We start from the raw sequence: 57,671 nt of genomic DNA, 5'->3' as shown, positions 1-57,671 counted from the left end.
AGGCAGTCTAACTACAATGTTGAATCGCCGGTCTCCCTCAAAGACCAAGCCGGCTTCTTTTCCACCGATTGCAATTTCCACTATATCCTGAACATCGGATGCGTTCAGCCCGTATCTGGCCATCTCAGGTCTTTTCATTGTGACAGTAAGTATCGGCAAACCCGTCACAGGCTCTACCCTGACATGTGAGGCTCCCTTGATCTCTTTGAGTTCCTTGGAGGCTTCTTCCGCCTTTTCAAGCATTACGCCCATGTCGTCACCAAAAACCTTGATCGCCACATCGCTCATAACTCCGGCCAACAAGTGGTTAAAGCGCATTCGAATGGGCTGGCTGAACTCCAGATTGCTCCCCGGCAGTCTATTAGTGACCTCTTCCATCTGTTTGACCAGTTCTAATTTGGGAAGCAGGGGATCCGGCCATTGGGAACGAGGTTTAAGAATTATCGTTTTATCCCCAATGCTTGGTGGATGAGGTTCTGTGGCTATTTCCGACGTTCCGGATCGACCGACGATCGTTTCAACCTGCGGGAAATTCTCGATAATGGCTGTGGATATTAACGATTGAAGTTGAATAGCCTGGGACAAACTTGTTTCGGGAACACGAAGACTATGAATGGCGATGTCACCCTCGTCCAGGCTTGGGATAAATTCCCTCCCCATCTGGGTAGCGGCGAGGCCGCTGACAAAAACGAGCGTAAAAGCCGACATGACGACTGTGATACGATATTTGAGGGCGAATTTGATTAATGGAAGATAAATGATCTTTGCCCAACGGCTCAGTATGTTCTCTTTATCAACCTTTTTACCTGAAAGAAATATCGAAACAGCGGCTGGCACATAAGTGAATGAAAGTATTAACGCTCCTGTCAGGGCGAGCAACACTGTCAACGCCATAGGAGTGAACATCTTGCCTTCCACCCCGGTCAAGCTAAGAATCGGCAGATAAACCACCATTATGATGATTTCCCCGAATAACATCGGTTTTCTGACTTCCTGTGACGCTTCCCAGATAATGCTGATTCTTTCTTTGTTGGAAAGAAGGCGAGTCGCATTCTGTTGGGCTTCGGTTAATTTCCGGGCGCAGTTTTCAACTATTACAACTGCTCCGTCAACAATGATTCCAAAATCTATGGCTCCAAGACTCATCAGATTTGCGCTCAATTTGCTTTGAACCATACCGGTTGCGGTGAACAACATTGAAAGCGGTATGACCGATGCCGTGATCAGAGCGGCCCGCACATTTCCCAAAAAAAGAAACAGCACAACAATGACAAGAGCAGCTCCTTCAGTCAGGCTTTTTTTAACGGTGTCTATAGTCTTGTCTACGAGTGTAGTTCGATTATAAACCGGACGCGCATACACACCATCAGGAAGAGTTTTATTTATTTCTTCAAGCTTTTGCTGGACTCGCTGAGCCACGACCCTGCTATTTTCTCCCATCAGCATGAATACAGTCCCTAGAACTGTTTCCTGTCCGTCCTTTGTGGCCGCGCCCGTTCGGAGTTCCTTCCCCAAATGAACTTCGGATACATCCTTAATCAAAATAGGGACGCCCCTGACATTTTTGACTATAATATTACCTATGTCTTCGAGTCCGGACACTTGGCCTGGTACCCTTACCAGCCACTGCCCTGCCTCACTCTCTATGTAACCAGCTCCAATGTTTTCGTTGTTCGACCTCAAAGCCCTGGTAACGTCCGAAAAAGTCAAGCCATTTGAGATTAATTTGTAAGGATCCGGGGTAACATGAAACTGTTTTTCAAAACCGCCTATTGTATTTATTTCAGTTACTCCATGAGTATTTCTTAGCTGGGGACGAATGATCCAGTCCTGAATTGTTCGTAGATCAGTCAGAGTATAAGAACTACCGTCTGCTTTTGTCGCTGATGGGTTGGCCTCAACTGTCCACATAAAGATCTCGCCCAAACCTGTAGAGATTGGGCCCATCATTGGTTCGACACCCGGAGGGAGCTTGCCTCTAACTTCCTGAATCCGTTCACTTACCAGGCGTCTCGCAAAATAGACGTCAGTCCCGTCCTCGAAAATCACGGTGATCAAAGCTATGCCGTATTGAGATAACGAGCGGGTTTTCACCAGGCTAGGCAAACCGGCCATGCCTGTCTCCAAGGGATAGGTTATTCTCTGCTCTATCTCCAGGGCCGAGAGACCCTTACCTTGGGCCGTGACTTGTACTTGTACGTTGGTGATATCCGGAACAGCGTCGATATTTAATCGGAAAAGATTGTATACTCCCACACATGCCATCACAGAAGTAAAGGCAAGCATGATCCAGCGATGTTTGATCGAAAATTTTAGAATTTCTGCAATCATGAAGACGTCCTAGTGTTGATGAGACATACCGGCTTTCCCAAGTTCTGATTTGAGGATGAAGCTATTGCGGAATACGTAATTCTCTCCCGCCGAGAGCCCTTTGATCACTTCCGTGTATTGACCGTCAGTCCGTCCCAGGTCCAACGGTCGGGCCTCAAACTGGGCGCCATATTTGACGAAAACGACGGAGCGATTTTGAAAGCTGTGAATAGCCTCCGCTTTTACTGCGACAGGGACATCAGACTGATCGGTCAGTAACTTTACCTTGACAAACAAACCGGGCCGCCACTTGCCTTCTGTATTTGAAATTACAACTCTTGCTTTTGCGGTGCGACTGTCTTCTCCTACCACTGACCCGACATAGGAAACTTCCCCTGTTGACTCCAAATTGGATGACGCTGATTTGACTACAGCTTTTTGCCCGATGTGGACACGTTCGAGATCATTGGGGTAAACGCTAATTTCCACCCAAACTGTAGAAAGATCTGCAATAACGAATATTTCCGAGTCATCTTTAAGCCATTCGCCTTTTGATAGTCGCTTTTTAACAACCGTCCCTTCAAACGCCGCCCGAATCGGATAATGCGTGAGTTCAGAAAGAGAGCCTTTTTCCAGGTCCAAAATTTCCTGCTCTTTAAGGCCCATAGCGAACAATTTACGTGTCGCCGCTGTGAGTCCTATCTTTTCTTCCAAATAGGTCTTTTTCGCAGTCAAGAACTCTTTTTCCGGCACTGTCTCCTTTTTCCAAAGCTGCTGAGATCTTTCAAAGTTGTATCTTGCGAGTTTTTCACGCTCAAGCGCCACAAGGTATGCGCTTTTGGCCTCGCCAAGCTCTCTGCTGTCTATTATCGCTATGATCTCATCTTTGCTTACGGTGTCTCCGAGGTTTTTTGTTGTGTCGAGAATTAATCCGGAAACTCTGGGAACTATTCTGGACACCTTATCCGTGTTCAGAGCGATTTCTCCTGGAAGCGCCATATAAGTTTCCAGATTCTTGGGGCCCGCTTCCGTAGCCTGGACAGACATCTTGTCGATTATTTCGGAAGGTATTGTCAGACGCCCCTCGTATTGGGCGAATTCCCAATCGAACCTTTCACCGTTCCATTGAGCCGACACTTTGACCTCAAAGGAATGAGGCTCATCCAGTTCCTGTTCACAAATTAGAAAATCCTGTAGAGGTTTGAATTCAAAGTTAGATATTCTGTCACCAATGCGTTTTATTTCTACAGAGGCGGCGATCTGTGTCGGATCCAACGGTTTATGACCGATTGAAGGATAGATCCGGAAATGTGTAGGCCCACCTTTTTCATAAATTACGAGTTCAAGTTCAAAGGGACCTCTGCTCAGTAATTTTCCTCCATGCGGGCCCTTGGGAGATTCCTCGTCATGATCATGTTCATTTTCATGCCCATGTGAATCGATTGAACTCGAAACCCCTCTGCCGGAAAATAATATACCGATAGAGACCAAGACTCCGACCAATACGACTGATCCCAGGGCCCAGAATTGTTTCCTATCCATTGTCAGATCCCTCTACCACTTCATCGGAAAGGATGAAGAACTATGATCATTGCCGGAAAATGCTCCGTAGGGGCTTAATTTAGATCGGTCAAGAACCCGATCACCCTCGGATTTTAGAACACGGGACGCTTCATTCAAAAGCTCCCTATGTTTGAGGTCCTCCGCTTTACGCCATCTTTCGACGTTTCTCCATTTTTGGTCTATTGAAGCCCTATGATCGCCTCCCGCTTCGGCTCGTTCGAATGATGGGATGAATGCGGATATCGCGATCAAAACACACAACAGTGTTTTCATATCGTGTCAAACTCCCCTAAAATGTGATTTGTTGTTGAAACGGTGGAAAAAATCTCAGATCAGGAGAACGACAGAAAGCGTGGATTCTTCAGAAAGATTTGTTTGATATGAGGTATTTAACGAAGAAGATCCTATGGGGCGCGATGCGAATGGGAGACAACTTTGTGTCCAAATAAAGGTAAATTGATTGTTAGGCAATAATCTGAAATTCGTTGGTTGTGATTCGATTACACAGGAATCTTGAGTCGAACCGTCTGGATGTGAAGAGGCGCAACTGCGCATATGGTTTTTTGAGGCGACCTGAGAATCTACCTGTGAGAAATGGGAAAAGAGATGAGCGGCGAAATGTATTCTGGGATGGGCGTGTACATGGCCCGCTGTTTCGTTATCCACGTTGCAGGACTCATGTAAACAGCAACTCGCTAATGATACACCTAGGCAGACCGAGATCTGATAGACTGCAATGATCATCCATACCATTAACGTCTTTTTCAACGATGATCCTCTAAAGATTGAATTTCCGGCTCGAACGATATCAAATATCACAGGTCAGGCAAAAGGAACCTAATGTTTCCTGGAATATTTGTCAACATCAGTAGATTTGACGATAAGTGTCGTTAGCTTTCTTTTGCGCCTCACTTGTCAGCCAATGAATCTGTTCATAGTGACCATCAACGAGGCTGACGATATTCTTATCCAAAAGGTTTTTGGCTCCCCAATCTTTCAATACTGACATGACCCCCTCTTTATTCATGCCTTTTCTGTAAGGGCGGTCTTCAGCGAGAGCTGTGAAAATGTCCGCAACCGCCACTATTCGAGATCCAGTATTAATCTTTTTAGCGTCTAGATGGAAAGGATAACCGGCACCGTCGAGCTTCTCGTGATGGAAAGCCCCCCACTCCGTAATCTGTTGTATTCCGCCTATACTACTGAGGACAGTATGGGTAAGATACGTGTGTTGTCGCATCACTGCAAATTCTTCGTCCGTAAGCTTGTCCGGTTTTTCCAGGATGGCGTTTGGGATGGCCACTTTCCCTAAATCATGCAGATTTCCGGCGACTTTCATTAGCTCAATTTCCAGTTCTGTGAGCCCGAACAAATCAGCAATCGCGGAGGCCGCCGCAGATACGCCTGCGGAATGCGTGATCGTAAATTCAGATCGGAAATCGATCAAGTTTCTTACGAACTCGGATATCACTATAAGCTGATCAAGTTCAATCTCTACCCCTCTACACGGCGCATTGCGCAGTAAAATTGCGTAAAGTCTTGGCGATGCGATATCAAGCCAGAAGTCCTCCCTGACAGCGACGGACTTCAACAAATCAATCACTACGGGGCTGATTTGTTCATTTGAAAGAGACGATATCCTTGAAATAAGATCTTCGTTTTGATGTAAAATGTATATGTCTCGATCGATAAACCGTTCAAGTCTGTCCGCTATACAAAGTATCTGGGATTGTAGAACCAGATCCGTTTCTATTGGCTTATCCCAATCAGGCCACACTCGATGGTGAAATCTGACAATGCCTGCGCATGGCCTGAACATTGGCACAATTTCAAGGAGACGCTGCCCGCGAATGCAATGAGCTTCCAGATCTGCAACCTTATCCTTATGAATGGCTATCTTTTCATCTGGTGATAACGCGCCTATGTCATGGAACAAAGCGGAGATAAACAGTTGTTCCAGGAGTTCAGACCGCATGTTGGCGGTGCGCCCCAGTTCCCAGACGATGAACGCAGTTCGAATCTGATGTTGAGAAATCTCGGGACCAGCAAGGTCCAAGGCATCGGACAAAGACAATACCAAGTTCAACAAATTTACATTTATATCCCGATGCATGTTAAACCCCGAAAGAACGACTCAAATATACTTGATTTTTAGAATATATAAATCTTTTAAATTGATTTGTCGGGATTGGTAAAGAAGGTTGGGAACAGAGTCCTGTCGACCAGTTGCAGGCCGTAACAACCAACCTTCTTTTCGAATGGCTATTCTTCTCATTATGGAACTGGCGGTTCATGATCCTTGCAAAACGGGGCTTCCCCAACAACAGGAACCTGGCAAACCCGACAAAAAGTCTTTCTAACAGGATCTTTTATCTCTGCGCACGGTTTATCACCAATAGCGCTTTTTTTAACTTCACCGCCTGATCCGGCCTCCGATTCTTTTCTATAGATTTCTGCCATTTAACTCACCTCCTCGAAGTCTCATAAATGAGTAAAGCAAATAATTTCCTGCGTACAACACCAAATCCGCCCTATACAAACAAGATGCGTTTCGTAAGATGGAGTTTCGTTTCCAGGTAAAAAAAAGGATGGTCGACATCGACCATCCAGAAACAAGGAAAAAGAGGGTAGGTTTATTTGATCTTAGAGGCGCGATACAAAATATGTTCAGGTCTAATAAGGAATTAACGACATCAAAAAGAAATCAATCAAAGAACCAACAATGTGAACAAATTATCAATATATACAATTCAGAAAATCCTGAACATAGCGCCTCGGGTTTAATAATTTATTAGCCCCCCGATGAAAACCATTCAACCAATCCTAAACCCCATGACAACGCTGGAGTAAACAAACCAACGATTGCGTGGAAGGGGGATCCCCCCCCTTTTTTTCCTCGAGCCAGGAATACACCAGAGCCCCTGTCGTGGAATCCTCGGGTGGCATACTCACGTGTACAAGACCCTCGGTTTCAGGTCTTCTTACGTGAATAAAACCTCGGTAATCAGCTTCCATTGCCTGGTTATTATCCTGGGTTCGCATAACCGACACCAAGCATTAATGGCGCCAGATTTTAACTCTCGGACAAAGTCAGGAGATATGACCAATTAAATCAGGGAAGTAGCCATGAAGACGAAATTGGGATACCGCACGGGGAAGACAGGCCAAGGGTTTGTGGAATTTGAGCGTTATCGCTCGCTGATGATTGGAATGACTGAAGGCCATACAATATCATGTGATTATTGTTGAGCGATAACGCTCGCGATAAAAACATGTTTGAGCGTTATCGCTCAACAATCCACATGGCGTTTGCGGAAAAGACCAATGTGAGGTCATGAGGTTTACAAAATCCCTCTACGGCCCCAAATTTGTAGTCCAAAGAAGCGCGACCGTTTCACAGCAGCGGCCATATATGTAGTGAAGTCTTCGGAAAGAGGAAGCGGAAGATGAAGAGTAATTCTATTACGCCAGAGCTTGTTGAGCCTGTGAGACAATTGGGCCTTGTTGGGCGTGGACCTTTTTCGGCTTGCTTGGCGCCAGAAAGGGGATGACAAATGTGAACACGCTACCCTTGTTTTCACCATCGCTCTCAACCCAAATGTGTCCCCCCTGAAGCTCAACAAGCCGGCGAACCAGAGCCAGGCCGACGCCGGTTCCCTGCGCCCGGCGCGACAGAGTTGAGTCAATCTGCTCAAATTCTTCAAAGACCCGGAATTTGTCGTCACACTTTATCCCGATCCCAGTGTCGAAAACATCAATTTGAATCGCCTCTTCAATTTTTTGGGCTTTGAGCAGAACACGTCCGCCATTTGGAGTAAATTTTACTGCGTTCGAAAGCAGATTCATCAGAATCTGTTTCAATCTGTAGCGGTCCGCCAGTATTTCTTGCTGAAAGAGATCGTCCGATATTTCCAATTCCAGGGAAACGCCTCTCCCAATGGTCCTATTCCTCGTCTCAGTCAGACAACTTTCCATCAATTTATTCAGGTTCACAGATGTGATTGTCAAGTCTATCTGACGTGATCGGACTTTTGCGAGGTCCAGTATGTCATCGACCAATTGAAGCAAATGGAGTCCAGCGACATAAATCTCTCTTACGTAATCTAGCTGCTCCTCGTTTAAATTGCAGCGACACTTCTCTCTTAACAGTTCTGAGAAACCAATGATCACGTTGAGTGGTGTGCGCAACTCGTGACTCATGTTCGAGAGGAATTCACTCCTGGCTATTTTCGCAGATTCTGCGTGGGCTCTCATTTGAGCCACCAGAGCTAAGGCCTTGTTTAGCTCCTCGGCAAGACGCATCGATTCAGCCGATTTTTCATCCATATTCTGTTCCCCAGCAGACAATGCAATGCCCATACATCATCCATATTGTTTCTCTTAGGCGCTCAATCAAAATGCTCCGGCATTTTAATGAAAGTTTCCTGGAAACTAGTCCAAAGGTAAGAATCAGCACAAATGGCGCCACAGGTTGGCGTCAGAGATTTAACGAATTGTAAGTCTTACATAATTTGTTGTTGTAAAGTTGTCCCGTTAGCGGGAATTCATGACTCTGTCACGTGTCCAAAACAGTGAAAAAAGAGCGGTATCGCTCGTAAATTAACAGGCGAGCTAAATTGCAACTAATATTAATATGTTATTTGGTGTGCGATAACGCTCTACAAATAACATCGATGAGCTTTATCGCTCGATCAGGCCTAATTTGATCATGTGTCTAACCAGGGCGAATCTAGATATACCAAGAAGCCGCGCAGCTTCATGTTTTTTGCCGTTAGCGCGAACGAGGGCATCCTCAATAAGGAATCTTTCCGTATCTCCAATAACATCATAAAGTGAGCGTCCCGATAGAACACCAGGTCTTTCCCGAGCCGTAGGCAATGTCGTGTCTGTAATGCCCAAGTGACCGATACGGATAGTATTGCCCCTCGATATGATAAGAGCGCGTTCCAGGACGTTACGCAACTCCCTAACGTTCCCGGGCCAGGAGTACGAGCATAGAACATTCATAGCGTCGAAATTTATTTTGGGGACAGATGGAAACTGCATGTCATTACAGAGACAGACAAGAATCTGATTTGCGATTGTCTGTATATCTTGTTGTCTTTCACGAAGTGACGGCACATTTATACTCAGGACATTAAGCCTATAGAAAAGATCTTTACGGAAACGACCCTCAGCGACTTCATTAGAGAGTTTCCGGTTGGTAGCCGCTATAGGTCTTGTGTTGACGGTGATATTTTTTTCTCCTCCCACCCGGGTGAACGAGAATGTGTCCAAAAAAGTCAGTAATTTAGCTTGCATCAGAGGAGACAACTCTCCTATCTCATTGAGGAGGAGCGTTCCCCCCTCAGCCAATTCAAGCATTCCTCGTTTTTTGCGTACCGCTCCAGTGTATGCGCCCGCCTCATGCCCAAAAAGTTCAGATTCAGCTAATTCTTCGGGGATGGCGGCGCAGTTGACGGAATAAAATGGGCCGCCGCTTCGGGATGATCGATCATGTATGTAGCGGGCGAGGTGGTCTTTGCCACTACCTGTCTCTCCGGTCAAGAGTATTATACTGGATGTTTCTGCGGCGATATCAGCTTTTGCAAGGGTAGAGCGCATAGCTTCAGATTGATATTCTGCGGCGTTTGGAGGTTCGCCGCAGAGAGTCGAAGGGGTATTGCGCAATTCTCTGGCAATTCCGCAAATGCCTGACATTTTTCCAGACGAATCCCGAAGAGGAAATCGGATAAAGTCCAATGTTATAGGCTGCGATTTCCATACGAAACTCTCCTGGCTTTCTATCGTTTGTCCTTGCAGTACTCTGGACTCTCTGTCCTCTGATGACAAACCATAGCCGACCCCGAATAATTCCTCGTCGGTTTTTCCGATGATTTCGGAACGGCTCATCTGTAGGAGATCGACGGAAGCGGCGTTTACATCGATGTATCTAAGATCTTGGTCTTTTATGAATATGCAGTCTTGAGCAGCCTCAAACAATGTTTTGAATCTTCTCTCACTTTCCAGAAGATCAGACGTGCGTCTTTCAACTGTTGCCTCGAGTTCGGCCCTATGGCGCTTGATCTCGTCTTGAGCTTCCTTCATTTTAAGGAGAGATTCCAGGCGGACGCTAAGTTCCAGCCGATCGATAGGCTTGGCGACGAAATCATTGACTCCAGCCTCTACAGCGCGAAGCCGGCTTTCTTTATCATCGAGCACTGTCACCATAAGGATAGGAATGTCGCCGAATTGGTCGTTTTTCCTTATACGGCGGGCCACTTCGAACCCATCTATGCCCGGCATCATGACATCCAAAAGAACGAGATCGAACCCGGATTTCAACTTTTCAAGCGCTTCAAAGCCATCAGCCGCTGATTCCGCAGAATGGCCGATCGCCTCCAGAAAATTGGTGATGAGATTTCTGTTCCTTGGGTCGTCATCAACTATCAGGACGCGTTTTACACGGTCCATCTGTTATCCCTCTTTTGCAATCCAGCAATTATGAATTTGCTCTCTCTTTACCGGGCTGGATTAGAATAACCAGCTTGTGGTAGAAGATTCTCCTTGGTCTGGGTGACCAGGCGATCTCTTCCGATTCTTTTATTTTGCGGATCAACCAGTGTAAACGTGGCTGTAAAGGGTGAACAGTCTGCAATTCTTGGGCCTTTTCGGCCATTATCGATAGCCACTATAAAAGAAATCAAAAGTACGACAAGGGCTCGAAATCACATCTGAGACAACTCATCTGACCAAGCCGATAAACCTAGATTCCAATGCGCTTCAAGGGTTCCCCTCCGACCCGACCAGTTGCGGCATTACTAAAACTAAATGATGTTATGAAGTTTTCCAGGCGATAATCTAACATTATAAAACGTTGTCTAACAACTAAAATGTTCGTCTAAACCTTTCAGAACAGGAAACGGCTTACTAATCAACACGTAGATCAGGAATTTTTCCGAGGTGGATCGGGCCGTCCTCTATGGAGCAGAAGGGTTCGTCAAGATACACGTCAAGGAAGGGGCGGACCTTATCCTGGGCGCTACAATCGTGATCAGTGACGCGGGAGATATGATCAATGAAATTACTTTACAATGGTTGGCAGATTTGGACCAAAAACCCTTTCAGCTCCCATCCACCCTCATTCTACCAAGGCTGAAGCGATCAAACAGGCCGCGGCCGCTTATAATCGCTCTCGATTGACCCCTATCGTGAAAAAAGTCCTTGTGAAATGGTTCAGTCGGGTTCGATAGAGCTAATAAGCCGAACTCATATATTCTTTGGCGCCTTGATTTACGAATTACCACAATCGCATGAACTTTTTGTCCCCCCTCATTTCGGCTCTCACTTTTTCAATGTGGCGTAAGGCCGCAAATTCTCGTTCGACTACTTTGCCGTCTGTTCCTATTTTCTCAACTAGAACTGGAAATTCAACTCCTCCGGTTTCTTCCAAAACACTGAGGATTTTGGTTTGAATTTCATTTAATTGAAGGGGTCCACTGTTTTTTTCCGATATGGATTTAGCTGTGTAGACCGCCCAGGGGTCACAAGTTCTGGTGGGGGAAAGAGCATCCATGTAGCAGTCGTCACAGAGTTTTTGATCGTTAAACTCTCGTTCCTCGCCATCTTCGATATTCTGACTACACTTGTCACATTTCATTACAACCTCCAAAATTATTATAAATTCTAATCGCGAAGAATGCGAGGCGCAAACCGAAATTAATTCACTGGACAGTTCCGGAAGTGACTATTGGGGTTGTGAGCCCGCTGACTCGACCAGGATGTCTTTGCGTCTCTTGTCCAGGTTATCCATGAGTTTATCAAAAGGCTTGATAAATTTATCAACTCCTTCATCTTCCAGTCGCTGGGTAAGTTGGGGCAAGTCGATGCCCAATTCCTCAAGAGTTTTCAAAACATTTTTGGCTTTTTCCGCATCGTCTTCTAGACGAGAAGCGGGATTCCCATGGTCTCGATACGCATTGAGTGTCTCCATTGGAAGTGTATTTACCGTGTCCGGTCCTATTAGAGGCTCTACATACTTCACGTCACTATAGGATGGATCTTTTGAGCTAGTGCTGGCCCAAAGCACACGCTGAGTCTTAGCCCCTTTTTGAGCCAGGCTCCGAAACCGCTTACTGTAAAAAATACCTTTATAAATCTGATATGCGACTTTTGCGCTGGCGATTGCCGTCTCACCCCGTAATGAAGCCGCGGTTGCGGCGCTGGCGCCACCTTTTTTCACGATCATTTCCAGGGCCGGATCCGCCAATACATCTATCCGACTCAGGAAAAAGCTAGCGACCGATGAGACCTTATCCAGAGGTAAACCCATTTCGAGGCGCTTTTCCAGGCCTCGTATATATGCTTCGGCCACCGCGCTGTACCGTTCCAGGCCGAAAAGAAGCGTCACATTGATGTTAATGCCTTCGCTTATAAGCTGTTCAATGGCGACAAGCCCTTCCTTCGTAGCTGGGACCTTGACAAGAACATTTGGCCTGTTCAAAACAGTCCACCAATAACGGGCCTCATTAATCGTTCCGTCAGTGTCTCTTGCCAGATGTGGTGACACCTCTATACTGACAAATCCGTCACGCCCATCGGTTTTCGAAAACACTGTGTGCAGAACATCAGCGGCAAGCCCAATATCATCAATGGCCAGATTCTGATAAATCGCTTCCGTATTTTTTCCCTCAAGGACTAAGCCGCGGATGGCGGAAACATAATCAGGTGTTTCCGTGATGGCTTTTTCGAATATGGCGGGATTCGAGGTCATTCCTCTCAGTCCATCCTCATCGATGAGTCGTTTGAGTTCCCCTGAGACCAGCATGTCCCTGCGGATAAAATCCAGCCAGATACTCTGACCAAATTCCTGAATTTTCACCAGAGGATTGATCTTCATTTTTACAACCTCCTTTCCAGGGTTTCGACCTTAGCCAGGCGTCTGAGATGACGCTGGGCTCCACTAAATTCAGCTTCAAGAAAGCGTTGAATGAGTTCCCGCGCCAAGGATAGCCCTACAACTCGACCACCGAGGCAGATAAGGTTCATGTTGTCGTCCTCAACTCCCTGGTGTGCGGAGAAAGTGTCGTTGATCAACGCCGCTCTAACCCCCGGCGTTTTATTGGCGGCTATACAGGCGCCCACGCCACTACCGCAGATTGCTATGCCCCTATCGACATCTCCGTCGGAGATGGCTTTAGCGAGTGGAATGATGAAATCGGGATAATCGTCATTTTCTTGCAGGGAGAACGCTCCAAAATCCACGACTGTGTGGCCATCGGATTTGAGAGTTTCCATAAGTTCGACCTTAAGCAGGAAGCCGCCATGATCCGCTGCTACACCAATTTTCAACATGTCAAGTCCTTCTTTGCTTAAATACATTTTCTACATGTTTCAATATGTTTTCAACATTGAAGCCATATTCTTTCATAACAATATCTCCCGGCGCAGACGCTCCATAATGATCAACAGAGACAACGTCTATTCCTGTCCCTACATAAGGTTTCCATCCCAGAGACACTCCCGCTTCTACCGCAACAATCGGGATACCGGTAGGGAACAGATGTTCACGGTATGAGGCGGGTTGTTCTTCAAAGAGGTTCCAACTGGGAAGACTTACCACACGAGCCTGGATCCCCTGCTCAATAAGCCTTTCTCGCACAGAGAGGATAAGGTGAACTTCGCTGCCTGTAGCAACCAGAATCACATCTGAAGCCCCCCCGTTGTGTGTTTCCGCAAGGGTGTAGCCCCCGCGATTTACCCCTGTCGCAAGCTGTGGATATATCGTCAGGTCCAGGATAGGCAATTTTTGACGCGTCAGGACCAAAGCGACCGGCCGATTCCGCTGTTGGACAGCGATTTTCCACGCGGCGCGGGCCTCGTTTGCATCGGCAGGTCTTATTGTAATTAGGTTAGGAACGGATCTGAGGCCCAGAAGTTGCTCCACTGGCTGATGGGTAGGCCCATCTTCACCCAGTCCGATACTGTCATGAGTAAACACGTAAATTACATGCAAGTCGCTGAGCGCTGCCAAGCGAATAGGCGGCCGCATATAGTCGCTAAAGATCAGAAAGGTAGCCCCGTAGGGGATAAGACCGCCATGAAGCGCCATTCCGTTGAGTAGGCCTCCCATAGCATGTTCCCTTATCCCAAAGTGCATGTTGCGTCCTCTCAAACTTTCGGCCTCAAAATCACTTGAGCCTTCGATTAAGGTAAACGTGCTTGGTGAGAGATCCGCTGATCCCCCAATAAGTTCTGGAACATGCCGCGCAATTGCGTTAAGAATTTTTCCGGATGCCGACCGAGTCGCTATCGGACCAGTGGTCGAATCAAATGTTGGCAGGCTACTATCCCAATTTTCAGGCAGTCTTCCGTCGATAATCCGTTGGAATTCAGCAGCCAGATTGGGATATTGTCTCGAATAATTTTTAAAAAGATCCTCCCACTCGTTTTGGATGTTTTTACCGTGATCGATTGCAAGCCTAAAATGTTGTAGAGCCTCGGCAGGGATATAAAAGACGGGTTCCACTGGCCAGCCCAAGGCCTGTTTCGTCAGACGGACCTCAGCCTCACCCAATGGCTCTCCATGAGCCGCAGCGGTATCTTGTTTGTTCGGGCTTCCGTATCCGATGTGAGTGACTACTGAAATAAAGGATGGCCGATCATTGGTGTCTTGTGCATTCTGTATGGCCGTCTTAAGGCTTTCGACATCGTTGCCGTCAGCCACTTCCTGGGTATGCCACCCCAGCGCGGCAAAGCGGGCAAGGCGATTTTCACTGAATGTCAGGGATGTTTTTCCCTCTATGGTTATGTGATTGTTATCATATAGCGCTATCAATTTGCCCAGGCGTAAATGCCCAGCGAGAGAAGCCGCTTCATTAGACACCCCTTCCATCAAATCCCCATCGCTTGCCAGCGTATACGTGAAGTGGTTCACGATCTCACGGCCCGGTTTGTTGAAACGGGCAGCAAGTGACGCTTCCGCGACCGCCATCCCAACAGCGTTGGCGAACCCTTGTCCCAATGGTCCGGTAGTGGCCTCGACTCCTGGGGTCTTTCGGTACTCGGGGTGTCCGGGTGTTCGACTACCCCACTGTCGAAAGCGCTTCAGCTCCTCAAGTGGGAGATCGAATCCGGTAAGGTGCAGAACAGAGTACAGGAGAGCGCAACCATGACCGGCGGACAGGACGAATCTGTCACGGTCCGTCCATGAAGGATTTAGAGGGTTGAATTTCAGGAAATGGTTCCAGATGACATAGACAATGGTAGCAGCCCCCAAAGGCAAGCCAGGGTGACCTGAATTAGCTTTTTGAACCGAGTCTACCGAAAGAAAACGAAGCGTGTTGATACAAAGCTTGTCCAATTCCTGCTGTCGCATGGCGCCTCCAGTCAATTCCGTCGTTTTGACGCGATTTCTTAGGTTTTTACCTATTCCGGACCCCAACTCCCGGCTGGGTAAAACAAGAGTGCTTCGCCTCTATCAGGACAGTTCTCACAGTCCTCCAGCAATGGTTCAAGGAAAGACCAGCAAAGCTCTACGCCGTCCTGCCGCCAGAAAAGCATATGGTCCCCTTGAATACAGTCCATGATAGCCTTCTCATAAGCGTCCATAACCGGTCCTGCGTAATTCTGACGATAATCGAAATGCATTCTCACGGACCTGAGACAAACCCTTGCTCCTGGGATCTTGGTCTCAAAGCTCAGATCAATAGTTTCATCCGGATAAATTCCCAGAGTCAGGATGTTTGAGCTTACAGCTTCCCCCAAGATTCCTCTAAACATTGAATGAGGAGCCTTTTTAAACTGTATGACTATTTCCGTCATTTTTTTTGCGAGTCTCTTCCCAGAGATCAGGTAGAAAGGGACCCCATGCCATCGCCAGTTATCTACAAAAACCTTCATTCTGGAAAAAGTCGGTGTTACGGACTCGGGATTTACGCCAGGTTCTTCACGATAACCCGAGACCGGTTGCTCATCAACCGTTCCAGGTCCGTATTGGCCCAGTATGAGGCTGTCTCGGGAGTTGTAGGCAGAGAAAGGTCTGAGGGATCTGAATACCTTACTCTTTTCATCGTGCACAAAGTCCGGTTGCAGACGAGCCGGGGGTTCCATGGCAGTTAAAGCAAGGAGTTGCATCATATGATTCTGAAACATGTCGCGTAGAACACCCGATTCTTCGTAATATTCAGCTCGGTTTTCTACCCCAAGAGACTCGGCAGCGGTGATATGAACATGGTCTATGAACATACGGTTCCATAGAGGTTCAAAAATAGCGTTGGCGAATCGGAACATCAGCACGTTCTGGACTGTTTCCTTGGCAAGGTAATGATCAATTCTGAAAATTTGTTCTTCTTTGAAATGCTTGTGGAGGGTCTTATTAAGATCGGTAGCGGTCTTCAAGTCTCTTCCAAAAGGCTTTTCTACAACGATGCGAACCCACCCTACGTCGTTTTGGTTCTCCACAGAAAGGCCGGCATTACCAAGCATTTCCGACATTCCGGCATCAAGCGACGGTGGAATCGCCAGATAAAAAATCCTGTTACCTGGGAGATCGTGTTCTTTCTCCAATGCGCTCAAAGTGGTGGAGAGCTTGACAAAGGAATCGGGAGAGTCGAAAAGGACCGGTTGGTAAAATAACGAGGCGGAAAACCTGTCCCAAGCCGACATGTCCATCCCTGACAAAGCGGCTCTTATTCTGTCTCGAAATTGATCGTGAGTCATGTCGGATCGCGCCGCCCCAACGATGATGAAGGAATCAGGAACGGCCCCGAGAAGGAAAAGATTGTAGAGCGCGGGAGCAAGTTTTCGGGTAGTTAAATCTCCCGTAACGCCGAAAATCACCATTGCGCATGGTTCTAAAGGTCCTTCCACAAGACAGGCTTCCGCAGAAATATTGACTTCGGATGTTTGTCCTTTAACCACAGTATCGCTGAAAGTGTCCATATTTTCACCAGGGGATTCTATCATGTTCGATTCTCCAAGAGTTCCATCGCACAACAGGCGGCTCCGAGCAGCGCAGCCTTGTCGTTCAGGATAACATTGACAGGGATTGATGAAAGCAGCTCCTCAAACCGACCTTTAGCAGCGAATGCCTTCATGAACGAGCCCTCTTTAAGTTTGGGTAGAATCTTTGGGCATATCCCACCAGCCAGATAAATCCCGCGGGTTGTCATTCCGGTCAGCGCAAGATTGCCCGTGGCTGCCCCCAGGATAGAGACGAACATCTCCAGAGATTCGACGCAGATGGGTTCTTTCTCCACAAGCGCAGCGTCGGAGATTACTTTCGACGAATCTCCAATCAGAAATCGTTCCCGTATCCAGGCGGGCTCTGGTTGGCTGCGGTAATTTTTGAGCCATGAGTAGATTGTGAATAGGCCAGGTCCTGACGCCAGGCGCTCTACGCTCACGTGAGAGGTCATCAAGTGTTGCAACAAAGCAATTTCAGGCTCGTTTCTAGGAGCAAAATCAACATGTCCTCCCTCGGATTGTAGCGGATAGCCTTTTCCGTTTATGAACACCAACAGGGCCATTCCCAAACCGGTACCGGGCGCTACGATACCGATAGGGCCATCGAGATCAGGCTTTCCCTGATTCAGCTCAGCGAGTTCCTGTTTCTCCAGGACAGCGATTGAAGAGGCAGTAGCAGCCAGGTCATTTATAAGCCTCACGTTGCTCCAGCCAAAACGATCTCTCAGATTGCTTGACGACACTAGCCATGGAAGATTGGTCGTTCTAACACACCCTTTAGACACAGGGCCGGCAATCCCGAAACAAGCGGAGACTACATTTGCAAAGTGTTTAGCAAGAAAGCTCTCGACGAGTTCTTCGAGAGATGAAGATTCTCGACTGGAATATGATTCCATCACTAAAGGAATAGGCCTTGACTGGCCGGGATTGAATATCGCAAGGTTTGTCTTGGTCCCTCCGATGTCACCAGCCAGAACAAACTTGGTCTGATCGATCATGTCAATTCCATATCCATGTGAGTTCACGTTTTGGTTATTGGTCTAGTCCTTTTTCTCAGCCGACACGACGGCATGGCCACCGAATTCTCTTCTCATTGCGGCTAAAAGTTTATCCGAAAGCGCATCCTTCTCTCGGGATCGAAAGCGGGCAAAAAGAGACAGCGCTGTCACGTAAGCGGGCACTCCAGTTTCTAACGCCTGTTCCAGAGTCCACCTGCCTTCACCTGAATCCTCGACGTATCCTTTAATGTCCCCGAGTCTAGGATCCTTTGCGAACGCCGACTCAGTGAGTTCAAGGAGCCACGATCGAATGACGCTTCCCCTGTTCCAAAGATGGCAGAGACTCCTGTAATCAAGGGATCCGCTGTAAACAGATTTGTCCAGGATGTCGAAGCCTTCCGCGTATGCCTGCATCATGCCGTATTCGATCCCATTATGGACCATCTTGACGAAATGTCCTGCGCCCGAACCGCCGCAATAAAGATATCCTTCTTCAGGGGCGAGCGATCTGAAGATCGGATCAAGGTGTTGGTAAATATCCGCATTACCACCAACCATGAGGCAATAACCTTCCTTAAGTCCCCATACGCCCCCACTGACCCCTACATCCATAAAGTGAATGCCCTTCTCAGATAATAAGGCTTGCCTGCGGATGTCATCCTTAAAGTGGGTGTTGCCACCGTCAATTACAATGTCTCCTTCACTTAGGACATCCTTGAGCTTTTCCAAATGCTCATCAATGAGGGGGCCTGCGGGTAGCATCAACCAAACGATTCGAGGCGGAGCCATCTTTGCGGAAAGATCATCCAACGTATAAATTCCGCTTGCCCCCTCTTTAACAATTGCCTTTGTCTTTTCGCTGGTCCGATTGTACGCCATTACCTCCTGATTATTGGCCAACAGCCGCCTGGCCATGTTCATTCCCATGCGCCCAAGGCCCAACATCGCTAGCTTCATTTTATTTCTCCCTTACCGAATAACAGGTGTAATTCATAGGTTACTCTCCTGCAGCCTTTGAAAACATCTTTGTTGATGGAAGACAACACTTTACTACAAATGGTTCCAGGGCGCCGGGCTAAAGAGACTCATATCGGGGAAATATAAAGATTGAGTGTCAGAAAACTTTTTTGGAACGTGCACGCTCAGTCTGATGATGGAGATTGATAAACAATGCCAGTAATTTTGTCTCTTGAAAAGTCAAAAAGGGTTTCCACTTCTTGTCCTTGAATTATGTTGATTTTTCGTTCTTCCAGAACTTTTCCGATGACTGACGCTGTTATATTCCTTTCATGAAAAAGAGCGAGCACTTGATCCGATTGCCGGGGCGGGACAGAAAGTACGAAGCCAAAGCTTTGAAAGGAAAATAGCCAATCAGAAAATGCTATTTCCGGCGGAGTGGGGATGGAATCGAGAATGATTTCAGCGCCTGTTCCGGAGTTTTCCATCATGATTGAAGCGGTGCCCACAATTCCTGCGTTACTGACATCTTTTGCCGCATTCGCCCAGTTCCTTTCTGAAATCAGAGGCAGTGTCTCAAGGCGGTCAATTAACTCCTGCGGACTCTTTCCGGAATTAGCGTCCCAACTGGTTACCGAATGACATCCAACCTTGCCGTTGAGGTCTACCGCTAGTATGAGATTGTCACCAGCCTGAGCTGTGTAGCCGTGCAAGACCTTCTCCGCCCACCCCAAAATTGCGACGGCCAAAGCAGGAGCTTCGGGCGCGGCGTCTGGGTGCAAGTGTCCCCCGATCATAGGCACCTGCAATTTTTCACAGCCTCTTCGGATGCCCTGAACTACTCTGCTACGATGGTCTTCATCTCCGCTGGCCAGCACATTGACCATGGCCAGAGGGCGGCCACCCATGGAATAGATGTCATTTACAGTGACCATTACAGAAGCCTTGCCGGCAGCGTACGGTTCGTTAATTAGTAACCTGGGCATGATTCCATCGGCTGCAAACAGCAGGAAACCGTCTTTCCATGGAATTACCGCAGCGTCATCACCAAAATTGGGAGGCGCAAGCCCCGGTTGGCCCCTCAGGACCAATGCGTTAAAAACATCCTCGATCGGTTGTTTGCGAAGAAGCCCGCCATAATTACGAATTCTTTCAGCAAGTGAGGTTATCGATGTCTTCATTATCAGATGTTCCGTTTCCTTTGTAGGTAGGTTGTTCATACCTTGTCGAGATCCGCTTCCATAAGTCGATGGGCCTTGCCATGGTATGTTTCGACAGGTCCAACGGCTCTCCAGCCAAGGAGCGAGAAATAACGCACATTCTGTTCCTGAATATGAGCGGTAAATCGAGTGCAACCACGATTCTTGACATATCGCATCGCTTTCTTCACCAATAGGGCTCCGGCGTGATTATCCCTATGTTTTGTGCGAACTGCAAGTCTGCCTCCTACCCATTGATTTTGAGCGCCTTTCACTGGAAAAACCCGAACTGCGCCAATTATCTCATCATCATATTTTACGATGATGTGGGTACTTGAGGAATCGTTTTCATCCAGGTCCGAGATTTCAAATAGCCCCTGTTCCTTAACAAAAACATCTTCACGAATTTTTAGGGCTAGAGCAAGTTCGTCATCTGTTAAAGTAGGTCGGCAGACGAAATATTTCTTCGGTTCCATTTCATACGCCTGCAACGCCGAACATGCTCCACACCTTACACATCCAGCCAGAGATCTAGCTGACGAAAGACCTGTCTCCTTCAACATTTCAGCTACCGTGATATACAGACGCTTCATGGTCTCCGGGTCCGGTGGTATCCGGTCTTGCATCAATGAGCCAGGTATCGGGCGGAACGGCACTATAAATGGATAAACCCCTCTGTTCGAGAGAAACTCGCTCCCCCTTAATACTGACTCCTCCTGTTCCCCAAGACCCACAAGGATAAAGCTGCTCACCTGGTTGAAGCCAAACACCTCTACTGCACTGTTCCAGGCTTGTTCGTACGTGTCCAGGCCAATAGCCGCTTTTACAGGGGCAAATCTGGCAAGCGCCTCGACGTCGAAACTTTCTATGTGAATGCCAACGGTAGCTATACCGGCTTTTCTGAGTTCATAAAGTTTTTTTACGTTTTCAGTTGGAAGAAATTGAGCGTGTATGGGAAGATCACAAACTGCCTTGATAGCCTTGGCGCATTGGCCAAGATAATCAATTTCTTTTCCTGACGGTAGCGTAGCTCCAGTCGTCAGTACAACGTGAGAAACCGAATCTAGCTCCATTGCTTTGCGGATCACTTCAGCCAGTTGAGATGGCGTCTTAATTCGGGTAGTTTGAGCCCGGGACAGGGACAACTCGATACCGCAGAATTTGCATCTTTTTTCCGAATTCCAGTAAGAGCAGGTTTGACGCACCGTCGAAGCGACGCAGTCCTTTCCGTGAAGAATCGCAATACTGGAATAAGGCGTTTGGTCTTTTGTGACATAGTTATAGAATTTGGGCCTTGGCGCCATTTTCGCGGGCAGGATGAATTTTCCATCCTTGACGAGCCAAGATTCACCCTCAAGTTGACGCAAGGCATACGGAGATCTTGATACAAAGGTACCGCTGAAAGGCACATGAGCCGGTATCCCTTCAATTATGATAGTGCCCCCTTCAGCTGGTCCCGCTCCAACCTTTCTGTTTGGCGAGTCCACATCAACCTGAACGCCTAGGCTTTGTAACTCGGTTATTGTGTGGGCAAGCATACTTCTATACCTTCGGTCTATAAGAAATCCTTAGGGTCAAGAGCTTGGTTATTCACCGCAGAGGGGCTAATTCTCTCCTGCCTCAGGATTCCTATCACCTCTCGTCTAATATCGTTTGCTACTTTACTGGTTCGGTCCCTAGGATGAGGAGTGTTGAGTTCGAATACACGCAAAATCCGTGCGGGTCTCTTGGATAGAACAACTATCCTGTCACTCAAAAAGACCGACTCATCAACATTATGAGTAACAAAAAGAATGGTGTCATTTCTTTTCTGCCGTAGGTCCATGAGAAATTCCTGCATATCATTGCGAGTCTGGCTGTCCAGAGAGCCAAAGGGTTCATCCATAAGTACTAATTTAGGATTCATGATCAGAGTACGCGCTATCGCAACACGCTGCTGCATCCCTCCGGACAACTGGCTTGGATATCGATCTTCGAACCCTTCCATACCGAATAACTGTACGTATTTTTCTGCAATGACCCGCCTTTCATGCTTGCTCATTCCCATGATCTCAAGTCCCAACTCAATGTTCTCACACATGGTTCTCCAGGGAAATAAAGCGTACTGCTGGAATACCATTCCAACGTCTTGAGCTGGTTTCAATATCTGTTTTCCGTCCAACAAAACCTTGCCTTCAAAGGATTGCTCCAAGCCCGAAATAATCCTCAGCAGGGTGGATTTTCCGCATCCACTGGGACCAACTATGGAAACGAACTCACCTTGCTTTATCCGTAGATCGATATGAGAAATGGCCTGGATTTCTCCATCTTGAGTTTCATTGATGAACGTTTTCCCAAGTCCTATTAGTTCAAGATGCACTATGCTAAACTGCCTTTATATACATGGTCTGATCCTGGATTCCCACGCTCTGAACAACCAATCGATAATAACGCCAATCAAGCCGATAACCAACATTCCCGCCAATATCTGGTCCGGTTTTTGTATGTCACGCGCTGTCATGATCATAAAACCTAGACCATATCCATCTTTGACCCCCGAGAATTCGGCAGCCACCAGAGTCATCCATGCGACTCCCATACCAACACGCATGCCTACAAAAATTGATGGTAAGGCGCCGGGTACCAGGACCTTAAAGAAAATGTCCTTTTGGGAAGCGTTAAGTGTCCTGGCTGCGTCTATAAGGATAGGACTGACCGAGAAGACGCCGGACGCCGTATTCAGAAGTATAGGGAAGAATGCGCCCAGAAAAATTATGAACGCTGCTGATCCCATCCCGATACCAAACCACACTATGGCGATTGGAATCCATGCGAGAGGTGGAATAGGGCGGATAATCTCGACTATCGGGCTAAATGAACGATTAAATCGTGGAAACCATCCCATCAACAAACCTAAAGGGACACCCAAAACGCAGGCAAGTGAGAAACCCAGGCTAACGCGGTAAAGGCTGTAGATAATATGATAATAGAGCAGATGACCAGGTGGCATCCCAACAGTAAGGAGGCTCCAGAATCCAGCGGCTATCTCAAGCGGCGCCGGTAGGACATAATTTGAAACGATTCCAAAAGTACATAAGCCTTGCCAAAGGCACAATAGAATCAGAAGCGAGAGATAACGCCCCATCTTATGTCTCAGTTTCTTTTTGCGTTTCTAAGCCTCAATAGATCAGATTTTCTATAAAGGAGTGGGCATTGTTCAGCTTGATGTAGCCCAACTCTCTAAGGTAGTTGACATACTCTTGAAGACCTTGAACATTAATATTTGAAACGTATTTTACTCTGTCTATCGCTTGTTTGGCGGTCTGCTCATCCAGGCCTGTATGCTTTGTCGCTATACGCAGGGCTTCGTCAGGGTTGTCTCGAATAAAATCGATCGCTTTTCTATGGACCTTCAATACACTTTTCATTCTTTCGGGGTTCTCTTGAGCAAATTGTTTGTCAGCTACAAGAACACAACAAGGATGATCTTTCCAAATCTGAGAAGAATATGTGAGAATCTTGCCTGCGTCTTTGCAAACAGCCTGCGCCGGATAGGGTTCCCAGGCGATGAAGGCGTCAATTTGGTTCGTTCTTACGGCGCTGATCATCTCTGGCGGTTTGATCACCGTTATTTTTATATGTTTTGGGTCAATGCCCGATTCTGTTAAAGCCTTTCGCAAGAGCAAATCCTGAACGGTAGAATAACCAGGAATAGCTACCTGTTTACCTTCGAGGTCCGAAATCGTTTTTATGTGCGAATTTTTTCCAACCACAATAGCTGATCCTTCTGTATTGACCTGTGCCAGAATAACTACTTTGGCCGTGCCATTCGCGCTGGCGGTAACTGTGGGGGCTTCGCCCACATAGGCCATGTCGAGGGATCCCGCCGAGAAAGCGCTCATTATCTCCGGCCCTGCTCGAAAAATCCCGGCGATCTCAACGTCAACACCCTGTTCTTTGAAAAAACCCTTGTCCAATGCCACCCAAAGAGGAAGATGGTGAACATCATTTTGTAAAACGGCTATTCGGATAGGCTTGCTAGAAAGGTTTTGGGAATAAACCGTCCCACTTAAGACCAAACAAGACAAAGAAACAGTTAGGAATAATACGATTCGTTTCATGAAAGTCCTTTTATTATTCATTGCATACAGCGTTTCACCATTTTTCGCAATTGACTGAGTTTTGGTTTAATCGATCACCATGGGCCTTGGAATCGCAGTTAATAACCTCATAATAGCGATTAGCGCCAAGGCCTGCGAACAGAACCGCTCCAGGGCACGGCACAACGAGTTTCTTGCGGAATGAACCTCCGATGATGTTGTACCATTCCATGCACGCCGAACAAACGTGCGAGGTTTTAGAGATCGAGTAGGGGACCAACTCATCCCTCTCCGTAACAAAATAAGCCGGTTCTATAAAGTTCGCATGGTTTGCGCAGTGAGACACGAACAACTCTGCAAATTTCACTCCTCTCAATCCCATAACATTTAACCAGCGTTCTTTCTCTTTTATGTCGCTCGAATCAATTTTGTCCCATTCCTCCGGCCTAGCATTCTTGTAACTGCGTCTTTCTATGAGTCTGGCTTTTTCCTCTGAGGATGGGAGCGAGGTAGGTTTGAAATCACTGTGGCGTATCAGGACATCAGGGCGTATTTGGAACTCATTGAGATCAAATGAACTCACTAACAGAATTTTACCGAAATAACCAGATGATCGGTACCAGGACAACTGCCTCTTGCAAAGTTCGAAACTCCCCCATGTTTCAGGTAAAATGTAACCAGCTTCCACGCGTTTTGATAGAGGCGTACAAACGGCCTTCCTGGTTTCCATTATGGAAATTCCACTGGCCGCGATCTGTGCCTTCAAATCATCAAAGAGTGAGACTTCAAGCCAGTAGACAAATTTCTGGTAATTATACCCGTTACTCATCTTAGCGCCTCGGCCAAAAAAACGATCATGGTCTTGTGAAATCATTCCTCTTTTTTCAAAGCGCATCTAACGAGATGTGTCATGTCTCTCATTACCAAGTGTGAATTCAATGCGCCGATACCCACTTGAAGCCCTGCATAGCAGAAAGGGCACGCGCTCACCAATTCACTGGCTCCTGTCTGCTCGGCCTCTCTGATTCTTGCCTGAGCCATTTTATTCTGCAGGTCAGGGAATCCGGCCTTTACCCCTCCACCGGCGCCGCAGCATCTGGAGTAAGGACCATGTCTGGGCATTTCTACAAGTTCGAGGCCAGGGATGGCCTTAATTACGGCCCTGGGCTCATCAAAAATTCCTGAAGCCCTACCTAAATGGCAGGGGTCATGATAGGTTATAACCTTTTCAACGGGAATTTCGAACCTGAGTATTTTTTGCTCAATCAAACGATGTAAAAATTCAACAGTGTGCAAGACTTCAAAATTTAATCTGCCGACCTTCGGGTAATCTTCCTTTATGGTCTTGAAACATCCTGCGCACGAGGTGACAAGGGTGTCAATCGCGAGTCCATTCAACAGTTTAATGTTGTCTGACGCAATTCGTTCATACTCCGGATCACCCATTCTCAACAGAACGCTTCCGCAGCATTTCTCGTTTTCTCCAAGGCAGCCATAGTCAATACCCAGTATATTGAGGACATTGACTGTATCAATGGCGATCTGACGGATGTTCAGATCGTAAACAGCCGTACAACCAAAAAACAGGAGCATCTTACTTTTGTTTTTCTTTATGTCGGGTGGCAGTTCAGGAATTAGGTTATCCTTTTTGGCCCGGCGAGCCCACTTAACCCTTCCCTGGCGGGGTTGCTGCCAAGGGTTGTCGTAAGATTTGACACTCTTGGCCAACGCCTTTTGTGGCTCCAGAGGGCCATAACCGGCTGAAACCATAAGTTCACGGATGTTCTCCCAAAGATTTACCGTGTCAATGTTAGCGGGGCAGACAACCTGGCATTGGCCGCAGGTCGAACATTCATACAAATTAATGGCAAAGCGTTGGACATCCTCTTCACTAATCTCTTGAAGTCGGAACATTTTTCGGACCAGCCACTTGGCCGCTTCCGGCGTTTTTTCACTCTTGAGTATGCCGTTCAGAAGACTTTGCTGATTTTTCACAATGTGAAGAAAATCGAGAATTTTTTGACGAGGGAGAATGTCTTCCCGGCCATCCTGGTCAAAAACCGGACACCAGTTCAAACACTCCCCACAGCGGGTGCACGCGTCCAATTGGACCAATCGTCTCATCTCCAATCTGTCCAATGAGATGACACGGGCCGGTTGGATTGAAACGTCCGGGGGAGTTTGAGAGGGGTTTGTTTCGTCCATCTTATATTTTCTTTCTGTCCACCTACTCTTTTTTGTAATTGAGCAAAAGACTCAATGGAGTGGTGAAAATGTGCTTGAGTTTTCCGAATGGCAGATAAGCTATAAATAGAGCCCATAGCAAGGCGTGGATGTACCAGAAATATCCGTAAATAGACTGCCAGCTAACGTTCGCAATGGAAAACAGTCTTGACATGAGATAACCAGCGAAGGCTGACATTGCAACCTGTTCCGGGATCTGCGCAATCAAGATCCTTATCCCTTCGACAACAAAACCAGAGAATGCCACAAGCCCGATAATCACAAGAGCGATCGTGTCTTCTTCCTGTGTCGCAACATATTCCGGCTTGGTAACAAAGCGTCTAACCATGGCCCAGATCACCCCCGCCAGGATAAAAACTCCCGTCAAATCGTTGAAAGTGGCCATGAATGGGCTGTCCTTGTTCACCAGTGTCAGAGTCAATGCAGCCTCTGGCGCCATTTTCTGAAATAGGATAGTGGCAAAACTAACGACAAAACGGGCGAAAAAGGAGTAGAAGATCAGAGAATGGATAAACCAGCGACTGACGCCGTTTGCAAGTATCCTGCGCTGCAAAAGTATGTCGAAAAATACGGTCTTGAGTATCGAAAAAATTTCTCTGGAGAATACCTTGCTCCAGACAACTTCCGAGCCCAACTGGAACTTTCTGTGCACAGAAGATGTCTCGCCCTGCACACCAGCCCTGAACCAGAAAATCAGAGTCCCGACAATCCCAATCATTGCTATGGCGATAGCAATCAAAAATACAGGATTCCCCATCTTCAATGGGGAGTAATGACACGCGACGCATACAAAACTTTTGGAAGGCAAAACCGACACCGGCGCCCCAATATGATTGTTAGGCGCATGGCATCTTGTGCAAAATTCCTCCCGATACACATCCGTTGTTTTATGTTCAGCCAGGCTTATAGGAACGAACTTGGAATTCGTGTGTGAAAGTTTCACTTCATTATTGGCCGCGTCGAGCGTAACGAACGGGGAATCGGTGTGGCACGCTTCGCATCGTACACGCTGATGTTCGGAATGAGTCCCTGCAGCCCCGCAAAATCCGGGGTGGCAATTTACACATTGTACGCCGGATAAAGATCGATGCGGAGATTGAGACACACTAGTGTGACACTGGATACACGCCACATACCTGTGGGGAGATTTCAAAAAATACTCGGGTTTCACCTGGAGTGAAACTTTGGAAGAACGAAAATCTCCATGAGACGCGGGATCCTGGTGGCAATTGTAACAGAACAACTGGGATGAGACGATGCCCTCGTTAGTGTTCAGGTTTCGTTGACGATGGCAGTTCAAGCACTCTGACGACTGCTCTTCGGCTCTCGAGGTTCCGACCGTCCATCCGGCCAAAAGACAACACACTATAGCGCACACAACCAGCGCTGAAGTTTTCAACCTTGGTTTCATAAGACTCTTGACTCGTTTTTCTCTTTCAAATCGTTTATTGGTCTCCAACAGGGGAACCTTGCTGTTCATCTTTCAATAACGCCCACTCTCCGGGATGGGCTCTCATAATGGTTTCTCCGGTCGTTTTCCCGGTAAAGATAGTCCAGTCGCCCGGATAAACTTCAGGCCGCAGATGACGAACTGTTGTATGTATGAAAAATTTGTAGAGCACTGCAAGAATGGCCTCGTCAAAATGGAGGACTTGAGCAAGGTTAATGAAAACCCCAGGAACGAAACGGGAGAAAAATTCCGGAAACCACAGAAGAAGTCCCGTGAGCCCCATGGTTTGCATGCCTATGAAAAGCGTCCAGTAATCCAGTTTTTCCCAATAGGCGAAGCGGTCAAAAGGTGGAGGCGTTGTGCGCCTGCCCAAGAGATATTCGATATGCTCCCGGAAAAACTTGAGATCTTTGAATCGGAAACAGATAGAATTCGGCCCCAGGAGTTTTCCACGCAAAAGAAATTTGAAGTACAACATCCAAAGGACTTCCGCTACCACGCACAAATAAAGGATCACAGCAAAACAGCGATGGAGGTATCGGACGCTGTCGATACCCCCGAGAAACCAAACAAAAGATCGAGCCGGCGCTGCAGAACTGAAGGCCATGGAAAATCCTGTCAGACCTACTCCTATGAATGCAAACATTACAACGATATGGACTAGCCTTTGGAGGACGCTAAAGCGCCAGTAAATTTGCTGTTCGACTTTTTGGTCACTCATTTCAACGTCCTCTCAACTTTTTGTGAAGCTCTCGAAGAATCCATACAAAAGTTTGCAGAGAAAAGAACGCCAGGATGATTATAGTGCCAATTTGAGCAATCCTTTTAACTGTCCCGACAAGAGCCACATTGGCCTGCTTCTCAGGATCCTTCTTTGAGATGTCTTCTGGACCGGCGTGAATGACTATGCCGGCAAACTGTATCGTGGCGTCTCTATGGCATCTCCGGCACGCCTCAAGAGCTTTTTGCTTATCCTTGAGAGACTCGCACCTATGGGCTCCGTGGCAATCCGTGCAGTACGCCGACGCCTGTTTACCTAGGAAAACTGCCATTCTACCATGAATGTCTTTAAGGTAGCTGGCCTCTTGAGCTTTATGGCACTTACCGCAAGTCTCTGTCATTTGCGTTCCGATTTGAACTCTTGAACGTTTGGACTGGGCATAGTGAGACGAATGGCAATCGCCGCATGTTGGGGCTAAACGTTCAGGATTCGGTTCCTTTAGGCCTGCCTCTCGATTCTGTCTTTCCTTTGTCAGGGCTTTGGCGTGCTCTCCCAGTAAAAAGCGCTTGTGGGCCTCGGGATGACAGGAAGCGCAACGTTTGTAATCGTATGATTGAACGACATTTTTTTTCATGGCGGAGGGATCTTCACGGTTCGGATGAACTTTGCCCGGCTCCTTCATCTCCGGGTGGCATCGTTCACATGTCAAGGATCCATGAGCTGATTTTGAGAACGTGTTCATGTCGACGAACCAGGGCGAGGTAGTGTCTGGTTCCTGGGACCATGCCGGCAAGACATGTATCGAAAGAATCAAAAAGGCGATGACCATCAAATATTTGGAAGCATGGAAGACTTTAGCTCCTCGTGTTGTGCCAGGCCGCCCAAAAAATACTCGTAATCGGTCCAACGTTTACTCCTGCTGAGGACTTTGGAGAAAAATTTATTTTCAAGAAAAAAGGTTCATTTACAGAAACTTCAAATCAGGATCAAAATTGCGATCGAATGAGTCAAAATAAATCTGTAGGAAGATCATCGTCAACCTTCGCAGAGAGTCAAAAAGATCTCCTGCGAGATCCTGGGTATCAGCGTGATCGTCCACCATGGACTTAATTCGACGTAAAAGCGCGGTCACTCTAGACGCTAAGTCCACAATATCCCCGCTTTTCCCACATCGAACGCGAATCAAGCCTGAGCGTTCCAAGAACCCAATTCGCTTCCATATCGCCTCGAGGAACACTCTGATTTTTTCCGGCTCATAAATTTTGCAACCTATAATCCATTGAACAGGCGCCGTCTCAAGTCCTACCGCCACGATACGCGAATTGCTGATCTCTCTCTTAATATCGCGGACCAGTTTCTCCTTTGCAGTTGCCACAATAGTTGAACAGTCCTCAATGGAACTCCCTGTCTTCTTCTCTTTTCTCATGTCCCAGAATATTGCTTTAGCCACGAGGTGATTAGCGACCGGGAAAAGCGGATGTTCGAAATGAGGGCCAAAGAGGTAAAGATGTCCCTCTCCCATTTTTGCTCGCGCTGCGGCTATTTTGCCTAACAGGGTCCGCTCCGCGAGAGACTCATCAACTAGAAAAAGTGTTTTATCAGTGAAGCCGGTGTAGTAGGCCAAGACGTCAGAATCAATGGGCGCTATCATTGCTGGGCCACCGTACAAAGGAGCCAGGAAACTATCCAATCCAGAGAAAGGTTCCTTTCCTGTCATTCGTAAACGAACAGCCTCCCGAACCGGGTGGTAAACAAAATCGCACCCATAGCTTGTAGTCGTCTTTCTGCCCATTCGTTTGGCGTCCGGCCGGGTTTTGGAAAGATTGGCGATCTTAATGTCAACAAAGTTGAAGCGGTCGAGATGCTGCTTGGAAGATTTTAGTGGAAGATATGCGCCTGCGCAGGATCCAATATAAAGCCCTCCTCGTCGAATGAATGACTCGAGGGCCAAAGCCCCGTCTCGACCGAGTTCTTCGGCTATCCTGATAGTGTCTCCGCCCGACATAGCGAAAATGTCAAGGCACTCCAGCGCGCCGTCTCGCACCATGTTTTCATTTATGAAAACAATTTCATGGAATGACATACGGTCGAACAGGTCAACAAACCAAAGCCACGAGTGGGAAGTCCCCAATCCGGCGTAGACTCCGATGCGGGGAATACTTAGTGGGCGAGGATCTGGCGGCAATATGCTCGCTTCGGCTTCTCCGAAATGGAGATCGATCCCCCGCGCCAATTTTTGGTTGATGGACGCACATGACTGGTAATAATCCATTTTTGCGTTCTCAGACCCTGCTATGCAATTTTACCGAGATCTCCAATTTGAATCGGAGTCCAGTCGTCCAAACCGCTAACCGCAAACATCCGAAATGACTTGATCCAGAGTCTCCTGCGAGAGGTCTAGTCCAGCGCCAGTGTTGGCCATTTCTAGAATGAGTTCTTCCGACAATTCAGGCGACATATTTGCAAAAACAGGGTGAATACCGAAAATGTAGGCCAAAGCCTGTCTTCTAACCCACCAGTCCCTTTCGGAGCTACCTCCTGATAGACCAAAATCGCCAAAAATAGGTTGTGGTGGGGCCCATGAGCTAAATCTCGCGCCTTCCGGAAGGGTGGCCGGACCTTGTAGCCTCGCTAGGGATTGTTCGATGGTTTTGGGATCTTTTTGGTTTGATTTTCCAACTATTTCGGCTACAGCGACCGGATCCAGCCCACGTCGAGCGCAGGCTCTTAATACCTGGCCGGCGTCCATTGCGGAAAACCCCAGTTTTTTCAGCGCCAACAGGGCCACTATGTCCGTGATCATGAATCCGGGTTCCGGCTCTTCGGGTTCTGTGAGCGTTTTTGGGTCTTCATTCAGGTATATGAACGTATTGGTCGGGTAGGGAGTGTTGTAGCAAGCGCTGTGTCGATGTATGACAGGGGCCAGCCAATCGCGGGCGTCGCTCTCTCCCATTGCTATGAGAATGTCTTCAACACCAGCCTTGCCTTGAATCTTGCTTCCTTTGATTGTCTCAAAGATTTCGAAACACTGGTCAACAAAATCTTCAGCGTTGGAAATTTCCAGTAATCCCATACCTCGAAGAGCCACGGCTTTAAGATTCTTTTCACCAAATACTTTACCAAAGCCCCAGCAATCACCGTTTGCCCAGTAATTCACACATATTTGAGCCAAGTCAGAGCCCTCTTCACCTGCCGGGCCGATAACTAGGGTCTGGATGAGGTCGTCTCCCATATTTTTTCTAATTACGTCAGTGGTGTTCCAGGTATCCTTCCCCCAGAGTTCAGACGCATCCTGGATGTCGGCGATTCCGTCATGAAGCCAAAGGAAGACCGGTTTTTCCGACTTTCCGACTATGACGACATAATCGAAACCGGTGTACTTCAATTCCATACCGGCTTTTAAGGTGAAAGGGGAATGGGTCAGGCGCCCTGATCTGGGGCTCTTGGCCGAAATTATTGACAAGGCCGTGGCAGGGAATAGCGTTCCAGTAAGCAAGCCTGTTCCCAGTATGATTGGATCTCTGTCTTTGTATGTCTCATACAGCGAACTGGTGATGCCTACTCCACCAATTCTTGAACTCACAAGATCATCATCAAGACCATCTTCGGTAATTTGGCCAGTTTTTAGATCAACGACCAGGATTTTATTTGATGACAAGTAGTCCATTTCTATTCTCCTCCCTCTACCAACGAAATAGCGTTGACCGGGCAAATCTTGACGCACATAGGACCATATTTCATGCCACTACACTGGTCACAGGCCTCGCGCAAAAGCATAGGTTTTGCGGATGCGTCGGCTTCCTTTTTCTGACCAGAATCACTTGCTTCTTCCGCCACACCGATTCTTTTGATCTCGAGCCCCTCGGGTCGCGCTATTGTCAGACTCTCTTCTTCCTTTACAACTACCCCAAAATAATCCTTTTTTTCTCTGGCCCTATAAACGACTATACACGATGCAAGCAAAGCGAAGGCGTCATCCCTGTGATAACCGCACGCCATCTCGCAAGCCATGCACCCAATACATTTGAGAGCGTCCACATCAATTCTCATTACGATTCTCCTTGCAGGTCTGGTTGTTCTGAGCCCAACTTAATCAAGTGAATGGCTTTCCGCCACGTCCTGGAAACCTGAAAACGTTTTGAGGGACAAGACGAGTCGAGTTACCCGGTTTTCCCCTCAGTCGATGCCCCCTAGGCGGCAGCTCATATTTCTTCGCCGCTATGTAAACGATGTTTCTAATTGGCTCCGTTGGAGTTCATTACCGGCTTCCAGCCCGAATCCAAACGCAACGACTCGGCCGCGTTCTTTAATCTGTGTATATTTGTCTGGTAGCCAGTCTTACAGAAGTTATGTGACTTCTTTTCGTACCGCAGCAGCCTACTTCCAGTGACCAACTCTGTCAAGTAAAATATCATAAAGGTATAATCTTATAATATTTGATTATAGCCGCGTTTTGGACAAGAAAACCTTTGAGTCAACAAGGATTATACCAGGGATACCCTCAATACAAGCTCTTAATATGACATCAAAACCACTTGTTATTGTTAAGAATATTCAGCAGATTATGAACTATCATAATATTATGCGATTGTTCTTGACAGCTATCTCGCTTGTATTCTATAAAATAGCTGAATCAAGTAGACAGGGTGAAATGAATCTCGCTGACGCTGCATATGTCTGTCTGCTTGCTGCGCACTAAAAAAGCTGCTTTTCCCAATTTAAGAATTGCCTGATTGCGCTCCGGATTTGTGGACATACGATTGTCGCTTATATCCGGTATATCAGGCGTCTCTCCGCCATGGCTACTCTCCGGAGGTAGACCGGATTATGTTTAAACCTACCCAAAAGGGTCATAAAGTATCGCACTACGTTGTTGAGCAAATCCGTGACGCAATTTTGAGGGGGGAATTCAAGCCCGGTGACAGGCTGGCGTCCGAAAGAGAACTGATCGATCAGTTTCAGGTCAGCAAGGCCAGCATGCGTGAAGCTCTCAGAGTGCTGGAAGGCATGGGTCTTATAGAGACCAGAAAAGGCACCGGAGGAGGAATTTTTGCCGCCGAAGTGAATATGAACACTACCGTTCATAGTCTAACCAATTTCCTCCATTTCAAGAATGTGTCAGTCGGGGATATCACTATGCTTCGCTACTTTCTTGAACCACGCCTCGCGCAGATTGCAGTCTCCAAAATCACCGAAAACGACATACGTGTATTGGAGACCATGACAAATGACGAGGTAAGCGCAACCTCATTAAAAGATCAACGAGGCATCGGATTTCACTATTATATTGCCAGGTTCTCAGAAAATCCGCTGCTTATTCTGCTCATGGACTTCATAGAGAGTCTTCTGGCGGACCTGAAAGTCAAGCTCAATCCGGGGTCGGAATTCTATGATGAAGTGGAACACGACCACTTCAAAATCATCGAATGTTTCAGAAGAAGAGATGGCGCTGGTGTCAGAACTGAGATGGCGTCCCATGTGCTCCGCGTCGGGCGACATCTGGCCAATTTGGCTGGCAGCGCCCCCTTTGGCGCTTTAGAATTCCAGAGCGTGGGGCCGGTCGGTTCCTCGATGGATGTGGAAGAGCAACTAAGTGAATCCAACCATGAACATTTTTTGCCATCGCCAGCGCAAAAATCTCTCGAGGACCTAGGGCTTCTTCTCAGGCACGTGGGCAACGGGGACCTGTACCTCATTCAAGTCAAGAGTGAGTCGTAAGCTGAATAATCACAGCGCCCCAAAAGGACCATGAGGCTTTCATGACTTAATTCATCTTGCGAGTTCGCTTCTTTTCCACAAGAGAAATCGCATATCCTTTAAGTGATGGAAAGATTATCAATATTTAACGCATTGTTTTGTCCCTTTGAAGCCTGAATATAAATGCCGGGACATTTGATGGGGGCGAAAATATTGGCCAACAAAACAATTGTAGTTATGTGGACGTGACGATGGAACTATCAAAGGAGAATGAAATGCATCCAATGGAAACAGCCCTTAAAGACGTTAAGTATCGGAAGGAGCTTGGGGACAAGCCTTCCAGACTAAAATACTGTGTGAATGGAGAGTGGCTGGAATCAACAACAACTAAATACATGGATTGTTACAATCCTTCCACCGGCCACGTCATTGCGCAGGCGCCACAGTGCACGGTGAATGAAGTAGAATCCGCTATTGCCGCCGCAAAAGCGGCCTTTCCAGCTTGGGCCAATACTCCTCCAAACAAGCGAGCGCAGGTACTCTTTCACATGAAGGCGCTTTTGGACGAACACTTGCATGAACTCACGTATCTCCTTTGCAAGGAGGAGGGCAAGTCATGGACCGAGTCAATGGGCGATATCCTGAAGGTAAATGAAGTTGTGGAATTCGCTTGTGGAATCCCCCACTTAATGAAGGGTGAGTCCATCATGAATGTCTCATCCGGATACGATACGGTCTTATACCATCATCCGTTGGGAGTGTTTGCCGGTATTCCCCCGTGGAATTTTCCAGCGATGATACCTCACGGCTGGATGGCCCCTCTCTGCATCGCAACGGGAAACACTATGGTCATCAAAGCTGCTAGTTTTGTTCCGCAGTCGGCGATGCGTATCCTGGAACTCTGGCATGAAGCTGGGCTGCCAAAAGGTGTCATCAATATCGTGACCGCTGGCAGGACCGAAGCGGAAATCCTTTTGAGACATCCCGACATAGTGGGCGTGTCATTTGTTGGTTCCACAAAAGTCGGTCGTCATATATACGCTACTGCCGCAGGCAACGGGAAACGGGTGCAAGCGTTGACTGAAGCGAAAAATCACGCTCTTGTTCTGAGTGACTGCAAACTTGACCGAACCGCCAATGGGATTATCAACGCATTCTGTGGCTGCGCCGGAGAGCGTTGTATGGCGTTGCCAGTTATCTGCGTAGAAGAGGCGATAGCGGACGAACTAGTCACGGAACTCAAGAATCTTGCTTTACAGAAAAAGATAGGAGCCGCGTATGACAAATCTACGGAGTTGGGACCTGTTGTAAACCCAGGTCATCTGAGGTTTGTCACTGACTGGATAGAGAAAGGAATTCAAGAGGGAGCTGAACTTACACTTGACGGACGAGAGCCGAGTGTTCCGCCGGAGTGCAAGGAGGGATTCTTTGTTGGCCCCACGATTCTTGACCACGTCAAACCAGGCATGACATGCGGTGATCGGGAAATATTCGGCCCTGTGCTCTGCGTCAAGCGAGTGAAGAACTACGAAGAAGGTCTGGCCATCATGAACGCCAGCGAATTTGCCAACGGATCCGTAATTTATACGCAGAACGGATACTATGCCAGAGATTTTGCCTATCGAACTCATGCGGGAATGGTAGGAGTCAACGTCGGCATTCCCGTGCCTGTAGGAATCTTCGGTTTTACCGGGCACAAAAACTCTTTCTTCGGAGATCTTCACGTTATGGGAAAAGATGGGGTCCGTTTCTATACGGAAGTTAAAAACGTCACTTCCACGTGGTTCAAAGAGGGCTCACAAACCTCCCAAAAGGTCGACACGTGGGACGGCACTATCACCTCGCTACCCTCGGAAGATGAGAAGAAATAACTCGGCATGGCGCCGAGCGTCTACAATAGTTGTGACAGCCTCCGCCGAAGAATCCGCAGCTGGTGGTTAGTCTTTAGAGTTGAGGGTCTTTGTAGGAAGGGGATAACGCTCCCCTTTCCAGAGAATCAATGAGCGGCGTCATTAACGGCCCCGCTCACAGGCTTGGCTGTTCCCCTTTTTTAAAGCTCAGGAAGGAGGTCCAGATGTCTGAGTTGAGCAGTCCACAGAAAGATCAAGTTTTCACCGCGACGGATGTCGGAAATGTCGACTCTGTGCTCAAGGAACTGAGAAAGATCGTAGGTGAGACAAACTGCACCGCGTCGAGACACATTCGTTACGCATACTCGTATGATCTAAGCTTTGTAAAACCCAAGGCGCCAGACTATGTGGTCATGGCTGAAACGGTTGAACAGGTCCAGGGGCTTCTCCGGTTTGCCAATAAGGAAAAGATCCCTGTTGTCCCCTACACTGCCGGCACAAATATCGGCGGTCTTACGATTCCCGAACGTGGGGGCATTCTTCTGGATCTGAAGAAAATGAACAAGATTGTTGACATAGATTCCGAAGCGCATGTTGCGGTTATAGAACCGGGAGTCTCTCACGCCAAACTAGCGGACGCTTTGTACAAGCACAAATTGAGGTTCGGTTGGCCAGTCGGGCCTCCATCGGCTTCGGTACTGGCATGCGCTATTTCACATGGTATTGGAGGGCTTAACGCCAAGTATGGATTGAACAGCCAGGAGATTACCAGTATGGAAGTTGTTCTTCCTACCGGTGAGTTAGTGCGGGTAGGGTCGTGCGCCATCAGGCACGACGCCTGGCACAGTTGTCTCCCAATGCCTCAGCTTGACGGTCTCTTCAAGGGATGGTTGGGGTCGACCGGTGTTGTCACCAAGATCGGTATCAGCGTTCATCCGATTCCGCCACTTCTCAAAGTCTTTACAGTATCATGTGACAATGTGGAGGACATGTACTCCTACATGTTGAATTTAAGCAACTATGAGATGTGTGACGACCTAACGGCGGTTTCCTGGTGGCTTGCACAGGTCCCTATTCCCTATCCTTTCAAGACCAAGCCCGATGACGCTCCCGAGTGGTTCAGCTTTGCGACTACGACCTCGTGGACTGAAAAAGAAAGAGAGGCCAGGACAGAAATCTGGGAGACAGTCTTTGAGGAAGAGCAGAAGAAGAATACATCCATCAAACGAACGGTTTATCCGGAAGAGGCTTTGAAGGGAAGAACACAACTACCGAGCCAGGTAGTGGGTTCTACCAAGAATTACTGCAAACAGGGTGGCGCTGGAATATCCTGGCCGGGGACCTTTACACCCGCCAAGGTCTGGGCGCCTGTCTATAATAAGTGGAAAGAGATCCTCATTGGACATAACCTTTCACCATCGGTCCGCATGAGCATGTATCGGGGTGTTCACTACGGCATGCTCAGAGCGATGATTCCATTTAACAAACAGAGCGCTGAAGAGACTGAAAACGCAAGACACGCGATTGTTGAGTGCCTCAAAGTCGATTTGGACTCTGGTGGAATTCCTTACAAACCGCCGATAGATTTTGCTACCGAGATCAATAAACGAGCCAATCCAGGATATCTGGATCTTTTAAGGAGAATGAAAAAATTCCTGGATCCGAACGATATCATGAATCCCGGCAAACTCGGCATATAAGCAATCAAAAAAAAACAGATTCAAACTGGAGGAACAATGGATTGGAAGATTGCAGAGCTGAAAGAGCTTGAGGATAAAATCTGGAGGTGCACTGCATGCGGTACTTGTAAAATAGCGTATGACTATGGTCCACCACCAACGTTTGGCGAAATTTGTCCTGCAGGGACCGAATTTGGATTCGAAGGCATGATGGCTTCCAAGGGGAAAATTGCTTTCGCTCGTGGAATTCTGAGCGGAGAGCTTCCTTGGGACGACGAACTGCTGGAAGCCATTTACAAATGTACCGTTTGCGCTGGTTGTCAAAACCAGTGCCAGCTTGATCACAAGCCTTTCATTCCGGAAATCATTGAAGCGATGAGACGCAAGGCGGTGGAGGACGGCGTGGGCCCCATGCCTCTGCATAAGAACCTCCTGCAGTCGATGAAAAATTACAATAATCCATACCAAGGGCCGAGACGAGTGAGAACGGATTGGACTCGTCCATTCAAGAAGGCCGGTAAGCCCATTAAAGATATAAATAAAGAACCAGCGCCAGTACTTTTCTTTGTTGGATGCACTGGGGCGTTTAACACAGCGGCGCGGGCAGTTCCCACCGCTACGGCTTCCATTTTTCAGAAACTCGGGATGGACTTCGGAATCTTGGGTGAGAATGAAATTTGCTGCGGTTCTACTGCCATGCGGGTGGGAGACTCTGAAGAATTCAAACGGGTTGCCACGAAGAACCTAGAGACCTTCAAATGGGCGCATGACGAGCGTGGTGTCAAAACAATCGTTAGTTCCTGCGCCGGTTGTTACCGTGCGATCAAAAAAGACTATTCTCTTTCCTCGGAATACGACAAGATAATGGAAGGAATTGAAGTCATACACACGGCGGACTACCTCAATCGTCTCTACAAAGAGGGAAAGCTCAAATTCAAGGGTGAACTCCCCTGGAAAGTCACATACCATGATCCGTGTCACACAGGCAGGCATTTGAACAAGTTTATTATTGACCACGAAGGCAAGCAACTATGGAAAGGGGCCTATCTGGATGTTGACCAGAGCGAGTGTCTTTACGAGCAGCCCAGAGATCTTTTGAAAGCCATTCCAGGGGTCGAATTTGTAGAAATGCCGCGGAATAGGGCCAACGCCTTCTGCTGCGGAGGCGGAGGAGGAGTAATGACCGGGTTTGGGGAATGGGCGACCAAGAATGCCAGTCTGCGAGTACAGGAGGGAATGGACACAGGAGCGGATAGGATGGTATCGATTTGCCCCTTCTGTCACTTCAACCTGAATGAAGGCTCAAAAAGAATCGGTGGCCAAGTCAAGGTCCATGACCTTACTGAGTTGATTGACAAGGTTCTCGTTGGAAGCAACGACGACTGACACAAAAAAACCAATATTGATCAGATTTGGTTCCATCTACTTTGGAGCCAAATCTGAATTTCAGGATCGAAACGGATCTAGAAAGGAGAAGAGCCTAAAACATCTGACAGAGTTAACCCAGCAGAGTTGGTCGGTGCCTAAGACGCTTGAAAACTATGAGCCGGACCAATCTGCAAGGTAGCATCGCAGGTTGATTGGGTGACGTATAGCGTAAGCCAATCACATCAGGCTCTCGGGCAGTCACCGTTTAAAAAGTGGTTAAAGGTTGCACAGATAGAAAGGTATTAATGGCCGGAGAGGGTTTACGGCCATGACCCCGGGAGATTACAAATTCACGTATTTTATCGTGTTTTGGTCTGGTCAAAGAGAGGTGATACTATGAGTCAATCAGGTGTTGGAACTAGTACTGGCAATTTACAATTTTCAAACTTGGCGAAGCAGATGCTCCGCTACAGGTGGGTCTGTTATGGAATGATGTTGCTGACTTACATCTTCGTTTATTTCGACCGTGTGGCCCCTGCAGTTATAGCGCCCGAATTGATGAAGGAGTTCGGCCTGTCGGCTACAAGCCTTGGGATTTTGTCTTCAATGTATTTCTATCCTTATGCTGCTATGCAGATTCCTTCCGGTATTTTATCAGACCGTATGGGGCCAAGGATTTCGGTCACCATCTTTTTCATTATTGCGGCGATCGGAACAGCGCTCTTTGGTATCGCACACAGTTTTGGAATGATCGTCTTTGGTCGTTTCCTGATGGGAGTTGGGGTAGCGGTAGTCTGGATCCCCTGTATGAGAATTCTGGCCAACTGGTTTCGACCCAAGGAGTTTGCCACCCTCACCGGCGTGATGCTTACGGTGGGTAACGCAGGGGCAGTGCTCGCTGCGGCCCCACTGGCTTTCCTGGTAGGCATCGTAGGTTGGCGAGCGTCTTTCTACTGGTTAGGCGCTTTCATGGCTATTGTGGCTATATTGAATTTCCTTGTCCTCAGAAACAAGCCGAGTGATAAGAGTCTGCCCACTGTCTCAGAGATAGATGGTATCGATTACTATTCCGTCCAGAGTACTCAAAAGGTCAGTTTTGGCGAAAACGTAAAAAGACTGTTCGGGATGAAGAACTATTGGCTAATCGCCATTTATGCATTTGTGATCTACGGCACGGTCATGGGATTCCAGGGCCTATGGTGTATTCCGTTCCTGCAGCAGACGTACGGCCTTCCAAAACAAGAAGCGGCTAACATTCTCATGTTATGGCCGATCGGTATGGCGGTAGGTTGCTTCGCATTTGGGTATCTTTCCGACCGGATTTTGAAATCCCGCAGGAACGCTTCATTTTATGGAATCATTATTTATGCCCTGACATGGTTACCTTTGGTGCTGTGGCCGGATAAGATTCCTGTAGGCATGTTCTATCCTTTACTGTTCGTCATGGGGTTCTTTTCTGGAGCCTACGTTCCGAACTATGCCCACATTGCTGAGGGACAACCGCACAGCTTCATTGCTACCGCGAATGGCATGCTCAACGTCTGGTATTTCATCGGAGGCGCTTTATTCCAGTCGGTCATGGGAATAGTTCTGGATTATTACGGTAAGGTCGGAGACAAATTCCCGGTCGGAGCGTATAAGTCAACTTTTCTAGCATGCATTATTGCCTTGGTGATTGGTGCAATTGCGATGTTTTTTACGACTGACAGCAAAGTGCTGAAGCAGAAATCAGCGTAATAAAACGAGAGCGGATAAACGCTCCAGGTTTTGAATTCTTTCTATGTGAACGCTGTGCTATTCATGTAGCTCATGGGCAGGAATTGACCTGATCGGGATCCTCCCATTAAGATGTGAAGGTTGTCGCTTAATGCAGATCTTTACCTGGGCTTTTGGTTGATTACGGCGAGAGGAGTTGGGTTCGCATTTTTGAGAATTGGCGACCCTTGCGTACACAACTCTCTTGCCCTGCACGCTAGACACCGTATCCGCGTTTTGATTACTAATCTCATATTATTGGGAGGAGACCATGATGACACTAAAACAACAATTCATGGATCGGCTTTTGGGTAAGAGCGCCGGACCGATCCTCTGTGGATGCACTACCACATATGGAGTGGTAGATATTATGAAAAAATGTGGCTACGAGAGGCCACTTGCGGATAACGACCCTGTAGCAATGACGGAACTTGCTTTAGCGGGACCCAAATATGCCGGATTCGAGTGGGTCAAGGCAATGGGATGGGATATCACTGCCATCAGTGAAGCTCTCGGTTGTACTCTCGGCCCGGCCGAGATTGACCGACAATACTCTATCAAAGCACACCCATTCACAGAGAGTCTTGAAGGGCTTGATTTCCCCTCCGATTTTTTGCAAAGGGGTCGTTTCCCCATGTATAAGCAACATTTCCAGATGCTCAAAGAGAAGGTCGAAGGAAAACTCGCTATATTTGGAGAAACTGAGGGCCCTTTCACCGCTGCTGCGAATTTGGTGGGAGCGGAACTGTTTATGAGATGGACTATAAAAAACCCCGAGAATGTCTTTAAGGTCCTTGAGGTTACAACACGGGCTGCAATTGAAGCTATCAACTTTGCCTTCGACAATGGGGCCGATTACTACGTGTTGGCCGAACCGACTTCGGGACCGGCAGTTATGAGCGGGAAATCATGGGCAAAATACATGCTCCCCCTCATGAAAGAGGTTGTAAGTAAGTCCAAGGGACCTCTAGTGCTTCATATTTGCGGAAATACTGATTCTATTATAGGCTTAATGTGCGATTCGGGTGTCGCAGGCATCAGCATCGAGGAAAAAGCCGACATGAAAAAGGCGGTAGAAATCGCCGGTCCCAAGGGTGTAAAGGTGTTTGGAAACGTTGCGACAGCCACAACACTTTTCATGGGTAAACCGGAAGAATGTTACCAGGAGTCAATTGCTGCGCTGAACAATGGCACCGATTTCCTTACACCCGGGTGCGGTATCGCCCCTAATTCGCCGCTGGAAAACCTGCTCCAAATCAAAAAGGCAAGAGACGATTTTTCTAAGAACTAACCGAGCCATATTATTCCAATCCTTCCTCATTTTCCATTGGAAGGATTGGAACTATTCTCAACCAGCATGAATGGTACGTGATAATGGAAGAGGTCATTAGAAGACGCCCATTCTTTTTTGGTTGCCCGCTGGATCCTGACGAACGGGATGAATCCATTCGTGAGAAGACGCGCTTGATTGGATACGGCGAGAAGATCGACGACCCGTACGCCGCCGTGATGCAAATCATTCGTCAGGAAGTGGACCCGAGCCTGTGGAAAGAAGGAGGGTCGCTCGATGTGCCTCCATGGCTCCGACCAATGCCCTCATCAACGGAAAGAAAAAACGTTGCCCTGGAAAACTTCGTGTATTTTATTGATAGTAACGGATGTCAGGATTTTGCTCAGGCGGCGGGAAAATTTGTAGAGGAGTCTATTTTCCCTGAGATTCCTTGTATGATTGCCGTTGATCATTCTCTTACCGGTGGCGTGTTTGCCTCTCTGGCTTCCCTTTACAAACCCGAGGAAATCTCACTGATCGTCATCGACAGCCATGTAGACGCATTACCTGCGTCGGCAATGTCGGGGGCTATTCAATATGATATAGCGACAAACCCTAGTTCCATTCACGATCCGAGTGACCCTTTCCTGAGAAATCGCCCCGATTCATACAACGCGAGTTCTTTCCTGCACTATCTTCTTGAAGACGGCGTAATTGATCCCGAAAATCTTTATCTCATCGGTGTCAGTGACTACCCTCCAAAGCGTGCTTTTCGGATCAAAGATGACAGGATAAAGCGCTACGTAAACTGTTATTCCTCCCTTAAAAGAAGTGGTGTTAAGATATTAACAAAAAAGGACTTGTCTCTTGGATCCTCTGTACTGAGTAATCTTATTCGTCGAATAAAAACGCCTTACATCTACATATCCATAGACATGGACATCGGAGCGCGGAATGCTCTTGGAGGTGTCAGGTTTCAAAATTACCAAGGGATAAATGAAAGTCAAATATACAAAATAGCAAAATGTATTAGAGAGATCCTGGATCGCGGCATCACTCTTGCGGGTTTGGATGTTTCAGAATTTAACCCGCGTCGAGCCGGGTCCGGCGAGAAAATGGGCGCCGATCGAACCTACCTGATAGCTTCCCACCTTATAAAAGAAATTTGTTTCTGACAATTATTTGGGCTTGAGAAAATGACTTCACGGTCTCCATAGGGGCGCTATGTCAATTCTTCCGGATCGACACCGTATTTTCTGAGCTTCTTGTACAGGAGAGTGCGGTGAATACCCAGCAAGCGGGCAGCCTTAGCCTTATTATTATTGGTCGCGGCCAAAACTGACAGGATAGCGTCTCTTTCAGCGTTTCCCTGGACATCCTTTAAGGATAGACCAGTCAATGTAACTGATTTCTTCTCACCTGAGTATAGCTGCATAGGTAAATCAGTTGGCCGGATTATGTTCCCCTCTAAAGACGAAACAGTGCGTTCCAAGACATTGTACAGTTCCCTGCAGTTGCCTGGCCAATCGTGTTTTGCCAAAACAGCCTCTGTTTGGGGATCTGTCTTTATTGTTGGAAGAGAGTAATCTACCGCAAACTGTTCCAACATGTGTCTGGAAAGTGGAACAATGTCGTCCGGTCTTTCCCTGAGCGGTCTTATATTAAGTGATACAACATTCAATCGATAATAAAGGTCCTTGCGGAAACGCCCGGCGGTCATCATGGACTCAAGATTTTGGTTGCTTGCCGCGATGAGCCTGAAGTCGACACGAATGAGTGAAGTTCCTCCTACTCTTTCGACCTCTTTCTCTTCTAAAACCCTCAGGAGCTTGGGCTGCATCTCCAGAGGCAGGTCACCAATTTCATCAAGAAATAAAGTTCCTCGATGAGCAAGTTCAAACTTGCCGGGTTTGCCTTTGTATGTTGCGCCTGTAAAAGCCCCCCGATCATAACCGAATAACTCGGATTCCATCAATTCACGAGGGATTGCGGCACAGTTGATCCGGACAAAAGGGTTGAGTCTCCTTGGACTAGCGTTATGAATGGCTTGAGCGAACAGCTCCTTGCCTGTTCCTGATTCGCCTGTTATCAGTACGGGCAAGTTAGTGGCCGAAGCTTTCAAAGCCTCTTTCTTGAGGAATCGGATGGTTTCGCTGTCACCGGCTATACTGTCAAAAGTGTAACGAGTGGATCTGAGCGAGATGAGCGCTTGCTCATATAGTTCTACCTTTGATTCCAGTAGGGAGAGTTTTTTTGCCAGCCTTCCGACATCCCTGACGTCTTTAAACATCACCTGACCAAAAACGGCTATTACTTTACCGTTTTTCTTAATGGGAATGCGTTGAACCACCATGTTCTGCCCATTAATGGAGTGACTTTGATTGATCTCAGCTTTCCCTGTATCCGCTACAATGTGCATCCGGGTGTTTTCAATGACCTCAGTGCAATGTTTTCCAATCTGTTTTTTTGGATCTACTCCAAGGAATTGGCCATACGGTCTATTGAAATGAGTCACGTAGCCTTTTGAGTCTGTCACCATGACCCCATTGTAGATGCTCTCAAAGATCAATTCGAACATCTCGACCTGTTTTCGCAGATAGGGCGCGTCGTTTGGAGATTCCTTGGTTTCAAAATCGTTAACGGGGGGTTGCGCCATGGGGGAGCCTATTTGTGTATCCTTTTAAATACATGTATCACTATTGATACTTATATCGCAACACCTTTGCAGCTCTCATGTCCCAAAAAAATATACGGACAAATCTAATACAAGACGGGAACAAACCGGTAGCAGGCTCTCTGGACACACAAACCACACATTCTTTTCGAGATGAGAATAGTCGGCACGGAAATTGCCCTCTTCAAGACTGATAAGTCCATATAAGATGGAGGTTGCATGGCCAGAGTGGACATTAGTGAACCAAAAATCCGGAAAGAAGAAGTGCTCGTGCTGGTTGACGAAGACTTCAATCCTAGAAACGTTTGTATAGTTACTGGCGCCGCAGGTGGCATTGGTAGAGCCACAGCAGTCGCTGCCGCCGCAAACAATCTTACGACTGTGGGACTCGATATCGATGAGAAAGAGGGTAAAAAGACAGAGCAAATGGCCCGTGAAATGGGCGGGCAAATGGTGTTCATTCGGACTGATTTGACCAGTGATTCCGATATCGAATCTGCGGTCACAGAATCCGCTAAACTCGGGCAAATCAAATATGTATCCAACGTAGCGGGTATCCAGCATATTGATTCGGTAGACAAATTTCCGATGGAAAAATATGACCTGATGCTAAGGCTCATGTTGAGAGCGCCATTCTATCTTTCTCAGCTCACTATCCCGTATATGAAAGAAAGCGCCTCAGGCTCTGGAGTCATAGGTAATATGTCCTCCGTTCACGGTCACATATGTACTATGAACAAACCGGCGTACAACATTACGAAATTTGGTTTGAGGGCCCTGTCTCAGTCTATTTCAGCGGAAGGGGAAGGCAGGATAAGGTCTTTCACCGTCAGTACAGGTTTTGTGAAAACAAACTTAACCCTGAACCAGGTACCGGCTCAATCTGAGCAGCGAGGAATATCGCCTGAGGAAGTCGTTAAAGATATCATGAAAGGGAAATCCCGTATCAAGGAAATGATGTCTCCAATCGAAGTCGGCAATCTCTTTATTTTTGGGTTCTCTCGATTTGCGAAATACTTGGTTGGGGGAGATCTTCTCTTTGACGGCGGTATGGTCCTTACATACTAAGAGAGCGTTTTCAATGAATGGGGATGCTCCCAAAAATAATGGAATGCGCTGACTGGGTTTAAGGGCGAATCAGGAAAATTGGTTTCCTGATTTGGTAAAGGAAACTGAATTCTTCGGGAAACTCCACATCAATGGGCCAGGGCCCAAAAATCTTTCAAGTTTGGAGGGGTATTAATGGAACACGCTAAATGGAGAGTTTTGTTAACGTTTACGATGGCAATGTTTTCAATGATTTTTTTCATCAGTTCCGTCGCATCGGCCTCGGATGTTATTAAACTCGGTTTTATCGCAGACGCTTCTGGAATTGGCGCGCCGATGTACAAATCCCAGAAGGCTGCTATGGACATGTTTATTGAAGAGATCAATGCGGCTGGTGGTGTACTCGGAAAGAAGCTGGAACTTGTAGTCCGTGACGCTCAATTAAAGCCGGACGTCGGTGCGAACCAGGCTAGGGAACTGATTCTTAGTGAAAAATGTGAATTCCTACTTGGGCCTACCAGCAGCGCGGTCGCATTAGCCGCATCCAAAGTGGCGCATGAGTTTAAGAAGATCATCGTCTTCCACACATCGAATGCGGAAGCGCTTACTACAACGGGTTTCCAGCCGTACATGTTCCAGGTTGTCCCTAATACTGGAATCGAGAGTCGAGGTATAGCTCTGGTGTTGTCCAAAAAGCCGTACAAAAAATATAGCCTTATTGGGCCGGATTACGCATACGGACACGACCACCTGACAAATTTTAAGAAGGAAATGGCCAAACGCCGCCCAGATGTTGAAATTCTCGATACTATTTGGGTGAAATTGGGCGAGTCAAATTTTTCCACTTTTATCCCAACGCTCATGGCCAAAAAACCGGAAGCCATCTATGCTGCCTTCTGGGGGGGCCAGTTGAGCGCGTTCATAAAGCAAGCCAAACCCTATGGGGTTTTTAAACAAGCGTCGGTAAGCTCCCTATACGATGTTGACACGCTCCGCTCCATGGGTAATGAAATGCCGGAGGGACAGTTGGGATATGCCCGAGCTCCGTTTTATGCCATAGACACCCCTCAAATGAAGGCGTTCGTCAAAAAATTCTACGACAAGTTCAAAGAATGGCCCGCAGACTGGGCAGTCACTTCATATGACGGAATGATAGCATTGACCGAGGCTATGAAGAAGGCTAACAGCACAGAGTCCGAACAGGTCGTAAAGGTCCTCGGTGGATTAAAGTTCAACTCATTAAGAGGTGAACGCTATATCCGCGATGTAGACCACATGGCTAACGTGGGTATATACGCCGGTGTGACGGCAAAATCGCCTGAATTCAAGGAATTTCTGGTCCTTAAAGATGTTCACGAAGTACCGGCCGAAGAAGTCTGGTTATCCGTGGAAGAGGTCAAGAAGCTCCAGGCTGAGCAGAAATAACACGCATTACAGGAGTGACTCTTGAATCAAATTGATTTCATTGGGTCTTAGAGAGTCACTTCTCCATTAACATGACCAATCCTATTTCGTTGCGTGGACAAGAACCATGACGTGGCAACTATTTGTTTTTATGTTGATAAATGGTCTCTGCCAGGGGATGCTCCTTTTCATAATTGCCTCTGGACTATCTCTTGTGTTTGGTGTCTTAAGAGTAATCAACTTCGCCCATGGCTCTATTTATATGATAGGCGCTTTTATGGCGTACTCTCTGTCTACCATCTTGGCTGGAGAGTCTCTTTTAGGTTTTCTTGCCCTCTTATTGGTAGTGCCCCCAGCAATCGCAATTATTGGATTTGTCCTTGAAGTGTCTCTTTTTCGTCGGGTTTATCGTGAAGAACATCTTCTTCAATTGCTATTAACCTATGCGCTTGTCCTCATTTTAGACGATTTGGTCAGGGTAATCTGGGGGGGTGAGCCTCGAAGTGTTCCACGACCAGATCTGCTTGCGGGATCGGTTGACGTCCTGGGTATGGCTTTGCCGTCGTATAATGTCTTCATCTTAGTGGTTGGCCCCCTAATAGCTCTTGGGATGTGGTTTCTGCTATACAGGACACGGACAGGCAACATAATAAGGGCCGCTGTTTCGTTCCCGGACACGTTGGGCGCCTTGGGAGTCAACGTCTCGTGGGTTATGACTTCTACCTTCATGTTGGGGTGCTGGCTCGCCGGTTTCGGCGGTGTACTAACTGCCGCTCTCTCGGATATCGATCTAGGCATGGGCATGTCGACGATTATAGAGTGCTTTGCAGTCGTTGTGATCGGAGGACTGGGTAGCGTAGGTGGGGCCCTTTTGGGATCGCTAATAATTGGGACGGGCCTGACCTTTTTCCAATTTCCTTTCGGCCGGTGGGCCCTCGTCTTCCCCTACGCATTGATGGCTCTGGTACTAATCGTCAGACCTTGGGGTTTTTTTGGAAAACCTGAACGATAGATCAGGAAAAGGCTGAATTACACAATGGATTATATGAAGTCCTCCTCTCGCACAGGATGGTGCATGGGAATCACGGTAATCATCGTCCTTTTCGTCCTTCCAATTGTTTTGGGTCGGCTCGGTAAGACTGGTGAATACTGGATCTGGGTGTCTACCGAAATGATTATCATGGCCCTGTTCGCCATGAGCTTGAACCTCATCTTAGGGTTTGGTGGTATGGTCAGCTTTGGCCATGCGGCTTTTTTCGGTGTTGGAGCTTATACTGTGGCATTACTAATGAAGAAGGCTGATTTCCCGCTGTATCTAGCTCTCGCCGCCGCTCCATTTGTGGCTGCAATCACGGCCGCAATTGTGGGGTGGTTTTGTGTGCGGCTTCTAGGGTTATACTTTTCAATTCTCACCCTTGCCTTCGGTCAACTCCTGTACATGGTTGTTTTTCAATGGTACACGTTTACAGGTGGAGATGATGGTCTTCACGGGGTCCCAAGGCCAGAAATACTGGGGCCAATAAACTATTATTGGCTTTGCCTCGTTCTTTTCGTGATATGCTTTTTTGTTATGAGGATGATAGTTAATTCTTCATTCGGTCTCAGCATCAGGACCATCCGAGAAAATATGGAACGAGCGAAGTTCATCGGAATCAACGTTAGACGATACCAACTGCTCAGTTTCATTATCGCTGGAGCGTTTGCGGGTCTGGCCGGTGGGATGCTGACAGAACTGAACCGTTTTGCTCAGACTGAATTTCTTTATTGGAGTAAATCGGCCGAACCCATACTGGCGAGCCTAGTTGGAGGTATGTACTCACTGGTGGGTCCGGCTATAGGATCTTCTGTTTTGATTTTCCTCAAGATTTTCCTACAACAGGTTCATAGGAGTATGGTAGAGGTCTGGGCGATTGTTCTGGGCAGCCTGCTATTAGTTGTTGTTCTCTTTGCGCCTCATGGGTTGGTGGGGCTTTATCGACAACTGTTTACTAGATCTTCGTCATGAATCGTTCCCTGAATGGAGTGTGAATCTCAAATGGCTGAAGCGGTCCTGAGTATCGAAAATCTTTCTAAGTCATTCGATGGGAATCAGGTCTTCAACAATGTCAGTTTCTCTGTGGAGCAAGGTGAACTGAGCGCGATTATCGGACCTAATGGGGCTGGCAAGACAACCCTTTTCAATTTAATTACTGGCGCTCTTGTTCCAGATGAAGGGAAGATCATTTTTCAAGGCCGGAACATTGTTGGAATGGAACCTTTCGACATTGTGAAACTGGGAATGGCCCGGGCTTTCCAAAGGACGAACATTTTCCCCAAAATGAGTGTGTTGGAAAATATTGTGATTACAATAATCACTAGGCTCAAGGGAAATCTTAGTTTTGTCAAACACTGGAACAGTTCTACCCGGATAAGACAGAGAGCTTTTGAAATTCTAGAAAGTGTCGGATTGGCTGATAAGGCTCATCACCTAAGCGGGACTCTTGCTCATGGCAATCAAAAACGCCTGGATATCGGGGTAGCGTTGGCTTTGGAACCCCAATTGCTTCTTCTTGATGAACCGGTGGCTGGAATGAGTCCCGAGGAAAGGTGGGAAACGGTCGAATTAGTCAAGGAACTATGGAACCGGATGAACGTTACCATGGTTTACATCGAGCACGACATGGATATAGTATTCGGGATTTCTCAGAAGGTTCGGGTCTTATGCTACAAAACCCTGCTGGCCGAAGGATCCCCTAGCGAGATTTCAGCGAATAAGCAGGTAATCGAAGCTTACCTCGGGGAAGAGGTGTAGCCATGCTTCTGGAAGTCCACGATATAAATACATATTACGGGTTGAGTCACATCCTGTTTGATGTTTCCCTGGAGGTTGACAAGGGAGAAGTAGTCGTGTTGCTCGGGAGAAACGGAGCAGGTAAGACTACAACCATGCGTAGCGTCATGGGGCTTACTCCTCCCAAAAGTGGAGCAGTAATCTTTAATGGCCGCGATGTCACCGGCATGGCGCCGTATAAAGTAGCCAGACTGGGCGTCGGGTTTGTCCCTGAAGATCGTAGGATATTCCCGGATCTCACCGTTCGCGCCAATCTTGAAGTAGGTTTACGGAAGGCTAAAGGCAATACTAATTGGACCATTGAACGGATTTATGAACTTTTTCCGAGATTGCAAGAACTAGCCAACCGTGGTGGGGGAAATTTGAGTGGAGGCGAACAGCAGATGCTGACTATTTCGCGTACTTTGATGGGCAATCCTGATCTTATACTACTTGATGAACCATCTGAAGGACTTGCTCCCATAATAGTAAAAGTACTCGGTGATTTTATTGATCTTCTAAAACGAGAGGGAACAACAGTTCTTTTATCTGAACAAAACGTCAAGTTTTCCCTCAAACATTCGGACAGGGCCTATATAGTGGATAACGGCCACATAAAATATCAGGGTACCATTGAAGAATTGGCCAGGGATGCCGAAGTGACAAAACGTTATCTCGCAGTGTGATCTACAAGTTTGGCCTCAAATTTCAAAAAAATAATACGCAGTATATTTAAAAGATGGACGAAATGACCGTCCCGGAAGTAATATGCCCTGGAATAAGGGAGTATTAGACTGGATTTCGTCCAAATTTCGAATTTTCTGGTTTTTTGAAATCCCTCCCCTGATTGTGAGACATAGGAGGGTCAATTTTTGTAAGCCTTGATTAACGGTCAGGTTTAAGCTTCATGGTTCAGGAAAACCCCTCAAGAAGTCAGAAAAAGAAAATACTTTTCATTGCGGCTATTGTATCGGTCGGTCTTATTTCACTTTTCTCCTATCATTCTATCCTGGGCTACTTTTTTACTGGCACTGACACCATCACTCTGATTGAAACCAGCCGGATCGAGTCATTAAAAGACTTCGCAAAACTGTTTGCCGAACCTCTCATGGCGGGATCCAAATTTATTGACGTAGCCAAATTTTTTCGTCCAATCTCCTCGCTTTCTTATTCACTGGATTATGCTATTTGGGGCCTGAGTCCTTTCGGTTTCCAACTGACCAACCTGTTATTAAACACTTTTGTGGCTATTCTCGTAATTACGGTGATGCTTCGTTTGTCGTCCGGAGATCTTCTGTTCGCTTGGCTCAGCGGGTTGATATTTGCGTTACACCCTATTCTCATTGAAAGTGTTCCTGCCACCGATAGACGTCATGACCTCATTGCGGCCGTGTTTCTGTTACTTTCGCTGTGGTTTTTTTTAAAGAGCCGTAAGTCTAATCTGGACTACAAGTGGTCTATATTCTTATCGCTCATTTTTTATATCTTGGCCTTGGGCGGTAAAGAGATCGCTGTTATTCTGCCGGCCATTATTTTCTGCCAGGTTTTATTTTTTTCCAAAGAGAGTAGTTGGCCGGGAAAATTGATCTCTTCGCTCAAAATAACCTCCCCGTTCATCGTGATAACATCGGCCTATCTATCATGGCGTACAGTAGTCCTGGGCGGGTTGGGCGGCTATACCAGGACGGATCCTTGGGAATATGCGGACATATATCATTATCTCATAAATCTTTTTCACAATTACTTCATAGACCTGCTTTATCCCAGCGATCCGTGGGGTGTGCTGGACTGTTGTTACGCCAACTGGTGGACACTTGTGATGCTTTCGTTTTTTACTTTTTATTTGGGTCTTTACCTGGTGGGATCCTTGTCCGGCCAGGATTCATCGCACAGACGAAAATCGGGCCGACTGCTTTGCTTTCTGGCCTCCTGGATTTTAGCTCCTTTGCTACTATTCATGGTCACCCTGACTTTTGCGCACAGGAGCATGTACATTCCCGTGATTCCTTTTAGCGCCCTCCTAGCTTACCCTTTGGCCGAAAGTATCAGAGCTTTCTGGAGGGCTGGTCTAGAATATCAAAATACCGGATTTCGATCTTCAGGGCTGTTGGCTACACTAAAACCTCAAGGATTGGTCCTGACGATCGGAATGCTTCTCCTTTCCTATTTGTTCATATACTCCCCCGTAGTGAGAAGTTATGATCAATGGGAAATGAGCGGGCGAATGGGAAGACTCATACTGACCAAGTTGGCTACAGGAACCACACAATTCACCCAAGACTGTCGAGTCAACCTCTACAATGTTCCAGAGTGTTTAAGATCTTATGAGAAAAAAGAACCAAAAGCCAAGGACGTAACATATCTGAGCGATTACAGTATCAAATCCTGGTTGAATCTTTGTGGTTTCCACAGAAAGCTCGAAGTAGTTATCCATAGCAGATCGAGACCCTGGGATTTTACCGGGGATCTGAGCGTAGCAATGTTGAAACTCGGAAAAGAGAACCTTCGGGCAATAGTTAGAATGAAAACCGTTCGAAGAACAAGTTACCTATGGTAAAGAGGAATCTTGGAGGTGGAAGTGGTTCATTTTGTAAAACCTCCAAGGAGCCGGAAAGTTGACGCGAACCAGACTAAGAACATATTTAATTGTCCTTGCCGTTGTCGTAAACATAATCAATTTGCTGCCGGTCCTACAAAGCCCTTTTCTAGGGGATGACGCATGGCGAGAATCCTGTATAAGGGGAATCTCTTCACTGACCCGCGCTGATCTTGGCCAAATCTGCTGGAGCACAGTTCAGGATTACATTAGGGATGGGCGATGGTATCCTCTTGTGGTCTACTATTATCCGGCGTTCTATTATCTTGACAGGCTCTTTTATAAAATTGGCGAGATCGTATTTGTTCTAATCAATGTCTTATTGTTCGGTTATCTTGTACAACTTATAACCCGAAATAAGAATTTGTTTGTACTTGTCTTGCTGGTTGCCCCGTTATTCTTCCAGTTTAGATTCTACCATGATCCCATCCTCTCTTATTATTATTTGATGCAGATAGAATTTGCGCTTGCGGAAGCATCCCTAATTTTCTTTATATGGTACATTCGGAAGCCGCAGCTTATAAAGCTTGTGGCCAGTGTGTTCCTATTTGCTATCCTGTTGCTGGTTTATGAGGCGTTTTACTCTTTTTGCGCAATTTATGCTCTCGTAGGTTATCTGGAGCTTGGTGTCTCTGAAAAGAAAAAGATTTTCAAGCTTTCAAGTCCCTTTTTTGTCCTGGTTGCTGTGAACCTCACCGTAGCGCTTGTCATAAGAACCATGTTTCACACGAGCTATGAAGGGACGACACTGAGCCTCGAATTTTGGCCCTGGTTTACCGCTTTTCTAAAACAGGTTTTCGCGGCTGTTCCACTAAGTTATTTCTTCTCATTCGGACATTTGGCGCAAGCCTGGGATTATGCAGGCGCCTATTTTCTTAATCAACTTGTGGCAATTACTGTCCTGTGGGTTGTTCTATGGATCTTTAACTGGGACTATCTATCTGGTGAAGATTCAGATGTCTCTATGAAGGGAATAAAGGCTCTTGGTGTTTTGGGACTTGGTTTTTGGATTTTTCCGGCCTTTTTAGTGACTTTGTCGGCCAAGTACCAGAGGGAACTGAAATGGGGATTGGGGTACCTGCCGGTTTACGTTTCATGTTTCGGTCTTATGATGATAGCGTTGATGTTCCTTACTTGGGTAAATAATACGCTGCGAAACACGAGAAAAATGTTTCGGGGATCAGCGATGATAGCAACTGCGTTGATTGGGGCCGCTGTGGTGGGACTTAATTTTACGAACAACAACATTGTAGTCCAGTGTTACAATGATGCGGAACATTATCATCGGAGTCTGATGGAGAAGGCCTTGACAGATGGTCTGATGAACGGAGTGCAAGAGGGGTCGTTCCTGACCTTTGGACTACCGGTTCGCAGTTGGGATGAGCCTGCCTTTTACCGCATGCATTCCGGCCTTGAGCTACAGGTAGTCAAGCCGCCAGGTTTTGAAATGGACCCTCAATTGGGAACAATCTCCTACAGACAGGCGTTTAAGGATTATTCTGTTCCATCGAGCAGTGGAGACGTATACGACTTTGATCTCCCTAGAATTCCCAGGCGCGACTTTACAGGGTATTCGGCTGAATTTCAAAGAGCGCAAGGGGTAATAGTACACAGGAAGTCGGCTCCAAACAGAGATCTGAAGAGGCCCCTGGTATATTTTGTCAAGTACGAAGCTGAAGCTAAAGACCTGGGATACGCTGTCCTCGCTCACGTGACAAAGCTGGAAACTCGAAGTGATCTGCTTCAAACAGCCGTCGCGGACTCCCTGCGTGTCTACGTTCGTATTCCAGTCGGGAAATCCTACAATGACATCTTGTTGACAGGAAACCGAATGGACCCTCATTCCATGAAAATAACGGAAGCGTTCCTTCTGAAAGAGAATGATCTCAATTTATTGTCATCTGATGATCGCGGAAAAATGTTCGAGGTCCCTCTCGGTTTCATTGAAGGGGGAGTTGATCCAAAATCTGTAGTCGCTACTTTAACGATGGTTGAAAACTAATCCGGCTATTGGAGATGTATCGATATTATTTCGAACATGATAACGGGCTCTACACCTTCAAAATAAACAGTGTGATTCTATTTGTGATCTGCCGCAAATTTGACAATGTTAATCCAGGCTTTCTCGCTGCTATTGCTGCCGGCCACTTGCTCAACGAAATCTTGGTTTCTTGCCAGACGACTTAGCATTCCAAGAATTCGAACCTGGACACTGGGGTCTGATGCAGGCGCCAGTATGAGGAACACCAATCTTGTCGGAGTCTCAGTCGGAACGTCCAATACTCCTCGGGAAGGTATTCCAAGAGCTACTAAAGGCTCCTTTATTGTAGCAACGCGAACATGTGGGAAAGCGATCCCTTCGTTAAAGAATGTCGATGATTCATTTTCCCGATTCAACAATTTGGTAACAATATCCTCTGAAGAACCACCGGATTCGCGAGCGACCTTTTCGGTAAGTTCCCGAAGCAATTTTTCCCTCGTGATAGGTTCATTCCACAAGATTATCCTGTTCGGCGCAAGAAGAGTAGTCACGCTGATAGTAGTAGGGTTTGGGCCCGACGCATGGCGGCGATCTTCGACTATTCCGGTCTTCGAGGTTTCATTGTCTCCTTGAGATACGACAGGTTCGTGTGTATCTAGCACTACTATTGTAATTCCCCGTGCCTCTTCGATGAGAAGTTCAACCAGACTTCGTTTGCCGAGAAATCTCTTCCAAAATGGAATTTTTCCGGGGCTGCCAATAACAACATGTCCGACTCTGTATTCTTTCACGAAGCGCAGTATCGTCTTTGGCACATCTTCCCCATTGTACGTGAAAACTATGGCCCCCAATTGCTTTGCAAGAGTCAATGTCTCAGACAGGATAGTCTGTGTTCTCGGATCGATCACGGTTGGCGCTTCTGAGGGCGTTTGGACATATAGAGCATACCAGTTCCGGTTCAATCTTCCGGCCAAACGAGAGGCGTAACGAAGTAACTTTGCGCTGTTAGGTCCTCTCGAACTCAGGCAGACCATGACTTGATCAGGCGCTATCTGGTTTTCGTCTTCAAGATTTTCCCTTCTTTTTAGATCAATCTGAGAAACAAGTTCACGAAGAGTTAGCTCCCTTAAAGTTTCAAGGTTGTCGCTTGTGAAGAAATTGGAAAGGGCCGTCTGAATTCGTTCCGCTGGATATATTTTACCTTCCTGGAGACGTTTTTGTAGGTCTTCCGGTGACAGATCAACATTGACTATTTCATCAGCTTCTCCCAATATCCAGTCGGGTAGACGCTCCCTGACTTTAACGTGGACGGTTTTTTCAACAGTGTCGTAAAGGCTTTCCAGATGCTGAACGTTCAAAGTCGTTATGACGTGTACGCCTGCCGCCAGGATTTCCTGAACATCTTGATATCTTTTCTGATTCTTGCTACCCGGCATATTGGTATGAGCGAGTTCGTCAATTAAAGCTACTTGAGGTTTTCTGGATAGGACAGCGTCGACATCCATCTCTTCAAGTGTAATTCCTCGGTATTCCTCCTTGCGTTTTGGGATGACCTCCAATCCTTCTATCAGACTTTGTGTCTCAGAACGGCCGTGTGTCTCCACCAATCCGATAGCGACATCTATACCATCGGCTTTCAACCTGTGGCCTTCGAGCAGCATCTGGTAGGTCTTTCCTACTCCGGCGCCATAGCCCAGGTAAATCTTAAACCGCCCCCTACGGGCCCGACGGATCATCCTCAGAAAACTACCCGCTCTATCTTCGGCTAGAGTCTTCAAAATTACCTCGCGTCGAGTGATAAATTCAAAGCCAGCACATTGACTCTGGGCTCTCCCAATATATAGAAATCCCTACCCTGAGTGTTGGCTTCGATTTTTTCGACTACAGTTTTTTCTTCTATGCCTCTAGCCTTCGCGACTCGCGGCACCTGTAATAAGGCGTTCCTGACGGTGATGTGGGGATCAAGACCGCTGGCTGAGGCGGTTACGGCGTCCGCGGGCGCTTGAACGTTCAACGGCAAGTTGTTTTCCGCTCGATACGCCTCAACACGCTCCTTAACTGAATCTATTAATTTCTTTGATATTGGCCCCAAGTTGCTGCCCCCCGAACTCGTAGCGTCATATCCTCCATCTCCCGCCGCTGAAGGCCTTGGATGAAAATACTTTGAGTCGGTAAAATTTTGACCAATGAGTTTGGAGCCGACAGTCCTGCCATTTTGTATGATTAGCGAGCCATTTGCTTTCTCTGGGAACAGCGCCTGAGCTACGCCCCATATCAACGCTGGATATAAGCCACATAAGATTATAGCCAAAACGATAGTTGCAACCAGGGATATTCGAAGCTGGGAAATTAAATAGTTCATTGAGAATCCTCCAATTCTACGCTAGTCGCAGCGCCGAGACAAACAAGTCGATCAGTTTTATTCCTATAAATGGCGCCACAAGTCCTCCAAGCCCATAAACAAGTAGATTACGGCGTAACAACTTGGCCGCGCTCAAAGGTCGAAAGCGAACCCCACGCAAAGCAAGCGGAATGAGTGCCACAATGATGAGCGCATTAAAAATTACTGCGCTCAAGATGGCGCTTTGCGGCGATTGAAGCTGCATGATGTTCAGTGGACTTATGACCGGGAATGTGGCGACGAGCATCGCTGGGATAATAGCAAAATATTTTGCGGCGTCGTTTGCGACGCTGAATGTAGTTAAAGCGCCCCGTGTCATGAGCATTTGTTTTCCTATTTCCACTATCTCAATAAGCTTGGTAGGGTTTGAATCAAGATCTACCATGTTGCCGGCTTCTTTGGCTGCTTGTGTCCCCGTATTCATCGCTACTCCAACGTCGGCCTGCGCCAGCGCAGGGGCGTCGTTTGTCCCGTCACCCGTCATGGCGACAAGATGCCCGGCGGCCTGCTCCTTACGAATAAGGGCCAGTTTGTCTTCAGGTCGGGCCTCTGCTAGAAAGTCATCTACTCCTGCTTCCTTTGCGATCGCTGCCGCAGTTAACCTGTTGTCACCAGTGATCATGACGGTTTTGATCCCCATCGAACGGAATCGTTCAAACCGGTCTTTCAATCCG

Annotated in this window: 47 protein-coding genes (2 of these 47 cut by a window edge); 16 read left to right on the top strand and 31 right to left on the bottom strand. The window is 47.3% G+C overall.

The genetic code is table 11. The features are described from left to right. From WC647_00460 to WC647_00430, 7 genes are all read right to left on the bottom strand, one after another. Positions 1–2,331 carry the 5' portion of a CusA/CzcA family heavy metal efflux RND transporter gene (locus tag WC647_00460; protein MFA6220762.1) on the bottom strand. Its footprint begins 870 nt before the window's first position, so only the first 2,331 of its 3,201 coding nucleotides appear in the window; the start codon lies at positions 2,329–2,331; its stop codon lies beyond the left edge, outside the window. Positions 2,332–2,340: 9 nt separating this feature from the next. Beyond that, entirely contained in the window at positions 2,341–3,852 is a 1,512-nt protein-coding gene (locus WC647_00455; protein MFA6220761.1) for an efflux RND transporter periplasmic adaptor subunit, read from the bottom strand. Between the two features lie 12 nt (positions 3,853–3,864). Then, a complete protein-coding gene (locus WC647_00450; GenBank protein MFA6220760.1) occupies positions 3,865–4,146 on the bottom strand; it encodes a hypothetical protein in 282 nt (93 codons plus the stop codon). Positions 4,147–4,738: 592 nt separating this feature from the next. Beyond that, entirely contained in the window at positions 4,739–5,986 is a 1,248-nt protein-coding gene (locus WC647_00445) for an HD domain-containing phosphohydrolase (protein ID MFA6220759.1), read from the bottom strand. 161 nt (positions 5,987–6,147) lie between these two features. Next, the gene (locus WC647_00440) at positions 6,148–6,333 is read right to left on the bottom strand and encodes a hypothetical protein (GenBank protein ID MFA6220758.1); all 186 of its coding nucleotides are present in this window, start codon (positions 6,331–6,333) and stop codon (positions 6,148–6,150) included. 1,002 nt (positions 6,334–7,335) lie between these two features. Next, a complete protein-coding gene (locus tag WC647_00435; protein ID MFA6220757.1) occupies positions 7,336–8,232 on the bottom strand; it encodes a HAMP domain-containing sensor histidine kinase in 897 nt (298 codons plus the stop codon). A gap of 321 nt (positions 8,233–8,553) precedes the next feature. Then, positions 8,554–10,326 carry a sigma 54-interacting transcriptional regulator gene (locus WC647_00430; GenBank protein MFA6220756.1) on the bottom strand — a complete coding sequence of 591 codons (1,773 nt, stop codon included), beginning with the start codon at positions 10,324–10,326 and terminating at the stop codon, positions 8,554–8,556. 489 nt (positions 10,327–10,815) lie between these two features. On the opposite strand from WC647_00430, the gene WC647_00425 reads away from it, so the two are divergent. Then, a complete protein-coding gene (locus WC647_00425) occupies positions 10,816–11,055 on the top strand; it encodes a hypothetical protein (protein MFA6220755.1) in 240 nt (79 codons plus the stop codon). A 97-nt stretch (positions 11,056–11,152) separates the two neighbouring features. Here WC647_00425 and WC647_00420 read toward each other — a convergent pair whose 3' ends face one another. The 20 genes from WC647_00420 to WC647_00325 all read right to left on the bottom strand — a co-directional run bounded on the left by WC647_00420 (position 11,153) and on the right by WC647_00325 (position 32,516). Next, positions 11,153–11,512 carry a hypothetical protein gene (locus WC647_00420; GenBank protein MFA6220754.1) on the bottom strand — a complete coding sequence of 120 codons (360 nt, stop codon included), beginning with the start codon at positions 11,510–11,512 and terminating at the stop codon, positions 11,153–11,155. 87 nt (positions 11,513–11,599) lie between these two features. Then, complete coding sequence (gene tal / locus WC647_00415) at positions 11,600–12,751, bottom strand: transaldolase (protein MFA6220753.1); 1,152 nt, start codon at positions 12,749–12,751, stop codon at positions 11,600–11,602. 2 nt (positions 12,752–12,753) lie between these two features. Further along, positions 12,754–13,206, bottom strand: coding sequence for an RpiB/LacA/LacB family sugar-phosphate isomerase (locus tag WC647_00410; protein MFA6220752.1), 453 nt, complete (start codon positions 13,204–13,206; stop codon positions 12,754–12,756). A gap of 1 nt (position 13,207) precedes the next feature. Then, positions 13,208–15,229, bottom strand: coding sequence for a transketolase (tkt, locus tag WC647_00405; protein ID MFA6220751.1), 2,022 nt, complete (start codon positions 15,227–15,229; stop codon positions 13,208–13,210). 50 nt (positions 15,230–15,279) lie between these two features. Next, complete coding sequence (gene zwf / locus WC647_00400; GenBank protein MFA6220750.1) at positions 15,280–16,818, bottom strand: glucose-6-phosphate dehydrogenase; 1,539 nt, start codon at positions 16,816–16,818, stop codon at positions 15,280–15,282. Beyond that, on the bottom strand, positions 16,815–17,816 hold the full coding sequence (gene glk / locus WC647_00395; GenBank protein ID MFA6220749.1) for a glucokinase: 1,002 nt from the start codon (positions 17,814–17,816) through the stop codon (positions 16,815–16,817). The genes zwf and glk overlap by 4 nt, the downstream gene beginning before the upstream one ends. 42 nt (positions 17,817–17,858) lie before the next feature. Next, positions 17,859–18,773 carry a decarboxylating 6-phosphogluconate dehydrogenase gene (gnd, locus tag WC647_00390; protein ID MFA6220748.1) on the bottom strand — a complete coding sequence of 305 codons (915 nt, stop codon included), beginning with the start codon at positions 18,771–18,773 and terminating at the stop codon, positions 17,859–17,861. 185 nt (positions 18,774–18,958) lie between these two features. Then, a complete protein-coding gene (locus WC647_00385; GenBank protein ID MFA6220747.1) occupies positions 18,959–19,954 on the bottom strand; it encodes an AIR synthase related protein in 996 nt (331 codons plus the stop codon). Positions 19,955–19,989: 35 nt separating this feature from the next. After that, a complete protein-coding gene (locus tag WC647_00380; protein MFA6220746.1) occupies positions 19,990–21,510 on the bottom strand; it encodes an MSMEG_0568 family radical SAM protein in 1,521 nt (506 codons plus the stop codon). Positions 21,511–21,527: 17 nt separating this feature from the next. After that, positions 21,528–22,331 (bottom strand): ABC transporter ATP-binding protein, encoded by an 804-nt coding sequence (locus WC647_00375; protein MFA6220745.1) that lies wholly within the window; start codon positions 22,329–22,331, stop codon positions 21,528–21,530. A gap of 15 nt (positions 22,332–22,346) precedes the next feature. After that, complete coding sequence (locus tag WC647_00370) at positions 22,347–23,096, bottom strand: ABC transporter permease (protein ID MFA6220744.1); 750 nt, start codon at positions 23,094–23,096, stop codon at positions 22,347–22,349. A gap of 34 nt (positions 23,097–23,130) precedes the next feature. Next, complete coding sequence (locus WC647_00365; protein ID MFA6220743.1) at positions 23,131–24,072, bottom strand: ABC transporter substrate-binding protein; 942 nt, start codon at positions 24,070–24,072, stop codon at positions 23,131–23,133. Positions 24,073–24,106: 34 nt separating this feature from the next. Further along, entirely contained in the window at positions 24,107–24,880 is a 774-nt protein-coding gene (locus tag WC647_00360) for a hypothetical protein (protein ID MFA6220742.1), read from the bottom strand. A gap of 41 nt (positions 24,881–24,921) precedes the next feature. Continuing rightward, the gene (locus tag WC647_00355) at positions 24,922–26,175 is read right to left on the bottom strand and encodes a (Fe-S)-binding protein (GenBank protein ID MFA6220741.1); all 1,254 of its coding nucleotides are present in this window, start codon (positions 26,173–26,175) and stop codon (positions 24,922–24,924) included. 103 nt (positions 26,176–26,278) lie between these two features. Beyond that, complete coding sequence (locus tag WC647_00350) at positions 26,279–27,775, bottom strand: respiratory nitrate reductase subunit gamma (protein ID MFA6220740.1); 1,497 nt, start codon at positions 27,773–27,775, stop codon at positions 26,279–26,281. Next, positions 27,741–28,466, bottom strand: coding sequence for a cytochrome b/b6 domain-containing protein (locus WC647_00345; GenBank protein MFA6220739.1), 726 nt, complete (start codon positions 28,464–28,466; stop codon positions 27,741–27,743). Before WC647_00345 ends, WC647_00350 begins: the two co-directional genes overlap by 35 nt. 1 nt (position 28,467) lies before the next feature. After that, a complete protein-coding gene (locus WC647_00340; protein ID MFA6220738.1) occupies positions 28,468–29,373 on the bottom strand; it encodes a multiheme c-type cytochrome in 906 nt (301 codons plus the stop codon). A gap of 57 nt (positions 29,374–29,430) precedes the next feature. Then, complete coding sequence (locus tag WC647_00335) at positions 29,431–30,738, bottom strand: BPL-N domain-containing protein (GenBank protein MFA6220737.1); 1,308 nt, start codon at positions 30,736–30,738, stop codon at positions 29,431–29,433. 75 nt (positions 30,739–30,813) lie between these two features. Then, positions 30,814–32,133 (bottom strand): aldehyde ferredoxin oxidoreductase N-terminal domain-containing protein, encoded by a 1,320-nt coding sequence (locus tag WC647_00330; protein MFA6220736.1) that lies wholly within the window; start codon positions 32,131–32,133, stop codon positions 30,814–30,816. 2 nt (positions 32,134–32,135) lie between these two features. Then, positions 32,136–32,516 (bottom strand): 4Fe-4S binding protein, encoded by a 381-nt coding sequence (locus WC647_00325; GenBank protein ID MFA6220735.1) that lies wholly within the window; start codon positions 32,514–32,516, stop codon positions 32,136–32,138. A gap of 777 nt (positions 32,517–33,293) precedes the next feature. Here WC647_00325 and WC647_00320 point away from each other — a divergent pair. The 7 genes from WC647_00320 to WC647_00290 all read left to right on the top strand — a co-directional run bounded on the left by WC647_00320 (position 33,294) and on the right by WC647_00290 (position 43,260). Then, the gene (locus tag WC647_00320) at positions 33,294–34,184 is read left to right on the top strand and encodes a FadR/GntR family transcriptional regulator (GenBank protein ID MFA6220734.1); all 891 of its coding nucleotides are present in this window, start codon (positions 33,294–33,296) and stop codon (positions 34,182–34,184) included. Positions 34,185–34,438: 254 nt separating this feature from the next. Then, positions 34,439–36,034: a CoA-acylating methylmalonate-semialdehyde dehydrogenase gene (locus WC647_00315; protein ID MFA6220733.1), complete on the top strand. Its 1,596-nt coding sequence runs from the start codon at positions 34,439–34,441 to the stop codon at positions 36,032–36,034. A 203-nt stretch (positions 36,035–36,237) separates the two neighbouring features. After that, positions 36,238–37,713, top strand: a complete 1,476-nt coding sequence (locus WC647_00310) for an FAD-binding oxidoreductase (protein MFA6220732.1) — start codon at positions 36,238–36,240, stop codon at positions 37,711–37,713. A gap of 36 nt (positions 37,714–37,749) precedes the next feature. Further along, positions 37,750–39,078, top strand: coding sequence for a (Fe-S)-binding protein (locus WC647_00305; GenBank protein MFA6220731.1), 1,329 nt, complete (start codon positions 37,750–37,752; stop codon positions 39,076–39,078). Between the two features lie 378 nt (positions 39,079–39,456). Beyond that, positions 39,457–40,797 (top strand): MFS transporter, encoded by a 1,341-nt coding sequence (locus WC647_00300; protein ID MFA6220730.1) that lies wholly within the window; start codon positions 39,457–39,459, stop codon positions 40,795–40,797. A 289-nt stretch (positions 40,798–41,086) separates the two neighbouring features. Then, a complete protein-coding gene (locus tag WC647_00295; protein MFA6220729.1) occupies positions 41,087–42,106 on the top strand; it encodes a uroporphyrinogen decarboxylase family protein in 1,020 nt (339 codons plus the stop codon). Between the two features lie 83 nt (positions 42,107–42,189). Continuing rightward, complete coding sequence (locus WC647_00290) at positions 42,190–43,260, top strand: arginase family protein (GenBank protein MFA6220728.1); 1,071 nt, start codon at positions 42,190–42,192, stop codon at positions 43,258–43,260. 47 nt (positions 43,261–43,307) lie between these two features. Here WC647_00290 and WC647_00285 read toward each other — a convergent pair whose 3' ends face one another. Continuing rightward, entirely contained in the window at positions 43,308–44,741 is a 1,434-nt protein-coding gene (locus tag WC647_00285) for a sigma 54-interacting transcriptional regulator (protein ID MFA6220727.1), read from the bottom strand. A 237-nt stretch (positions 44,742–44,978) separates the two neighbouring features. Here WC647_00285 and WC647_00280 point away from each other — a divergent pair, with 237 nt between their 5' ends. The 8 genes from WC647_00280 to WC647_00245 all read left to right on the top strand — a co-directional run bounded on the left by WC647_00280 (position 44,979) and on the right by WC647_00245 (position 54,617). Beyond that, on the top strand, positions 44,979–45,827 hold the full coding sequence (locus tag WC647_00280) for an SDR family oxidoreductase (GenBank protein MFA6220726.1): 849 nt from the start codon (positions 44,979–44,981) through the stop codon (positions 45,825–45,827). A gap of 174 nt (positions 45,828–46,001) precedes the next feature. Beyond that, on the top strand, positions 46,002–47,231 hold the full coding sequence (locus tag WC647_00275) for an ABC transporter substrate-binding protein (protein ID MFA6220725.1): 1,230 nt from the start codon (positions 46,002–46,004) through the stop codon (positions 47,229–47,231). Positions 47,232–47,337: 106 nt separating this feature from the next. Then, positions 47,338–48,222, top strand: a complete 885-nt coding sequence (locus WC647_00270; GenBank protein ID MFA6220724.1) for a branched-chain amino acid ABC transporter permease — start codon at positions 47,338–47,340, stop codon at positions 48,220–48,222. A 63-nt stretch (positions 48,223–48,285) separates the two neighbouring features. After that, positions 48,286–49,215, top strand: coding sequence for a branched-chain amino acid ABC transporter permease (locus tag WC647_00265; GenBank protein ID MFA6220723.1), 930 nt, complete (start codon positions 48,286–48,288; stop codon positions 49,213–49,215). 30 nt (positions 49,216–49,245) lie between these two features. Next, positions 49,246–50,001, top strand: a complete 756-nt coding sequence (locus WC647_00260; protein MFA6220722.1) for an ABC transporter ATP-binding protein — start codon at positions 49,246–49,248, stop codon at positions 49,999–50,001. Positions 50,002–50,003: 2 nt separating this feature from the next. Next, positions 50,004–50,705 carry an ABC transporter ATP-binding protein gene (locus WC647_00255; GenBank protein MFA6220721.1) on the top strand — a complete coding sequence of 234 codons (702 nt, stop codon included), beginning with the start codon at positions 50,004–50,006 and terminating at the stop codon, positions 50,703–50,705. 221 nt (positions 50,706–50,926) lie between these two features. Beyond that, the gene (locus WC647_00250) at positions 50,927–52,576 is read left to right on the top strand and encodes a hypothetical protein (protein ID MFA6220720.1); all 1,650 of its coding nucleotides are present in this window, start codon (positions 50,927–50,929) and stop codon (positions 52,574–52,576) included. 58 nt (positions 52,577–52,634) lie between these two features. Continuing rightward, positions 52,635–54,617 carry a hypothetical protein gene (locus tag WC647_00245; protein ID MFA6220719.1) on the top strand — a complete coding sequence of 661 codons (1,983 nt, stop codon included), beginning with the start codon at positions 52,635–52,637 and terminating at the stop codon, positions 54,615–54,617. Positions 54,618–54,694: 77 nt separating this feature from the next. Here WC647_00245 and WC647_00240 read toward each other — a convergent pair whose 3' ends face one another. The 3 genes in view from WC647_00240 to kdpB are tightly spaced (at most 16 nt apart) and all read right to left on the bottom strand, a layout consistent with a single transcriptional unit that may run on beyond the window. Further along, positions 54,695–56,374 carry a PTS sugar transporter subunit IIA gene (locus WC647_00240; GenBank protein MFA6220718.1) on the bottom strand — a complete coding sequence of 560 codons (1,680 nt, stop codon included), beginning with the start codon at positions 56,372–56,374 and terminating at the stop codon, positions 54,695–54,697. Between the two features lie 2 nt (positions 56,375–56,376). Continuing rightward, the gene (gene kdpC, locus WC647_00235; GenBank protein MFA6220717.1) at positions 56,377–56,958 is read right to left on the bottom strand and encodes a K(+)-transporting ATPase subunit C; all 582 of its coding nucleotides are present in this window, start codon (positions 56,956–56,958) and stop codon (positions 56,377–56,379) included. Positions 56,959–56,974: 16 nt separating this feature from the next. Beyond that, positions 56,975–57,671, bottom strand: partial view of a potassium-transporting ATPase subunit KdpB gene (gene kdpB / locus WC647_00230; GenBank protein MFA6220716.1) — the 3' portion only. Its footprint extends 1,328 nt past the window's final position; 697 of the gene's 2,025 nt are visible here — the last part of the coding sequence; the start codon falls outside the window, past its right edge; its stop codon occupies positions 56,975–56,977.

The sequence above is a fragment of the Desulfomonilaceae bacterium genome, assembly GCA_041662605.1.
Taxonomy (GTDB): Bacteria; Desulfobacterota; Desulfomonilia; order Desulfomonilales; family Desulfomonilaceae; genus CAJBEZ01.
Note: the sequence above shows the minus strand (reverse complement) of the source record. Positions and strands in the feature narration are given on the sequence as shown.

What these genes read in the sequence shown, in the direction of transcription:
- WC647_00300 (MFA6220730.1), top strand. Translation starts at nt 39,457, where the DNA reads ATGAGTCAATCAGGTGTTGGAACTAGTACTGGCAATTTACAATTTTCA.
- WC647_00335 (MFA6220737.1), bottom strand. Translation starts at nt 30,738, where the DNA reads ATGGATTATTACCAGTCATGTGCGTCCATCAACCAAAAATTGGCGCGG.
- WC647_00265 (MFA6220723.1), top strand. Translation starts at nt 48,286, where the DNA reads ATGGGAATCACGGTAATCATCGTCCTTTTCGTCCTTCCAATTGTTTTG.
- WC647_00345 (MFA6220739.1), bottom strand. Translation starts at nt 28,466, where the DNA reads ATGAGTGACCAAAAAGTCGAACAGCAAATTTACTGGCGCTTTAGCGTC.
- WC647_00435 (MFA6220757.1), bottom strand. Translation starts at nt 8,232, where the DNA reads ATGGGCATTGCATTGTCTGCTGGGGAACAGAATATGGATGAAAAATCG.
- WC647_00275 (MFA6220725.1), top strand. Translation starts at nt 46,002, where the DNA reads ATGGAACACGCTAAATGGAGAGTTTTGTTAACGTTTACGATGGCAATG.
- WC647_00270 (MFA6220724.1), top strand. Translation starts at nt 47,338, where the DNA reads ATGACGTGGCAACTATTTGTTTTTATGTTGATAAATGGTCTCTGCCAG.
- kdpC (MFA6220717.1), bottom strand. Translation starts at nt 56,958, where the DNA reads ATGAACTATTTAATTTCCCAGCTTCGAATATCCCTGGTTGCAACTATC.
- WC647_00310 (MFA6220732.1), top strand. Translation starts at nt 36,238, where the DNA reads ATGTCTGAGTTGAGCAGTCCACAGAAAGATCAAGTTTTCACCGCGACG.
- WC647_00440 (MFA6220758.1), bottom strand. Translation starts at nt 6,333, where the DNA reads ATGGCAGAAATCTATAGAAAAGAATCGGAGGCCGGATCAGGCGGTGAA.
- WC647_00360 (MFA6220742.1), bottom strand. Translation starts at nt 24,880, where the DNA reads ATGAGTAACGGGTATAATTACCAGAAATTTGTCTACTGGCTTGAAGTC.
- WC647_00385 (MFA6220747.1), bottom strand. Translation starts at nt 19,954, where the DNA reads ATGAAGACATCGATAACCTCACTTGCTGAAAGAATTCGTAATTATGGC.
- WC647_00320 (MFA6220734.1), top strand. Translation starts at nt 33,294, where the DNA reads ATGTTTAAACCTACCCAAAAGGGTCATAAAGTATCGCACTACGTTGTT.
- WC647_00450 (MFA6220760.1), bottom strand. Translation starts at nt 4,146, where the DNA reads ATGAAAACACTGTTGTGTGTTTTGATCGCGATATCCGCATTCATCCCA.
- WC647_00370 (MFA6220744.1), bottom strand. Translation starts at nt 23,096, where the DNA reads ATGGGGCGTTATCTCTCGCTTCTGATTCTATTGTGCCTTTGGCAAGGC.
- tkt (MFA6220751.1), bottom strand. Translation starts at nt 15,229, where the DNA reads ATGCGACAGCAGGAATTGGACAAGCTTTGTATCAACACGCTTCGTTTT.
- WC647_00285 (MFA6220727.1), bottom strand. Translation starts at nt 44,741, where the DNA reads ATGGCGCAACCCCCCGTTAACGATTTTGAAACCAAGGAATCTCCAAAC.
- WC647_00365 (MFA6220743.1), bottom strand. Translation starts at nt 24,072, where the DNA reads ATGAAACGAATCGTATTATTCCTAACTGTTTCTTTGTCTTGTTTGGTC.
- WC647_00430 (MFA6220756.1), bottom strand. Translation starts at nt 10,326, where the DNA reads ATGGACCGTGTAAAACGCGTCCTGATAGTTGATGACGACCCAAGGAAC.
- WC647_00380 (MFA6220746.1), bottom strand. Translation starts at nt 21,510, where the DNA reads ATGCTTGCCCACACAATAACCGAGTTACAAAGCCTAGGCGTTCAGGTT.
- WC647_00295 (MFA6220729.1), top strand. Translation starts at nt 41,087, where the DNA reads ATGATGACACTAAAACAACAATTCATGGATCGGCTTTTGGGTAAGAGC.
- WC647_00315 (MFA6220733.1), top strand. Translation starts at nt 34,439, where the DNA reads ATGCATCCAATGGAAACAGCCCTTAAAGACGTTAAGTATCGGAAGGAG.
- WC647_00305 (MFA6220731.1), top strand. Translation starts at nt 37,750, where the DNA reads ATGGATTGGAAGATTGCAGAGCTGAAAGAGCTTGAGGATAAAATCTGG.
- WC647_00420 (MFA6220754.1), bottom strand. Translation starts at nt 11,512, where the DNA reads ATGAAATGTGACAAGTGTAGTCAGAATATCGAAGATGGCGAGGAACGA.
- WC647_00280 (MFA6220726.1), top strand. Translation starts at nt 44,979, where the DNA reads ATGGCCAGAGTGGACATTAGTGAACCAAAAATCCGGAAAGAAGAAGTG.
- zwf (MFA6220750.1), bottom strand. Translation starts at nt 16,818, where the DNA reads ATGATAGAATCCCCTGGTGAAAATATGGACACTTTCAGCGATACTGTG.
- WC647_00350 (MFA6220740.1), bottom strand. Translation starts at nt 27,775, where the DNA reads ATGAACAGCAAGGTTCCCCTGTTGGAGACCAATAAACGATTTGAAAGA.
- WC647_00255 (MFA6220721.1), top strand. Translation starts at nt 50,004, where the DNA reads ATGCTTCTGGAAGTCCACGATATAAATACATATTACGGGTTGAGTCAC.
- WC647_00355 (MFA6220741.1), bottom strand. Translation starts at nt 26,175, where the DNA reads ATGAGACGATTGGTCCAATTGGACGCGTGCACCCGCTGTGGGGAGTGT.
- tal (MFA6220753.1), bottom strand. Translation starts at nt 12,751, where the DNA reads ATGAAGATCAATCCTCTGGTGAAAATTCAGGAATTTGGTCAGAGTATC.
- WC647_00325 (MFA6220735.1), bottom strand. Translation starts at nt 32,516, where the DNA reads ATGAGAATTGATGTGGACGCTCTCAAATGTATTGGGTGCATGGCTTGC.
- gnd (MFA6220748.1), bottom strand. Translation starts at nt 18,773, where the DNA reads ATGAAGCTAGCGATGTTGGGCCTTGGGCGCATGGGAATGAACATGGCC.
- WC647_00455 (MFA6220761.1), bottom strand. Translation starts at nt 3,852, where the DNA reads ATGGATAGGAAACAATTCTGGGCCCTGGGATCAGTCGTATTGGTCGGA.
- glk (MFA6220749.1), bottom strand. Translation starts at nt 17,816, where the DNA reads ATGATCGATCAGACCAAGTTTGTTCTGGCTGGTGACATCGGAGGGACC.
- WC647_00290 (MFA6220728.1), top strand. Translation starts at nt 42,190, where the DNA reads ATGGAAGAGGTCATTAGAAGACGCCCATTCTTTTTTGGTTGCCCGCTG.
- WC647_00260 (MFA6220722.1), top strand. Translation starts at nt 49,246, where the DNA reads ATGGCTGAAGCGGTCCTGAGTATCGAAAATCTTTCTAAGTCATTCGAT.
- WC647_00410 (MFA6220752.1), bottom strand. Translation starts at nt 13,206, where the DNA reads ATGTTGAAAATTGGTGTAGCAGCGGATCATGGCGGCTTCCTGCTTAAG.
- WC647_00250 (MFA6220720.1), top strand. Translation starts at nt 50,927, where the DNA reads ATGGTTCAGGAAAACCCCTCAAGAAGTCAGAAAAAGAAAATACTTTTC.
- WC647_00330 (MFA6220736.1), bottom strand. Translation starts at nt 32,133, where the DNA reads ATGGACTACTTGTCATCAAATAAAATCCTGGTCGTTGATCTAAAAACT.
- WC647_00445 (MFA6220759.1), bottom strand. Translation starts at nt 5,986, where the DNA reads ATGCATCGGGATATAAATGTAAATTTGTTGAACTTGGTATTGTCTTTG.